The sequence below is a fragment of the Sinosporangium album genome (assembly GCF_900100605.1).
GTDB classification, from domain to species: domain Bacteria; phylum Actinomycetota; class Actinomycetes; order Streptosporangiales; family Streptosporangiaceae; genus Sinosporangium; species Sinosporangium album.
The window spans coordinates 1-57,671 of record NZ_FNCN01000015.1 but is presented as its reverse complement, the minus strand read 5'-3'; the positions used below and the strand labels follow the sequence as shown (position 1 = coordinate 57,671).

Here is a 57,671-nt window from a genome sequence, read left to right as displayed (position 1 = left end):
CTCGTGGACGGCTACAAGCTGGTCCTCGACCTCGAACGCAGCCGGGGGTCCTGGCTTGTCGACGAACCCACCGGCCGCCGATATCTGGACTTCTACACCTTCTTCGCCTCCGCCCCCCTTGGCGTGAACCCTTTTGACGACGAGCCCGAGTTCCTCGCGCTGCTCGGACGCGTCGCCGCGAACAAGCCCGCCAATCCCGACCTGTACAGCAGCCACCTCGCCGACTTCGCCGACGTCTTCGCGCGGGTGCTCGGCGACCCGGCCCTGCCCCACCTGTTCTTCGTCGAGGGCGGAGCCCTGGCCGTCGAGAACGCCCTGAAGGCCGCCTTCGACTGGAAGAGCCGCCACAACGAGGCCCACGGCCAACCCGCCCATCTCGGCACCAAGGTGCTGCACCTGACCAAGGCGTTCCACGGCCGCAGCGGTTACACCCTGTCCCTCACCAACACCGATCCCAACAAGACCGCGAGGTTCCCCACCTTCGACTGGCCCCGCATCGACGTGCCCGCGATCCACGCCGGCGAGGTCGAGGCCGCAGAAGAGCGCGCCCTAGCCCAGGCCCGCGCCGCCTTCGCGCGCCACCCGCACGACATCGCCTGCTTCATCGCCGAACCCATCCAGGGCGAAGGCGGTGACAACCACCTGCGTCCCGAGTTCCTCCAGGCCGTGCAGAGCCTCTGCCGGGAACACGACGCGCTGTTCATCCTGGACGAGGTCCAGACCGGCGTCGGGGCGACCGGTACGGCATGGGCCTACCAGCAGCTCGGACTTGAGCCGGACATCGTGGCCTTCGCCAAGAAGGTCCAGGTCGGCGGGATCATGGCCGGGCGCAGGATAGACGACGTCCCCGACAACGTCTTCCGCGTCAGCGGCCGGATCAACTCCACCTGGGGCGGCGGACTCGCCGACATGGTGAGGTCCCGCCGGATGCTGGAGATCATTGAGCGGGACGCCCTCATCCCGCGCGCCGCCGTACTCGGCGACGTCCTCCTCGCCGGGCTCGGGGAACTCGCGGAGAGCGCTCCCGACCTGGTCAGCGCGGTTCGGGGCCGCGGCCTCATGTGCGCCTTCGACCTGCCCGGCACCGCCGCCCGGGACACCATGGTCACCCTCCTGCGCGAACGGGAAGGTGTGCTCGTCCTGCCATGCGGGGAACGTTCCGTACGGCTGCGGCCCGCTCTCAACATCACCCGGGAGGAGATCGCCCACGGGCTCACCGCCTTCGCCCGCGCCCTCCCCGCACTGCGGGGGGACGCACTCACCGTGTCGGCCTGAAGGGCGGCGGCACGCCGCGGCCTCACGGGCGGCGGCACGCCGCAGTGCCGCGCAGGGGCATGGACGCATGTTCCGGGGCGAGCAGGTACAGAGGGCAATCTAGGGCGTATGCACCTCAGACGTGTGGTGCGACCTCGGACAAACAACGTTAACGTGCTGGAGAGGGGGCTTCCCGCGGCAACGGAAAGCCCCCTCGGACACTTTCCAGCATTCGTCCGGACCACCAGACTGCGCATGGACGGCGGCGTCGAAGCCGCGTATGTCTCAAGGGAAGCGTGTCCGGCGGTTGTCCGGTACGTAAGACGGGCCGGACGATCGGCGTGTCTGGCTACGGGTGGTGGTGAGCTGGGGCGATGCGACCCACTTGGAGAGCCGGTAGGTTGATCGACTCGGACATTCCGGACGGCCTGCGCAGAATAATGGGCTCCTTCCAGAGAAGTGCCTAGTCGGGGGGAAACGTCGTCATTGTTGGGATCATGAAGACTTCCTCCTGAACAGTCGTCGGTGGGGCCAAGATTGGTCTTGAACGTTTGATCGTGATCCCCTGGGGCGGCAACCACGGGGGGCCTCACGGCGGACGTGCCCGGACCACAAGGCCTTGTCAAGCCCTTCACCTGAGGACGCGCGTATGGACCGCCACCAAGATCTTTATTCTCTCCGTGCGACGACCCGGGGGCTGCTGTCGGCAGGCGATCGGCGGCAGTGCCGCTGAGATCCGCTGACATCCAGTTACGGTCGCCGGTGACGACGAGTGCCACGACGCGAATCCCCGATCACCGGAAACGGGCCGCTGGCGCAGTTTGCCAAGGCTCTCCGGGAACTCAGAACAAGTGCGGGAAACCCCACCTACGATCAGCTCGCCAAGGAGGGCTACTTCTCCAAGTCCGTGCTGTCCCAGGCCGCTGCGGGCCACCGGCTGCCGACCCTGGCGGTCACGCTCGCCTACGCGCGCGCCTGCGGAGGCGACCGGGACGAGTGGCAGCAGCGCTGGGAGGACACGCGCAGGTCCCTGGCCGATGTGAAAGAGGTGGAACCGCCTCGCCGGGCCTTCGCCGTACCGCGCCCACCGGCGCCGGACTTGACGAGGACGGTGAGCGCCGCCGCCTTCGTGGAGCACCTTCGCCAGCTCAAGAGCCAGGCGGGGCTGTCGCTGCGCCAGCTCGTCGAGCGTTCGGAGGGCAAGCTTGTCCGCAGCACGCTGAGTGACGCGCTGAACCGCACCACGCTGCCCCGGTGGGCGGTGGTGGAGGAGATCGTGCGCGCCTGCGGGGTGGTCGACCAGCTGCCGGCGTGGCAGAAGACCTGGACCAAGATCCATTCCTCCAAACGCAACGCGGTGTCCGCGCTGCGCGGGGCGAAACCGCAGGGCGTACGGCCCCGGCCCGGCGGGCCGCCCCCTCTCCCCGTGCGCCGCCCCCTGGTGGACGTGGAGAACGTGGCCCATGACGCCGCCGTGCTCAAGTTCGCGCTCAAGGAGGCCCTGCAGCACATCGAGCGCCTCAACGAGGAGCTTGAGCGGCGCGACGAGATGATCAAGCATCTGCAGGTCTGGGCGAGTGTCGACCCCGCCGGCGCCCTCCAGAGCAAGGTGACCGAACCGGCGTGGCGTTTCATCGGGCATGTGACGGTCGACCACCTGAGCGGGAGCCCCGTGACGGTGCCCGAGGAATACGCCACCCAGCTCGGCATGCGGCCCCGCGCGCTCAGGCCGCTCACGGGGCCGGACTATCACATGGTGATGCTCATCTGGGGGGACCGCCAGCCGCTGTTCGAGTCGCTGCAGCCGGTGCTGCGGCACCTGAACGCCTCTCCCGGCGACCCGCTCTTCGTGGTCGTCGACGGCTACCGCCTCCAGGCGCGTATCACCCCGCCGGAGGGCGTCTGAGCGTCCCCCTGGCGGGCGGCCCGCGGCGGCCGGCGACGGCCGGCCGCCGCGGCTCCGAGTACCGCGACACATAAGGCCGACCCCTGCCTGGGGCCAGGTTCAAGCCCCGTGGCTTTGAATGTGCTGTTCTCGTGGGGAGATACTCGACCAGAGGCCGATCGCCGTCACCCGTGAGTCCACGCCGAGCTTGGCGTAGATCCGGTTGACATGATTCTTGACAGTTTTCTCGCTGAGGAACAGACGCTGGGCGATCTCACCATTCGAGTGCCCGACGGCGATCAGTTCCATGACTTCGGTTTCGCGCTTGCTCAGGCCGCTTGCGAGGCGGACGTCGGTGTGTCCGCCTTCGAATGCGGGGTCGTCGACTCTCATCCGGCCTCCGTGGCACGAACATGGTCAGCTTTACCGTGGCACCCCATCCAACGGTCGTTGTGGTTGTCAGCGAGCATAACTCGCAATATCCAATTTTGGGGGGAAGTCAGTCAATCAACGGACATGGATGTGAGAACTAACTGCTGAAGGATGGTTTCATGGGAAAATCCTCATGTTCGGGCAGCTCTCAGCGCCCGCTCTTTCCGTACGTGAAGCGCGCGGCCCCGCGGTTAAAGATCTCTATCGGCGCTCTTAGATCAGCGCTCCCACATCAGCGCTCCCAGGGGGCGGTCTCATCCATCCGGAGGCGGAGGAGTCACCTTCGAGTAGCAACGGGCGAGATGCTTCTTCACCCCTTCGATGTCTCCCTGGGGAAGGTCTATCCCGCCTCGCGCGCCCTGCATGATGTTGCCGGCCGCCATCACGGCGCGCGGGACGGCCTCGAGCCTCCCGTCGATCACATCGGCGATCAGCAGCTTGCAACTCCCGAAGTTCTCGGGGTTGTCGCCGTCGTACCACACGTGCGCGTTTCGGTAGGCGGCATCGGGTTCGTCCTCGGCGTCCGCCCATTGCCGCACATGCTTCTCCGCGGCGGTGCCATCCCACTTCCGATCGCGGTCGGCGAGCGGCAGATCCTGAAATCTCACAACGGTCATGCCGCTGCCCTACCCCCTCTGCACCACCTCTGACCTGCGGCGAACAGTGGTTCCCGCAGCCTTCGAACGCCTGCGGCCGAAGCCGGGGAGAAGGGCACAAGAAAAGGGCGGCCGGTTTCCCGAAGGAACCGGCCGCCCGATGGGGTGAGTGATGGGACTTGAACCCACGACATCCAGGACCACAACCTGGCGCTCTGCCAACTGAGCTACACCCACCATGTCCCCGTCTCAGCGGGCACATGAAAAGTGTAGCGGTGTTTCGGAGCTCTTACGCCATTGATTTCTTCGGCGTGGCGACCGTGTCGGCGAGCTCCCGGGCGGTGGCCGAGTCGGGGCCGGGTTGGGCGACGAAGACGGTGGCGCGGTAGTAGCGCAGCTCCTGGATGCTCTCGGTGATGTCCGCCAGGGCCCGATGCCCGCCCTGTTTGCCAGGGGAGGCGAAGTAGACCCGGGGGTACCACCGGCGGACGAGCTCCTTGATGGAGGACACGTCGATCATCCGGTAGTGCAGGTAGGCGTCCACGGTCGTCATGTCGCGGGCGATGAAGGAACGGTCTGTGGCGATGGAGTTGCCGCAGAGGGGGGCCTTCTTGGGCTCGGGGATATGGCCTCGGATGTAATCCATGACGACGGACTCGGCCTCGGCCAGCGTGACGCCCCCGGAGAGGGCGTCGAGCAGGCCGGAGGCGGTGTGCATCTCGCGCACGATCTCCGACATCTGGTCCAGCGCTTCGGAGGGTGGTTTGATGACCACATCGACCCCCTCGTCCAACTGGTTCAGCTCGCCGTCGGTGACGACACAGGCCACCTCGATAAGCGCGTCACGGCCGAGGTCGAGCCCGGTCATCTCACAGTCGATCCAGACCAGCAGGTCACTCATGCCTCCCAGCGTAGTGCTCCCCTCACGAGACCTTGAGAGACTCAAGAACCTGCTTCACCAAGGCAGGCTTGAGATTGTCGGGCACGGACACGTAGAGCATCGCGGGCCGCTCCCCGGCCCCACGGTCCACGAGCACGATCGCACCGCTCTCCATCCGCCACTTCCATCCACTCTCTTCGGCTTCCTTCCCGAAATCCAGCTGAAACTCGATCACATGCGCGCTCTTGCCGTCGATCTTGAGCTCTTGGTCCTTGAGCACCCGGAAGTCGTGCGGCGGCCTGTAGTACTCGCGGTTGAACAGGTTGAAGAGGTTCACGGCGGTCTGCTGGAGGTTCTCCGGTCCGCTGTACGGAAAGACCTCCGGAACCAGAGCGGTGTACACGTTGCCGATCCAGTTTCTGCCCTCGCCGTCGTAGTTGGCGTGGGAGACCGCGTGGACGGCGCTGGTCCACACCGGAGTGCCGGGGTTGCTCTGCGCCTCGTTGACCGCGTCGGCTTGGGGCACGCTCCACGGGCTTCCGGGGAAGGCGTAGGACAGGCCGGTAGCCGGGTCGGTGATCCGCCCGTCCACCGGCCGCGGGAAGCTCGTCGGCACCGGGTCCGGCTGCGGCAGGGTGGGGACGGGGGCGGGCAGACTGGGCTCCACAGGAGCGGGCGTCGGCAGAGCCAGGGGGGTCGCCCTGCCCTCATCCCGGTTCACGATGAACACCGCCGCCACAACGATGAGGCCGACGACGACCGCCACCCCGATCCCGCCCGTGACCCACGCCCACACGGGCGTGGCGCGCTTGGGCGGCGGGCCATAGGCGGCGAAGTCGGGAAAAGGGAACTGCGCCGTCCCGCCAGGAGGGCCGGGATATCCAGGCTGAGCCGCGTGTCCCGGTGGCGCCGGGTGCCCGTGGTGTCCCGCGGCCGAGGGAGTGAAGGAGGGTCCGCCCCATGGGCCGGGGGGCTGCTGCCGCTCGGCGGGCGGGGGCATACGGCCCGGAGGCGGCAGCGCTCCCGGGCCTTGCGCGGGCGCTGCACCCGGGGGAATGGGCATGGTCGCGGTGGGACCGCTGCCCGGCTCGGACCGCCCCGAGCCGGGGGCCGAATCCACCGCGTGCGTGGCATCGGTCCACTGGCGCCCATCCCACCACCGGAGCTGAGGCGAGCCGTACGGATCGGGATACCAGCCTGCGGGGGTCTGCGTGGTCATGGCGTCAGACTAGTAACAATGAGATTGTCACGCATTGTCAGTGAAATGCGCTGGATGACGAAGAAGCCCTACCTACCGGGACCCGCCAAACCGGCCGCCCAAGCTCTGGGACCCGGCCGACCTGAGAGCGCGAGGGGACGGTTCATGGAGTAGTGGCCAACCACGGACTCCGCCCGACCGAAGCCCCTACCGATTCGGGACCCGGCCGACCTGGGAGTGCGAGGGGGCGCCGGTGTCTGGACTGACGAACGCAGGGAGCGAAGCGACCAGAGTGAGGAGGGAAGATACCGGATCAAGAGCCCCCTCGCCGCGCGCCGGAGGCGCGCAATAAATACTGCTTGGCCGACGTGTCGGGAGTCGGCCGTTTCGGCCCGTTCCCGTTCGGGACCCGGCTGGCCTGGGAGTGGGAGGGGGCGGGTCAAGAGCCCCCTCGCCGCGCGCCGGAGGCGCGCGATCAAACGTCAGCACCTATAGGTGAAGGTGGCCTTGTCCTGTACCTTGCCGCCCTCGGCGATCGGCGACAGTACCCTCAAGGTGGCGATGCCCGTGAAGTCGCCGGGCCCCTCCACCGTCCACTTCAGGCTGACCTCGTGGGAGGTGGATCCGGATGACACCGTGTCCGTCTGGCGGATCGGTTCTTTCCTATCGTTGCGCAGCCACTCGTACCGCACCTCGCCCGAGGAGCCGTTCGTCTTGATCGTGCCGCTGATCGTGACCGTGGTGCCGCACCCTTGGACCTTCTTCGGGGCCTTGATGTCCACCGCCGACACGGCCAGCGCGGGGCCCTGGTTGAGGTATACGAGCACGACCGCCACCACGATCACCGCGAACACCACCGCGGCCCCGATCGTGCGGCCCCGCCGCCAGAGGGCGGCCCGCTGGTCGTGGCGCGGCTGCGCGTGTACGGTCTGGAGCCGCTCGCGTCCCGCCCGCCAGATGCTCTCGGCCTCTGTCGGCACCGGCACTCCCGGGCCGAACCGTACTTCGTCTCCCCGTGTGTCGTCGCCGCCCGACTTGTAGGGGTGCTGTGTGCTTCCGAGGTCGCCCGGCGGCGCCGGGGCGCCGAGCAGGGTGACGATCTCCCCTTCGTCGGGCGCTTCGCGGCGCAGCGTAGGCGGGTCTGCCGGGGCGCCTCCTATGGCGAAGGACGACCCTGTCTCTGTCCGCCGCCGTGCCAGTGCGGCGAGTACGGCACGGCCTGGGCGGCCCGCGTCCGACAGGACATTGAGCGCTTCGGCCAGCCCTTCGGCCGGGGCGAGCCCGGCCGCCGCGCTGATCGTCTGTGCCGCCTTCGGCGTGCCGGCCGCCCAGGTGCCCGCGAGGCTGCGCGCGAGCGACGCCCAGGAGGCCAGGTCGCGTTCGGGGGAGGCCGCCCTCCCGCGCAGCGCGTCGGAGAGGCCGCGTTCGGCGAGCCGTGCGTGGCCGTCGTCGCCGATCACGACGGTGCCGGGGTGTACGGCCCCGTGGGTGTGCCCTGCCTCGTGCAGGGCGAGCAGGGTCCGCGCGGTGTCGGTCAGTACGGCCACAGCCTCGGGCACGCCGGGTGCGGGGGTGCCGGAGGGGGCGAGCAGTTCGGCCAGGATCGGGTTGACCGCTTGTGCGGTGAGGAGCCACACCTCATCCCCGCCGCCGACGAGGTCGGCGGTGGGGATGAGCCCGGGGATGGCCCGCTGCCGGAGGTCGCGGTCGGTGAGTACGGCGGCGACCAGCCGGTCGCGGGCCGCGGGGTCGGCGATCAGCCGTTCGTCGAACAGCAGGGCTCCCGCGGGTGCGCCTTCGGGCCCGCGTGCGTCGGTCCAGGTGCCGAGTTCGGCGGCCCTGGATCTCAGGGTGAGCCGGAACCCGGCGATGTCACCCCGTCCAGTCATTCTCTACCGCCGTTTCCGATGTCGTCCGCTTACCCGCCTCACGGCAATTGTGACTGGAAGCGTTAATGACGTCATCAGCCCGAGGGCGATCGCGGAGGCGGAGGAGGACACCGACCCCGTCGGCGCCGGGCTCTCGGTCCCACCGCCACTGTCCGTGGGAGTGGGGGCGGGCGGCGTGGTCGTCGGCGGCGGAGTGGGCCGCGGGGGTGTCCTGGTGGCCGTCGGCGTCGGCTCGGGCTCTTCGGTCCGCCGACCCGGCTCGGGTCGGTCGGGGTTGAGGTTGCCGGTCTCGCCCGCCTCCTCGGTCGGCGCGGCGGTGGGGGTGGCTCGGGTCCTCTCGGGCCTCGGCGTGCGGGTGGGCGGGGCGGTGGAAGCCGTACGGCTCGGCGACGGCGTGCCCGTGGACGGAGCCGGGGAGGGCGCCGAGGACGGGCCGCCGGGCCGGTCGGCCACGGGCACCACCGAGGAGACGGCCGAGGGGCCGACGGTCGGTTCGAGGCCCGGATCGGTCGTGGGACTGAGATCCTCGGGCGTGTCGCTCGGCTCGTCGGGCATCTCCGGCGAGTCTCCGAAGGCGTCGCCGGTCGCGGGGGCGCTCGGGGTCAGCGTGGAGGTCTGGGACTGGAGAGCCGTGCCCTCACTGAAGTTCACCACCACCGTGGTGGTGACGCCGACGATGAGCGCCGCACACCCCACGCCGATGGCGATCTTCACGGCGAGGCCGGTGGCGGGCGCCCCTCCGGCGCCCTCCAGCGTGGTGTGCGTGATCGCGGTCGAGGTCTCCGCGGCCTGCTGGGGCGGCATCGGGAACAGCAGCGCCAGCAGGCCGGCCAGACCGGCGAGACGGGCTCGGCCGCGCTCCTCCCAGTCCGTCCCGTACCCCGCGAGCGCCACCTCCTCCAGTTCCGACAGGAAGGCCTCGGCGGAGGGAGGGCGCTCGATGGGGTGCTTGGCCATGCCGCGCTCCACGAGGCCGCGCAGCGGCTGCGGCACCTCCTCGATCGGCGGCGGCGAGCTCTGGTGCTGGCGGGCCAGCGCCGCGATGTTCTGCCCGCGGAACGGCCGCGCGCCCGTCAAGCACTCGTAGAAGACGATCGTCGCCGCGTAGACGTCGGTGGCCGGTCCCGCCGGTGCTCCGGCCCACTGCTCCGGCGCCATGTACGGCGGGGTGCCCGCCGGCGTGTTGCCGTCGCCGGCCCGTACGGCGATGCCGAAGTCGACGAGCTTGCTCGTGCCCCCGGCCTCGACGATCACGTTCTCCGGCTTGAAGTCGCGGTGGACCAGCCCCGCTCCGTGCGCGGCGGCGAGGCCGAGGAGCGAGCCTTTGAGCACGGTCAGGGCCGCTTCGGGCCCGGTGGGTCCTTCGGAGCTGAGGATGGCGCGCAGGGCCACGCCGTCGACCAGCTCCATGACGATGGCCGCGCCGTCGCCGGTCTCCACGTACTCGTGGAGCCGGGCGGAGTATGGGCTGTCGAGCGCGGCGAGCAGCCGCGCCTCGTGCCGGAAGCTCGCGACGAAGCCGACGTCGATGCGGAGCTGCTCGGACAGGTATTTGATGGCGACGTGTGCGCCGTCGTGGTCACGCATGGCCATGACGACCCGTCCGGCGGCTCCGGTGCCGAGTTCGCGGATCTCGGTGTAACCGGGGACCCGCCAATGCGTCGGCGTGCCGTACATAAACGGTCTCCCTATTGCTTGTGGGCCCCGACCCAAAATAGAACGGACCGTAGTTTAGTAACCCCAGTCGCCTATTTGCTCATTAATCACGACTGTGTATGGAGTGACCGGTCGGTGACTCTGGCGTGCCGGGGGTGTCCGACCGCGGTCCGGGCTCGGGTTCATGCTCGGGTTCGGGCTCATGCCTGGGCTCAGGTTCGGGCTCCGGTTCGGGCTCGGGCTTGGGTTCGGGCTTGGGTTCGGGTTCAGGCGTGCGCGGGCAGGTGACGCGCACGGAGGCCGTGTCCTCGACGTCCTCGACGGACCCGGCCTCGCCTTCCGCACGCACGGTGACACGGACCGTCTGTCCGCACGGGCGCTGTTCGAAGGTGTGGCTGAGGGCCCGGGCGTATTCGCGCGCGCCGTTCAATGTCTGCGTGCGCGAGGCCACCGTGTCGCCCGCCACCTGGAAGGCGGCGAACAGCCGTACGGTCCCCGGCCCGTCGGTGTCGACCCGCACGGCCGCGCGGGCGGTGCTCCCCGGCGCGTCGGCGATCCCGAGCGACACGCGCACGTCGGTGACCTTGGTGGCGGAAGGCGTCGTCGTGGGGGACGAAGCCGTCGGGGAGGTAGCCGTCGGCGGGGATGTCGGCGGGATGGTGGAAGGTCGCGTGGTGGGCGGGGAGGCGGGGGAGGAGACCGGCGGCTTCGGAACGGTCCCGCTCGACGGCGGCGTGGGTGTGACGGCAGGGGGCGTCGTGCTGCTCGCGGTGGGCGACACCCCGGGTTCGGGCCCCTCGCTCGTGGGCGGCGGCGCCACCACGGCGGGCGCCGCCGAGCTCGGTGGATCCGCCGCCACGATGTCGATGGTGCTGGACCGCTGCGCCGTACTCGCCAGCACGTAGACGGCCGTGCCGGCCGCCACGACCGCTACCCCCGCTCCGGTGGCCAGCTTCGCGGCGTTGCGCCGCATCGCGCCGAGCAGCGTCCGGAACAGCGTCGTCGTGGTCTGCGGCACCTGCGGACCGAAGGGGAACAGGGCGACGAGCGCGCCGGTGAGCAGGGCCAGCCTGCGGCGGCCCCGCTCCTCCCAGTCCTCGCCGTAGGCCTCCCGCGCGATGAGCTCCAGCTCCGCCGTGAACGCCGCCGCCCCCGGCGGGCGCGCCGCGGCGTCCTTGGCCATCCCCCGCGCGATGAGCCCGCGCACCGGCTCCGGCACCTCGTCCACCGGGATCGGCGCGGACCGGTGCTGACGCATGAGCACCGTGTGCGCGGTCGCCCGGTACGGCCTGTGCCCGGTCAGGCACTCGAAGAACACCGCCGTGGCCGCGTAGACGTCGGTGGCGGGCGAGGCGGGCGACCCCGCCCACTGCTCGGGCGCCATGTACGGCGGGGTGCCCGCGACCGGCGTGACATCGCCCTGCCGTACGGCGATGCCGAAGTCGACGAGCTTGCTCGCCCCGTCGGCCTGGACGAGCACGTTCTCGGGCTTGTAGTCGCGGTGGACCACTCCGAGGGAGTGCGCGGTCGCGAGCCCCGTGAGGGAGCCTTTCAGCACGACCAGCGCCGCCTCCGGGCCCGTCGACCCGTGTTCGCGCAGAAGCGCCCGGAGCGGTACGCCGTCGACGGCCTCCATGACGATGGCCGAACCGGCGTCGTTCTGAACGTATTCGTAGAGGCGGGCGATGTTGGGGTCCTGCACGTCCATGAGGACTCTGGCCTCATGGCCGAACATGTGCACGAATCTCGGGTCCCGCCGCAGCGCGGGAGGCAGATACTTGATCGCTACCGTGGTGCCGGACGCATCGTGGGTGGCCAGCACGACACGGCCGCCGCCGCCCGCGCCGAGCTCGCGCACCTCGGTGTAGCCGGGCACTCTCCATTCACCGGTCGCCGCCATACCGCTCTCCAGTCCGGCCGGTGGTGCTGGTTCCACCTGTTATGACGTGCGACTCGCCGGTTGGGTTTGCGTGATCCACCGAGTTATTGGTATAGGGCCATTTTTCTTCCCGCGATGTGCTCAGGCACCGGTGTGCCGGGAGGCAGCGCCGGGTCGGGCTCCGGAGCGCCGAACGCGGTCTCCACGGGCAGCACACCCGCCCAGACCGGCAGCGCGTAGTCCTCCTCGTCGTCCGACGGCGGCCCCTGCCGGACCTTCACCGACGCCTCCGCCAGGGACAGGGCGAGGACGGTGGTCGCGGCCAGCTCCTTGCGGGTCGGCGGGCGCACTGCGTCCCACTGCCCGGGGGCGAGCTGCTCGCTGAGCGCCCGCAGGGCGGCCACGTGCTCGTCGGGGTCGTCGACGACGCGGGCGGTGCCGTACACCATGGCCGAGCGGTAGTTCACCGAGTGGTGGAAGACCGAGCGGGCGAGCACGATGCCGTCGAGATGGGTCACGGTCACGCACACCTCGGCGCCCGCCGCCGCGCGCAGGGACCGGGCCCCGGTCGAGCCGTGGACGTAGAGCGTGTCCCCGATCCTGCCGTATCCCGTGGGCACCACCATGGGCGCGCCGCTGGCGACGACGCCGAGGTGGCAGATCAGACCGGCGTCGAGCACGTCGTAGAGCGCCTGGCGGTCGCGCCGGCCGCGTTCCTTGGAGCGGCCGAGCGCGGTGCGGGGTGTGGCTGAGAGCATGGTGCTCACCATAGGTAATAGTGGACACGTTAAGTACGGCCACTATCGGTTGGTTTGAGGAGACCACTGTGCCGTCTTCGCCGCGCCGCCACATCGACCTCCCGGTCACGCTCGACCGCGACGCGCCCGCGCCGCTGGCGACCCAGCTCGGCGACACGCTGCGTACGGCGATGCGCGACGGCACCCTCAAGCACGGCGAGCGGCTCCCGTCCAGCCGGGGGCTGGCCAGGCAGCTCGGCGTCAGCCGTACGGTGGTCACCGAGGCGTTCCAGCAGCTCTACGCCGAGGGGTGGCTGGAGGGGCGCCACGGCTCGGGCACCTACGTCGCCGGGTTAGGCGACGTGCCGCCCGCCGGTCCGGCGCCGAACGGCGACGCCGCCCCGGCCCCCGCGCCGGGCAGGCCGCCGCTGATCGAGCTGCGGCCGGGCCACCCCTGGGTCCACGACTACGACGACGCGGCCTGGCGCCGCGCCTGGCGGCGGGCCGCGGACCTGCCCCCCGCCGACGACCCCGACCCGTACGGCCTTCCGCGCCTGCGCGAGGCCCTGGCCGTCCACCTGCGCCGGGCCAGAGGCATGCCCGTCGAACCCGCCGACGTGCTCGTCACCCGCGGCGCGGGAAACGGCCTCGACCTCGTGGCGGCCACGCTGCTGCGCCCCGGCGACCTCGCCGGTGTGGAGGACCCGGGCTACCGGGTGGCGCGCAACGTGTTCGCCGCGCGGGGAGCGCGGGTCGTGCCGTGCCCCGTCGACGACGACGGTGTGATCGTGGAGCGGCTGCCGGACGACCTGCGCGTGCTGTACACCACCCCGGCCCACCAGTACCCGCTCGGCGGACGGCTCCCCATCCCGCGCAGGGAGAGGCTGCTCGCCTGGGCCCGCCGCACCGGCGCGACGATCATCGAGGACGACTACGACGCCGAGTTCCGCTACGACGTGGCGCCGCTGCCCGCGCTGTACGGCCTGGACCCGGCGCGGGTGGTGCTGCTCGGCACCCTGTCCAAGTCGCTCACGCCCGACGTCGGCGTCGGCTGGCTCGTCGCCGAGCCGGAACTGCTGGCGGCCGTCGCCAGGACCAGGGACGACCTGGCCGACCGCACCTGCGGCCCGGCCCAGGCCGCGGTCGCCACCCTGCTCGAACGCGGCGACCTGGAACGGCACCTGCGACGCATGCGGCTGGAATACGCCCGCAGGCGGGCGGCCGTGGTCGACGCCCTCCGCGGTGTCACCCCGCTGCGCGGGGACACCGCGGGGCTGCACGTCGTGGTCGAACTGCCCGGCCCCGCCGTACCCCGCATCGTGGCGGCGGCGGAGGAGCGCGGGGTCGCCCTCGACACGCTCGCGCGGTTCCACCAGGGGGTCGCGCGCGTCCACGGGCTCGTCATCGGGTACGGCTCGGCGTCGCCGGCCGACCTGCGGCGGGCGATGGAGGTCGTCGCCGAGCTGATCGCCGCAGAGACGGACGCCGCGGAGACGGACGCCGCGGAGACGGGCGGCGGCACGGCCGCGGGGGTGGCCGTTCGGTCGGCTACGGCGGAGGGGTCGTCGGCGTGAGCCCTTCGAGCACCGGCATCGCGCGGTGGGCGTAGACCGGGTCGATGGGAAGCGCGTGAGCCCCCCACCACCTGGCCCGCTGAGGCGAGGGGGACGGCTCGGCGAAACCGGGCGCGTAGTCGTCGTAGGGCGGGTCGTACAGGAATCCGATCGGCACGCCGCGCCCCTCCAACTCGGCGATGGCCCGGTCGCGGTCCTCCACCAGCAGCGGCACCCGGAACAGCGGCTGGTCGAGGTGGGCGCGCACACCCTTGGCCACACTCGGCAGCGTGGCCAGCAGGCGCACACCGGCCAGCCGCGCTTCGCGCTGCCGGGGTAGCGCGGCGACCTTCCGCCCCTGGTACCACCGGGCGATGGCGCCGCGCCGCGCCTGGAAGTCGTGCAGGTCGGCCTGGATCCACGAGGCGAACGGCCGCAGCGCCGGCGCCTGCGGGAGCGCGGCCCGCAACTCGTCCGCGCGCAGGGCGATGCGGTAGCCCTCCCGCTTCTCCTCCATGCCCAGCAGGCGGGACAGCCACAGCGCGGGGCGGACCAGGTTGAGCTTGACAGCCGCGTGGCGCGCCATCGAGGTGACGACGCTCAGCAGCTCGCGCCCGCCCGACCCGGGCATGAGGAGCCGGTCGCGCTCGGCGGCGAGGGCCTTGGCGTCGGCGGCGTCGGCCACGGCGAGCACGCCGCCCGAGCCCGCCGCGGCGTGCTTGGACAGGCTGTAGACGCCCGCGGCTCCGAAGGTGCCGAGCGGTCGGCCGTCGACGGTGGTCTCGATCGCGTGCGCGACGTCCTCGATGAGGATCTTGCCGGTGAACGCCCGCATGTCGTCGGGCAGGCCGTACAGGTTGGTGGTGAGCACGGCGTCGACCGCGCCGATGTTGGCGCGGGAGGTGTCGATGTTCCCCGTCGCGGGCGACAACGGGGCGATCACCGGCCGCAGACCGGCGGCGATGACGAGGAAGAGGATCTCATCGGCGGAGATCGGCGACATCAGCACCCGCTGCCCCGGGGTGCACCAATGCCGCAGCGCGAGGTACAGGCCGAGGCGGTTGGAGGGCAGGTAGACGCAGTGGCGGCCGGTGCGGTCGGCGATGAGCGCCTCAGGGGTGCGTCCGCGCCCCTCGTCCCCCGGCGCGGCCGTCAGGTGGCCCGCGCTCACGGCTTCAGAGCCGTACGCATGCGACCGAACGTCTTGAGGACGTGGTCGGCGGCCTTGAACAGCGCCGGGTTGGCCAGGACGGTGCCCCGCGCGGTGCGGATGGGGACGCGCAGGATCCAGTGGACGCCGGCGCCCGCTCCGGCGCGGGCTAGGCGGCCCTCCGACACCGTGTATTCGCCGGTCTTCAGCTTGTCCTTGTATTCCTTCTCACCCCGGCCCAGGTCGATCACGCCGATGCCGGCCTCGGCGGCGCGCTCGGCCATCGCCAGATGGTGCATGAGCCCGGGGGAGTACTTCGCGAACGCGGTGTCGTAGGCGGGGAACCACCCGACCAGCGTGGTGGCCGTGCGCAGTCCGAAGTGCCCGGCCAGCGGCTTCCCGTCGACGTAGAGCATGTCCAGCACGCCCCCGAAGTCCGGGGTGTCGATATGGAGCAGGCGCTGCACGAGCTCGACGATCCACGGCTGGGCGAACCGGTCGGTGCGCCCGGTGCGGCGGTACTGGTCGGTCTTCCAGCCGAGCAGCGCGGACATCGGCTCGGCGTCGACCGTGCCGTAGTCGTGGTGCAGCGGTCCGAAGTCCCGCTCGATCTTGCGTCCCTTGGCGAGCGTCGTCTTGTAGGTCTTGGAGGACGTGGATTTGATGGTGGCGACGTAGGCGTCGAAGCCCGCGCTCAGATCCATGATCGGCGAGGGGTGGACGTCGCCCTTGCCGTCCTCCAGCGGCTGGCCGCCGACCAGGTGGTCGAACTCGTAGACCGACAGGCGGCAGGCCCGGAGCAGTCGGAGCGGGTCGAACTCCAGGTCCTTGACATACACCATGCCCTGCGCGTCGGTCAGCCCGGCCGCGACCGGTTTGCCGATGCCGAACGGGTGGCGCTCGAAGGGGAAGAACCCGGTGATCTGCCCACCGTCCTCCAGGACCGCCACGCGGACGTGGCCACGGAGCGTTCCAACCGTGACGGTGAACTCGGGCGACAGGAACGGATTGTCGAACGCGGGGTTGGCGGCCTGGAGTGCCCTCCATCGGGCCACCTCGGGCTCTCCGAGGTCGCGGGGGTGAACCACTGAGACGCGCATGGGCTCCTACCGTCGAGTGGAAGCTGAGCTGCCTCGTTGCCTTCTGTCGTGCGTCGCGCTCTTCCCGCCTCGCGCAGCAGGTCACCGGCCGGTGGCCGCACCCGTGTATGTCCGTGCGCCTCAAGGAGGAACGCTCGCTCTGGGTCAATGGAGGCCGGTCAAGGGCCCTCACCGTCAGAATGGCGTCGAGTGTGTCATGCCATCGTAAGGGATCTCCTCTGCTATTACGGTGTGTCGTGCCCGAAATCAGCCGTTTGGCCGGGCCGCAGCAAGTCGGCTTACCTCCACCACAACGGTTCCTCGGTACGGTGTGGACAATGCCCGACACATCACGTGCCCGGCACCATTGCGGTGAAAATGCGACTCGGAGGACCAGGTGATCCCGACCCCAGGACGTCATGCACGCGGACGGCCGAGCTGGCCTGTCGCCCTCGGAGTGGCGGCGGTCGCCCTGGGATTGGTCGTCGCCATCATGATGTACGCGGGAAGACCGACGGAGTCGCGGGGCGTCGCCATGAACATCGCACCCACCCAGCCGGCACCCAGCCTCCCCCCGCCGCCCGTCACCGACGGATGGCCGCGCTGGGGGGTCACCCACACGCAGTTCAGCGCGGCCGAGGAGGGGCATCAGGCCGAGACCGCCGCGCGGTACCTGCTCAGCCGGGTCCCGATGCTCCAGAACCAGCACATCATGGGGTGGGGCGCCGACAACCCCGAACCCGCTCCCGGCAAGTACGACTTCGGCACCCTCGACCGGCGGCTCACGTTCATGGCCTCGGCCCAGGGGCAGCCCGTCATCACGCTGTGCTGCGCCCCCGACTGGATGAAGGGCGGGGTCGAGGGCCGCACCGACTGGGACAGGAACACCGTGGCCCCGCACGAGGAGTTCTTCGACGACTACGCGCGTCTGGCCGTCGCCGTGGCCGAGCGCTACCCGACGGTCAAGCACTTCATGGTGTGGAACGAGTTCAAAGGCTTCTGGAACAACGCGACCAACAGTTGGGATGCCGCGGCCTACACCCGGCTCTACAACACTGTCTACGACGCGCTCAAGGCCGTCGACAAGGACATCAAGGTCGGTGGCCCCTACATCCCGATCGACAGCAACGAGAGCGGGGAGTCCGAGCTCAAGGGCGAGTGGGGCGCGGTCGACCAGCGCACCCTCGACGCCATCGAATACTGGATCGAGAACAAGCGCGGAGCCGACTTCATCGTCGTCGACGGGCATTCGGCCACCAAGGACACGGCGGCGATCATCCCCGACGAGTTCTCCGCGCTGAAGAAGTTCAGCGCCGTCACGACGTGGCTGCGTGAGAAGAGCGGCGACCTGCCCGTGTGGTGGGCCGAATGGTACGTCGCCCCCGAGTCCGCCGACTGGACCGAGCAGCACCGTACGGCGGTGCAGGCGGTGGCGATGATGGAGTTCGCCACCAGCGGCGTCACCACCGCGCTCTACTGGGACCCGCAGCAGCCGGAGGGGGCCGAATGCCCCGGCTGCCTGTGGCGTCCCGGCGAGGGCGGCGAACTGCCCATGGCGGGGCTCCTCAGCGGCTTCACCCGGTGGTTCCACGGCGGCATCGCGCTGGAGGAGGTCACCTCCTCCGACCCCCGCGTCCGGGTGCTCGCCCAGGCCGAGCAGATGGTCGTCGTGAACACGGCGTCCACGCCGGTCACGGCCACGGTGGACGGCACGTCCATCCGGCTCTCGCCGTACGAGATCAAGTGGGAGGACCGCGGAGCGGGCTGAGCCCCCGGGGACGCCCGGGAGGGCGGGGCCGCCCCGCCCTCCCGGGCCGTCAATGCCCGTCGAAGCCGAGCGAGATGAACCGCTCGAGGATGACGGCGACCGCGATCGCGAACGACACGAGCCCGACGCGCAGCGCCCACGCCCGGCCCTTGCCGGGGCGCTTGCGGGCGCGCATGCGGAGCACCTCGTGGAGGAACAGCGAGGCGGCCGTGGTGCCGAGCGCCAGGAGGCCGAGCGGCGTCCACGGCGTCGACGGCGAGTCACCGAAATCGAAGACCGCCGGCGGCTCGGGCTGCGCGCCCCTGGGGTAGGAGCTCAGCGTGTAGACCGCCGCGTCGCCGTTGGCGAAGACCCGCTTGAGCTGCCGTGACTTGTCGAGCGCCGCGCGGTACCGCTTCCCCCAGTCGGGGGCGTAGCCGTGGCTGAGCTCGAGGAACGCGGCCTGGCCGTTGGTGAACACCAGGTAGGTCTGCGGGCCTTCCTGCCGCAGCCGCGTGATCACCGGTTCGATGTTGTTCGGATCGGAGGTGGCCAGCACCTCCAGATACTCGACGGTCTCGATGTCGCGTTCACGCCACGGGATGGTCGGCGTGACCTCCCTGCCGACCTCGGGCACCAGGTAGAGCAGCCGGGCGCTCGGAGTGTTGTGGGCGTAGACGTAGCGCATGGCCGCGACCTCGTCGGTGGTGACGCGCTCGAACTTCTCGTTGCCGTAGCGCGCCACCAGGAAGGCCATGGACAGCACCAGCGCCGTGCACACCGCGAGGACCAGGGACAGCCTGCGGGTCAGCTCGGGGTTGAGCAGCGGCCTGGTGTACCGCTTGCGCAGCGGCACCGTCTCGCCCCCGGAGTCCGGCGTGCCGGCCGGCAGGTTGGGGAAGAACGCGTAGGCCGCGAGGATGCAGACACCCGGCAGGGCGAACAGGTAGATGCGCAGGCCGATCTCGCCGCCGTAGCTCTGCAGCGCGAGCGCCAGGACCGGGATGCAGAGCATCACGACCGCGGCCCGGTCCGTCACCCCGCGCCGGATCCGCCGGAGCAGGCCGGCCGCGGCCAGCATGAGGATCACGCCGAGAATGCCGAGCCGTACCTGGAGCACCAGCGTGTTGCGCGCGTCGCGGCCCACCAGCCGGTCGCCGGTGTTGTCCTGGAGGTTTTCGAAGATGCGGCCGAGCCCGCCGAAGATCCGGTCCAGGTTGCCCGCCCAGAAGGGCATGGCCTGATAGCTGATCCAGGCCAGCACGATCAGGCCGAGGAGCAGCGGCAGGGCGTACGACAGGGTCGTGCGCCGGACCACGAGCAGGCCGACCAGCGCCCCGAGCATCATGAACGGAGTGATCTGGTGGGACGCCGTGGTCGCGGCGAACAGGCCGACCAGCACCGACAGCATGATCACCTTGTCGCCCAGCGAGGGGCTCGACTGCGGGATCTCGCCGGGGGTGAGCCGGTTCAGCCAGGCCAGCGCGGCGCGGACGCGTCCCTTGCCGGGAGGCCCGGCGCTCTCGTCGCTGGCCCGTCCGAACCACCGGAGCAGGACCGCGACGAACGCGAGGTACAGGAAGAACGTGAAGCCCTGCGGGGAGAAGTAGTCCTGCCCGATCCACTGGGTGAGGACGAAGAGCATCGCCGCGAACCACCGGGCCCGCGTCGTCGCCACCAGCAACCGCAGGATCATGACGAACGGCAGCAGGTAGAGCAGGTTCGACAGCAGCGGTGTCCACTGCAGGATCGGCGCCAGGTCGGTGACGCCCGCCGCCCGCGTGATGAAGGCGAACAGGGCGAAGAACCCCGGCCAGGCGAACCGCGCGTCCAGCCCGGGGAGCGCGTCGCCGGTTCTGGCGATGTATTCGACGAAGCCCGCATGGGTCCACGCGGTGTGGAAGCGGGGTTCGTCGTGGACGAGTGCCGAAGCACCGTGCAGCGCGAACACGACCGAGGCGAGCTGGAAGAGCAGCAGGCCCTTGCGGTCGATGTTGGCCGCCAGGGTCACGAAGAACGCCGCGATCAGCACGATGACCGCGGCGAACGCGGTGACCGGGAGGGCGGAGATGAGGCCGAGGCCGTCGATGTCGGACTGGGACACGCCGGCCAGCGGCCCGGGGGAGGCGCGCAGGGCCAGGATGTACATCACCAGGCCCTCGACGGTGAGCACCGGCGGCACCCAGCGCGGGGCGCTGCGCAGCAGCCTGTCCACGAGGCGGGGCCTGCCCGCCTGAGTCTTGGCCGACTGCGCGGGACGTGAGGAGGGCTCCGGGGCGCGCTGCGGGGTGTCGGTGACCGGGGTGAAGGTCTCCGAGGGGACCTCCAGGTCGGGCGCGGTCGTCTCCGGCGCGGTCGCCCCGGACGCCGCGGAACCGCGCTCCGCCCGGTCGAGGCCGGGCGGGTGCGGGCCGGGCGGTTGCAGGCCTGGCGGGTGCAGGTCGGGTGGGTGCAGGTCGGGTGGTTGCAGGTCGGGCGCGGTCGGCTCGAAAGCGGCCGGATCGAGCCCGGCGGGTTCGGCCGGCTCGGCGGATGTGGTGGGTTCGGCGCCGCCGGGCTTCGGGCCGGTCGGATGGGGCCCGGCCGGATGGGGCCCGGTCGCGGGACCGGGGGAGATCTTGGGGAACACGACGGTGTCCTTGGCGCTGTCGGCGACGGCGCCGCCGGACCTGGAACTCGCGGAGGGGGCCGGGGCGGTGCCGTGACGTACGGCACGGCCACCGGTGTCCTGCGGTCGGTCGCCCTTCGGGCTCTCCGCCGTGTCCTCCGCCTGTGCGGGCGAGGTCATCTTGGTCTCGTCAACTTCGGGAGGCTGGGTTGTCTTGGGGTCGACCTGGGAGGACTCGCTGGCCTCCATTGCCGTCTCATCGTCTTCCCGTTGCCTCACACAAACCATCATGCTGCCTAGCGCGGCTGCGTCGGGACGGTCTGGTGAGGCGTTTGAGGAATTTTGAGAAGATTGCGAAGTCCTTTGAAGGTCAGAAGCGCGACCAGCGACTGGCTGAACAGCAAGCCGTAGCCGACCGCATCGATCCCGGCGGCCGGGACCAGGAGCAGGGACGAGGTGAGCACGAGCGCGGCCAGACCTCCCTGCACCAGCATCAACTGGCGGGCCTGGCTGCGCGCCCGGAGACCGCTCAGATAGATCTCGATCAGCACCCTCGGCACCACCGCCAAGGCCATCAACCGCAGCAGTGTGGAGCCCTGCTCGGCGAAGACGGGGCCGAACACGCCGAGGATCAGCGGCGCGGCCACGATGGTGATGAGAATCACCGGGATGATGATGATAAGGGCTCTTCGTAGTGCGTTGCGAGCGTTCGTGGCGAGCTGAGACCGGTCGAACGCGCCCTCCACCGTGAGCGAGGTCGCCATGTTCATCACCAGCAGCTCGATGAGCGCGCCCAGCGTATGCGCCATGGAGAAGTAGCCGAACGTGGCCTCGTCCACCTGGGCCGCGACCAGCACCGGGACCAGGTAGACGATAGCCAGCATGGAGAGCGTGCCCGGGTAGTCACCGGCCAGAAAGCGGCCGATCTCCCGCATCCGCGGCGGCTCGCCGGCCTCGGCGCCGCTCTTCCGGGCGTGCCTCGGCAGCAGGAAGCCGAAGATCAGGATGCTGGTGGGGATGAGCGCGATCGCGGTCGGCACGACCCACGACACGAAGATGCCCTCCCCGGGCAGCGCTCCCGCCAGCAGGACCAGCAGCACCATCTTGACCAGCCCGAAGCCCAGGCTGCTCAGCGGCACCCAGGTGGCCTTGCGCAGCCCCGCCAGCGTCACGTCCTGCAATGTGAAGATCGACCACACCAGCACCGACGCGAGGAAGAACAGGCCGGGGCCGAGGCCCGCGAGCGGCGCGTACGTGTCGCCCCAGAGCGGCAGCGTGAGCAGAAAGCCGAGCGCCGCGGTGACCCCGGTGGCCCCCGTGATGAGGTAGGCCCGCCGGATCAACATGGGGGCTGTACGCCCGGCGACGGGGATGAACCTCGCCAGCGCTCCCACAAAGCCCAGGGCCACCAGCGTCGCGAACAACCGCATCGCGCTGATCATCGCCTGTCCGGAGCCGAAGTCGGCGGCGGAGTACATCCGCGCGGCGATCAGCCAGTAGCCCATCCCCAGTACCGCAGTGATCGCGGTGTTGGCCATGAGCGCGTAGCCGTTCCGGAACAGCGGGTTGCGCAGGTCGCTCAGGACCTTCTCCCGCAACACCGAGAAGCGGCCGGACGCATGCTTGGCGTCCGGCCGTTCCTTCGTGGCCGTGGTCATGCGGTGCCGCCCTCCCCCCGACGACCTCCTGACCCGCTCAGACCTGGCCACGGGCTTTGCGCCAGCCGTACCGCGTGCGGCGCACCATGGCGTAGGTCTTGGTCAGCGCGCGTTCCTTGAGGTAGAGGAGTGGTACGGCCTCGCCCTCGACGGCACGCGCGAACTTGCCCATCGTGGTGTTCGCCGCCACGGTCAGCCGCGGCAGCGCGAACCGGTCGTGCTCGGACGGGGTGAGCGCGTTGGCCACCGCGCACGCCGTGCTGTATCCCGTGAGCTCCACTTCACGGCGCACCCGGGCGCTCGAATAGCCGTACGGATAGGCCATCGTGTCCACCGCACGGCCGGTCTCGTCCTCCAGCAGCGCCTTGTTGGTGCGCAGCTCGCGGGCGAGCTCGGCCTGCGGAAGCTGGTCGAGCTGCGGATGGCTGTGGCTGTGGCCGCCGATCTCGACACCGGCGGCGACCGCCTCGCGCACCTGGCTCCACGTCAGCATCGTGTCGAGCGGCCGGCCCGCGGCGTGCGGGCCGGCGTCGGCGAGCCATCCGCTGGTCACGAACACCGTGGCCGGGATGCCGAACTTGTCGAGCACGGGCAGGGCATCGGAGTGGAAGTCGGCGTAGCCGTCGTCGAAGGTGACGACGATGGGCTTGGCGGGCAGCGTGCCGTTCCGGAACGCCGCGGTGAGCCCCCCGAGCGACAGCGGGTCGAAGCCCCGGTCGCGCAGGAGGCTCATCTGGTCGGCGAACAGCGAGGTCCGCACCGCCAGCGGGCGGGTCTCCGGGTTCGGACGCTCGGTGACCGAGTGATACATGAGGATCGGCACGCGGATCATGATCGCACCATAACCATCCGCAGGCGTGCGCGTCCCACTATGTAGCCCCAGACGGTCCAGAGCGTGCCCACCGCGATGGCCCCGGCGCGGCCGAGGCCCCCCGTGTCGCCGCGCAGCGCCTCCCCGACACCACGCAGCATCCCGAGGGGGAGCGCCTTGAGGACGTGCGCCCGCTCCGAGGCGAGCCCGTCGCCCGATCCCACGCTCTGCGTCACCATCGCCTTGGACAGCCCTTCGGCGTAGCAGCGCGACCGGAAGTAGGCGAACGTGGCCCGAGCGGCCGGCACCTTGTGCCCGATCACCGCCTTCGGTTCGAACATCATCACCGAGCCCGGCCTGCGCTGGGCCAGCCGGATGCAGAACTCGGTCTCCTCGCACCCGAGGGGACGGCTCTTGCGCCCCTGGACGCTCCGCCCGATCCCCGATCGGAACCCGCCGACGGTGCTGACGGGCTCCTTGAGAAACGCCGCGTTGCCGCCCATGACATTGCGGATCGGCGCGCGGACCGTCGGCATGCCGCGATAGGAGCAGCCGACCGTCCAGTCGAACTCGTAGGGAAACCAGCGGGGCCGCACACCGTCCGCCCACAGCGGGCGGGTCAGCCCGCCCACCCCGACCACGGCCGGATCCAGGAGGTTCTCCTCCAGTGCCTCCAGCCATCCGGGGTCGGCGACCGCGTCGTCGTCGAGGAACGCGACGACGTCCCCCACGGCCGTCGCCACGCCCGTGTTCTTGCCTCCGGAGAGCCCTTTCTCATGGGTGTTCTCCACCACGATCGCATCCGGGTATTCCCGCTTGAGCCGCAAGTGCAGGTCGGGGTTGTAGTCCACGACCAGGATCAGCTCACGGGGCGTACGGCGCTGCGACCTGACCGATTCGACGGCCGCGCGAATGTCCTCCCAGCGTTCCTCGGTGTAGACGCAGATGACGACCGACGTTCTCATGCCGCGCCCTGGCCGGCCCGGCGGGCCGCCTTCGCTTCGGGGACGACGAGGGTCGGACGGCGGCGCCGCTCCTTGAAGATCGTCTTGAGCACGCGGATGCCGTCCCGGACCGCGTGCAGGTTGCTCTCGCCGTGGATGCGGTTGCGCTCGTGGCTCGCGACCTCGTGAACGCGGAGTCCGGCCTTGGCGGCGCGGATGTTCATCAGCGTCTCCACCTCGAACCCGTCGCAGTCGAGGTCGAGGGCCGGCAGGTGGCGCGCCCAGAAGGCGTTGTAGCCGTAGCACAGGTCGGTGTACTTCGTGCCGTACATCCAGTTCACCAGCGTGGTGAAGAACTTATTGCCCATCCGGCGGTTGAACGTGATGTCGTCACTGCCGCCGCCCGACGCGTAGCGCGAGCCCTTGACGAAGTCCGCACCCGTCACCAGTGCGCCGATGAAATTGATGATCTCGCGCCCGTCGGTCGAGCCGTCGGCGTCGATCATCACGATGATGTCGCCGGTGCAGGCCGCGAATCCGGCCGCGAGCGCGTTGCCCTTGCCCTTGCCGCGCTGCGTCACGATGCGGACGTTGGGCCGCAGCCGCCTGGCGACGGCCACCGTGTCGTCCTTGGAGTTGCCGTCCACGAGCACGATCTCGTCGATCCAATGCGGCAGGGTGGCGAACACGTGGGGGAGGTTCTCCGCCTCGTTCATGGCGGGCACGACGACGCTGACCGTCGGGGTCACCGCGATGTACGGCGTGAGCGGCGTGAACCTTTCCGCTGGGGGTATCGACCGGATCGCGGCGAGTTGGGCCTTGCTGTTGAACTTCGTGATGTCGGGACTCATCTGGGGGACGTCCTTCCGGAACCTGGGAGCTGATATACGGGCCCGGACCCTCTTCCGGCCCGACCGACCGGAAGGATGAGGCATAGCTGGAGGGGGCGCTTGTGGGTCCTGGGGTGAAACGGTGTCTGGCGTGTTAAAGCGGTCCTCGTTCGCGATGTTCCTGTGCGGTGGCCCTGGCAGGGGCCGTGGCCGTGAACGTGGCTCCGGCGAGATCAGGTAGGTGAGGGCCTGACCGGCCGCCGGTCCGCGAGGGCGAGGAAGGAAACTCCGCCCGACTGGACGGTTTTTCAGGGGTTTCTGTGGGAGAGGGCAACCGCCCCGAGGTGCGGAGACGGCCGAAGCCCTTGAAGAGACGGTCGGCGGCCCGGCAGAGAGCCGGGCGGCCGGTGACCACGTTCCGGGCCCGCGCGAGCGGAGCCCGGCCGGGGAAATGGACCGCTGCGGCCGACGACGGGCGTGTGATGCGCCCGACGGCGACCTCAAGGTCCCCGTTCTTGTAATGCGAAGTCTTGTGGTTCTTGGCGGAGCCGGCGCGCACCTGCTCGACATAGGGCTTGAACCCCGCGGCGAGGTCCATGATCGGGGCCGGATGCGCGCTGGACTCGTAGGGCGCGAACATCGAACGGCCGGCGATCAGGTGATCGATGTCGAACACGCTCACCCGGCAGGCCCGCATCAGGGCGAGCGGGGAGAGGGGCAGGGCGGGGTCGGAGATCATCCCATGGCAGGTGGTCAGGAAGCCCCCCAGTGGCTTACCGATGCCGAACCCGTGCCGTTCGAAAGGGAGGAAGCCCGCGGTCTTCCTTCCGTCTTCGATCACCGCGACGTTTACATATGCGAGGAGTTCGCCCATAGCCTGGGCGAACTCAATGGAGAGGAAGGGATTGTCCGGGGCGGGAGTGGACTTGTGAAGCTCTCGCCGACGAGCGGCCTCTGTCTGGCCGAGATCGCCCGGACGGACGGCGGTGACCTTCACGTCGCCCTCGCCCTCTGGTCCGCGCGCACCACAGAAGCCCCCCGATACAGCACACGCAACACGTACATGAAGCCACCGAGCACCGCGATCGTCGCCACACCCGCGCGCGGAGACCACGCATCGAAGAGCAACATCGCCTCTGCCAGAAGAACATTCAGGACAAGACTCGCGGCGACGCCTACGGCGAGGGACGCGACCGGGTCACGATCGCGCAACAGTCCAGCGACCCCCACGGCCGGGACGGCGACCATGAAGAGCGGAGTCAGGATCACACGCAGCGGCGTCTCGATGTTGAACAGGGCGATGAGGGCCCCCAAGATGCACGCGAGAGCGAGCGTCCATCTCAACACCCGCGTGTTCTTAGGCATGTTCTGGCTCCTGGCTGGGCAAACATCATCGTTGATCGCGCTTTTATGGGACCAACCCCACTTGAGGCACGTCAATGCCGACGTTTGGTACAGGCTCGTGGTTTACCTGATCCCAAAGCGCACCTGATCTGTTATCAAAGATACAGTGACGTGTCACATGTCCCAGACGTCCCCTTGTGACCAAAGGTCACAGAGCTGCAACGGTGCTTTTGGGCTGCTTTGCGCGGACTCTCCAATCCCTCGGTGGTATAGCGGTTTTCCGTCATATGCGGATCGTGGGGCATGGTATGGATCAGTGATGAAGATCTCACGGAAAGGTGCTCCGGCGGCCTTTCCGGACCATGATCGCGGACTCGCCCGCGGGGTCACCCATCGCAGTTGGGAGCGCAGAGGCGCCGCTCCATCGCCTTCAGGAAGGCCCCCCGCACGTCGCGGATGTCCTTCACGATGAACGCCTCGCCGCCCGTGGCCTTCGCGAGCGCGTTCATCTGCCGCTTGCCCTGGGCGGCGTCGGGGCCGAAGGCGATGAGCAGGATGTTGACCGGGCGGTCAGGGTCGAACCCGCGTTCGAGCCTCTGCAGGATCTCCGTGTTGGACAGGCCGCCCCCCGGGTCGTCGTTGCCCGCGCCGTCCGTCAGGACGAGGATCGTGTTGATCTTGTCGGGCTGGTATCCCGCCTTCATGCGGGCGTAGGCCGCGGCCAGGGTGTCGTTCAGGCCGGTGTCGCCCATCGGCTTGGCCTCGATCGCGCGAAGCCGGCGGGCGAGCAGATCCTTGCGCGGCACGCCGTTGACCGGCTCCGCCAGCGCGCCCACCGAAACCAGCTCCCGGTAGTCGCGTCCGGCGCCGTTGAGGTCGGTGGAGAACTCCCACACCCCGATCTCCGTGTCCGCGGAGAACAGCCGCATGCCCTCGGTGGTGATCTCGGTGATGACGCCTATCCGATCGGAACCCGTGCCTTCCACCGGGAGCGCCATGGTTCCCGATATGTCGAGCAAGGTGAGCATGCGGCTGCCGAGGTTCAGTCGCGACCACGACTGCGTCAATCGGGCGACCTCGTCCGCCTCCGGAGTGGGAAGCGATTTCGGCGGGTCCGCGGGGAATCCGTCATCGGGCTTCAGGGAGGCGCCCGACCGGCCGTCCGGTGTGCGGAATCCTTGATCGCGCACGATCCGTTTCGCCGCCTCGCTGGAGAACTCCCGGTGGAATTCCCGGGCGGCCTCGACCACCGCCCGATCATCGGAAATGGCTATAAGCGGATAGTCCAGGCTTAGTATGCCTTCCGAGGGATAAAGCGGCGCAACTTTATTCCCGGCTGTCTTGTTGTAGGCCCAAATACTCTGCTCCGACGCCACTCCCAGAGGCACCCGCCGAGCCTTCACCGCCACGGTCGACAGCATCGACGCGGGACTGCGCACCGTCGACGACGCCAACCGCTTCAACGCTCCGATCAGCCGCTGATCGGTCACCCCCGACCCGCCCGCGGACGCCGACGCCGCCATCAGGGCGCCGAGACCCGCGGAGTTCAGGTGCGGATCGAGTGCCAGCGCCCGGACCTTGCGCCCCGCCCCCGCCGGATCGGTCACGTCGGCCGCGCGGATCAGCCCGCTCCAACTCGGCTCGCCCATGGCCTTCCGCAGAGCCGGTACGGCGGAGCGCGCCGCCACCATCACGATCGGCGAAGCGGCGATCGACCCGACCGGTGTCGCTTTCGGAACCTTCTGCGAGCCTCCTGAGAGTCGGCTGAGCTGGAGGCTCGAATCGGGAATCCAGACCCGTGGCGCCGCCTTGCCCGACCGCAGCGCGGAGAGCACCGCCGCGGTGCTCTGCTGCTTGACCGTCACCGTGACGCAGCGGTCCTCCACGACCCGGCCCGTCCGGTTGAACATCGCCGCGACCTTGGTCACCGCCGGCTGGACGTCGGGGGAGGCGCTCACCGTCAGGTCGAGGCGATCGTCGCCCGTGCAGGTGCGGTCGCGCGTGAAGATCACATAAGCCGCGACCCCGGCGAGCACGGCGAGCGCGACGGCCCCGGCCAGGGGCACGAGCACCCTGCCGGGTCCGACGGTGCGGCGCGACCTCGCCTCGTAGGGGCGCCCCCCGTCATCGACGCCGTCGATCCGGTGCCGTCCCACTGCCAGTCCTCCTGCGTCTCATCGGCCACCCCGGGTGCGCGGCCGGGGCTTCACACTTCCCGGTCCACCCTCGCCGATCCGGCCGCCTCCTTGGTCCGAGGATGTTCCGGCGTTGTCTGGGATGTCCAGTCTGGGATGTTCGGTGCGAAACGATACTGACAGTTTCCCGAGTGGTGGGTCACATCCGCTCGCGCGGCGATTACGGTACGCGTAGGTAACTTATCGGCATGTGCGACATCGCGATACATCTTGACTCGCATGGCGGGAGCGGTATCGTGAGCTAAATCGCGATATGTCGTGAAGCGTCCGGGTGGGGCAGAGGGAAGTGCGAATGTCGCTCGTGATGGAGGTGCGGGGGGAAGTCCGGGGGGACGCCCGTCGCGCGGTGGGTGAGCCGAGAGGGGCTCCGGGGGACCTGGTGGTGATCGACCTCGCCGCGCACCAGTTCGCGCACCAGTCGGACGTGCGCGAGGTGCTACGGGAGCTCGACTGCGTGCGCGAGGTCGCGGTGGCGGGGCGCGCGTGCCGGGTGTGGACGGAGGCCGGGACGGCCTCGACCCTGGTCGAGGCACTGCTGCTGCGGCGGCTGCCGCTCATGGTGATCAGCGTGCGTGCCGTCGGCCGGTGGGGTCAGTGGTGGCACACGTGCCCGTGCCACGCCCGGACTCCCTCGCGGACGGCGACGACGGCGAGCACGATCGCGACGGTCGGGTCGACCCACCACCAGCCGATCGCGTTGAACCCCAGCCCCGCCAGCACCCCCGCCGCGAGTAATGCGCAGAGGAGATTCTGCGTGCCCTCGCCCGCCGTGGCCGCCGAGCCGAGCCTCGCGCCGAGCCGCCGCTTGGCCAGGCCCAGGAGCGGCATGCTGATCAAGCTGATCGTCGTCACGGCCGTGCCCAGCAGCGTCGGCTCGGCGCGGTGGCCCGCCGACAGGTCATGCGCCACGTGCAGCACCAGATAGGGCGCGAGCAGCCAGAAACTCACCGCGACCGCCCGCTGGGCCTTGCGCTCGGCGTCGTGGGAGAAGATGCGGCTGCCGGTGAAGCGCCAGACCACGATCAGGCTGGCCAGCGCCTCGACCATTGAGGTGAGACCCCACCCGATCAGCGCCACCGAGTGGGCCTGAAAGCCCGCGAGGAGCCCGCAGAGGCTTTCGGCTCCCAGCCACGCCAGCGTGATCAGCGAGAGCGTGCGCGCACGGCGTGCGTCCCGCAGCCACGCAGGAGACACAGCCTGCTGGACTTGTGTGAGTTGGCCAGGCACCGCGGATCACCACCCCGATCGACGACAGCGCGACGTAGTTTAGCCACTACTCAGTGTCACATCGACATCGCCGAACCTTGACCCGCACTCGCCGAAACACCTCTTGCGAGAACGCGAGAAGGCGGCGAGTGCCTTTCGTGCCGAGCCGCATGGCCGCGGTGATCCATCGTGATCATCGCCCACGCCACGCTCCGGCGAGTCATCCGTCCCAGGGTGGCAGTATCGGAAAGTGGCTGAAATCCTCGATGTGACCTCCCCGGACGATCCCCGCCTGGACGACTACACGCGGCTGCGCGACGTCGAGCTGCGCAAGAGCCTCGAAGCCGAGCGCGGGCTGTTCCTGGCCGAGGGGGAGAAGGTGATCCGGCGGGCCGTCGCCGCGGGCTACCCGGTGCGCTCGGTCCTCACCACCCGGCGGTGGCTGGCCGCGCTGGCCGACGTGCTGGATCCGCTGGAGGCGCCCGTCTACGTGGTCTCCGAGGAGGTCGTCGAGGGAGTGGCGGGCTTCCAGGTCCACCGCGGAGCCCTCGCGTCCCTCGGCCGCGTGGAGCTCCCGCCGACCGCCGCGCTGCTCGCCCGCGCCCGGCGGGTGCTGGTCCTTGAGGACCTGGTCGACCACGGCAACGTGGGGGCGATCTTCCGGTGCGCCGCCGCCCTCGGGGTGGACGCCGTGCTGCTGTCCCCCCGGTGCGCCGACCCGCTGTACCGGCGGTCGGTGAAGGTGTCCATGGGCGCGGTGTTCGCCGTGCCGTACGCGCGGATGACCGAGTGGTACGACGGCCTGGCCGAGCTGCGCGCGGCGGGTTTCCGGACGCTGGCGCTCACCCCCGACCAGTCGGCGGCGCCCATGGACAAGGTCGACCTGGCCGACCGGGCGGCGCTGCTGCTCGGCTCCGAGGGCGACGGCCTGTCGTCCCGCTGGCTGCACGAGGCGGATCAGGCCGTGTGCATCCCCATGAGCGCCGAGGCGATGGATCTCGGTGTCGACTCGCTCAACGTGGTGGCCGCCGCCGCCATCGCCTGCTATGCGCTGGTGCGCTGACGGTCAGCGGTTCTCCGCCCAGTCGATGAGCCTGGTGGCGGTGCGGAAGCGGCGTTCGGCGCCCGTGTCTCCGAGGACGACGCCGATGTAGCGGTTGCCGTCCCGCTGGACGGCGAAGGCCACGCACCACCCGGCGGGCACGTGGTAGCCGGTCTTGAGGCCGTAGGCGCCGGGGAGGGTGCTCAGCAGCTTGTTGGTGTTGACCAGGACCCGCCGTTCGGTGTGGGCGGTCTTGCGGACGATGTACCTCTTCGCCGAGCCGATCTTCACAAGCGCGGGCTCGCCCTGGGCGGCCATGGCCAGCTTGGCCTGGTCCCTGGCCGTGGAGTGGCCGCCCCCGGCCGGCGTGGGAAGGCCGTCGGAGTTGACGTAGCGCGTGTCGCGCAGGCCGAGGGCCCGGGCGGCGGTGTTCATCTTGGCGACGAACGCGGCCTCGCCGGGGCCGTACGCGCGGGCCAGGGCCCGGGAGGCGTCGGCTCCCGAGCTCAGCATGAGCCCGTGCAGCAGGTCGCGGACCGTCGGCCGCTCACCCTTGCGGAACCCCGCCCCGGTGGCGTTGTTGGCCTTGGGGTGGCGCACGTCGCCGGACGTGATGCGGACCCTGTCGTCCAGGGCGGCCTCGCCGAGCACGACGTAGGCCGTCATGATCTTGGTCAGGCTCGCGACGGGCTGCCGCCGGTCCGCCGACTTGTCGAAGTGCACGGCCCCGGTCTCGGCGTCGACGAGGATCGCGGACCTGGCGCTCACCGCGGGAGGCACCGCTTCGAGCGTCACCACGGTGCGGGGGGTGGTCTGCGCCTCCGTCACCGAGGTGGCGCCGACACCCGATTCGGGGGGTGAAGCCGCGTGTGCGGGGACGCTCAGCGCCGCACCAGTGAGCCCCGTGGCGATGGTGAGTACGGCACTGCACAGGATCGCTGGGATACGTCCGATATGCATGGGCTAATGGTGGCAGGTCGGCTGCGCCGAGAGAAGAATCTTCGCCCTTAAGAACCGGTGAAACATGGGCGTGGATTCGCCCTCGTGCGTCAGACGCCGGCCAGGGTTTCCTCCTGGTCTCCGGCCCGCCGCCCGCGACGGCGGCGCCGTACCGTGGCGACCACCGCGATCAGGGCGGCGACCAGGGCCGCGACGCTGCCCGCGAGGAGCGGGGAGTCGGCGGCGAGCAGCAGCCAGCCCCACAGGACCGAGTAGAGGCCGAAGAGCGTGACGGGCACCCAGGTGAGGCAGCCGAGCGCGCTGGCCACGACATACCACGGGTAGGAGATCCGCAGCACCCCGGCGACCCAGGGCAGGGTGTGGCGAAGACCGGGCACCCAGAAACACCCGTAGACCGCTAAAGCGCCCCACTTCCGGACGGCGTTCTCCACGACGAGAATGCGCTGCAGGCCGATCTTGTTGCCCAGGCGTGAACTGTAGATCTTGTCGCCGACCTTGTGGCCGACCCAGTAGTACACCTGGAAGGCTCCGAACAGCGCGGCGCCGCCGACCAGGGCCCACAACCACAGCGGCATGCCGAACACCGACGCGGACGTGGGATCGGGGATCACCACGAGGAGTGGCCGCATGGGAGCTCATCACCGCCAACCATCATCTGCACATTAGGCGAGGCTTGCCTTATTTCTTATCATGCGGGTATCGCCTCGGCCTCTCGCGCCCTATCCAATCACCTGTCCTGGTTGGGTTCGTCTGCAAGCGGACGTCAAGCGAAGATCAAGCCGCGGAGAGTAGATCTGGAAAGAGTGAAAGGGGGCAAACCCACATGGATGTGCGGAGCAGGGTGAGACCCATGGTCGCCAGTGGCACGGCGGCCTCGGTCAAGCTCCTGATCGCCACCCTTGCCTTCAGCGGCGCCTACGCCGGGGCCGCGGCGTACGGCAACGCCTCCGGAGCTCCGCCCGCCGACACCGGCCAGAGGGTGTGGACGGTGACCCTGACCTCCCACGAGGCGCCGATCACCCTCGATCACCGCCGAGCCGGTCAGGACTGAGTGGACCCCGGCACGTTGCCGATCGCCCGCCGCGCCGCCTCCACCCAGCGCGGCACCCCGACCCGCTCGGCCACCGCCAGGGCCTTGTCATAGTGCGCCCGGGCACCGTCGGCGCGGTCCAGCCGCAGGGCCAGATCGCCCAGCGTCAACGCCACCGGCCACAGGGCGACCACACCCGTGCCCGCCCCCGCGATGCGGTCGGAGAACGGCGTGAGCGTGTCGTAGGCCTCCCGCATGCGGTCGTGGTCGCCGAGCAGCATCCCCGCCAGGGCACGCCAGATCATCACCAGCTCGTAGAGGAAGTCCGGCCGCACCGGCGCGCGCACCGCCGCGACCGCGGCGGCGTCGCGCAGATGCCCGGCCGAGGCCAGGGCCAGCGCGTAGGCGTCGGGAGTCCACTTCGCGCCCCGCTGGTGCGCCTCGGACAGCGGCTCGACCATGTCGGCTGCCCTGCCGTCCACGAGATGCAGGCAGAAGGTCGTGATCAGCGGAAGGTCTTGGCGGCCTTCGAGCATGCCGGCCCGCGCCGTCTTGCGCGCCGCCTCCCGGTAGGCGAGCGCGGCGCGCGCGTAATCTCCCGCGATCATCAACCGCTGACCCGCGTACCAGGCACCGACCGCCATCGGCGCGGGCAGGCCGTACCTTCTCGCCAGCCGGTCGGCGGCGGCCACGTGCGCGTCGGCGGCGGCGAAGTCGCCCCGCGCCGCCGAGCACTCCAAGAGCACCAGGTGGGCCAGCGCCTGCACCGACACCTGCCCCGACCTCTCGGCCACCTCCAGCAGCTCGCGCCCGATGGCCTCCCGCTCGTCCACGGCCGGTATACCGTACGACTGTCTGAGTCGGCCGCTCAGCGCCACCGCCAGCAGCGCGGGATCGCCGCTGAGCCTGGCGAGCTCCTCCGCCTCCAGCGACGCCTGGTGCCCGCGCCCGCCCGCCGAGCCCTCCAGCTCCAGCGCCAGCGTGGCGAGCAGGCTGGCCCGCAGCGCCTGTTCGTCGGTCGGAAGCTCGACCAGCGCCTTCTCGGTGACGTCGACGATCTCCCAGGCGGTGCGGGTGAAGTCACGGGCCATGCCCTTGTGGGGGACGGCGAGCGAGGCGGCCACCCGCGCGGTCAGCTCCAGGTCGCCGAGGGGGAGCGCGGTGTCCATCGCCTCCCGCCGCCGCATGCGCGCCGCCGCCATGTCGCCGCAGATCGCCAGCGCCTTGATCAGGCGCAGCGTCAGCAGCAGCCGCTCACGGGTGCGCTCGCGCCCCTCGGCGCGGCCGGAACGGTCGAAGGCGGCGATGCTCCGCTCCCACAGCGCCGCCGCCTCCCGGTGCGCGAAACGCCGTTCCGCCTGTTCGGCGGCGAGCACCGCGAAATGCACCGCCTTGGCAGCCGTCTCGGTCGTGCCCGCCGCGTCATAGTGGTGCGCGAGCGCGGCCACGTCGGCGGGCGTGCGCCGTTCGATCGCCGCCGCGACGGCCGCGTGCAGCCGTGAACGGCGCAGCCGCGAGGCGTCGGAGTAGATCGTGTCCCGCACGAGGTCGTGATCGAACCGCAGCAGCCCGGGGCCCGGCTCGGTGACGAGCCCCGCGAGCAGGGCCGCCTCGACCGCCTCCACCACCGCGTCCTCGTCGCCCGCCACGTCGACCAGCACGTCCACGTCGACCTCACGGCCGATCACCGCGGCCTGGAGCAGGATCTGCTGCGCCTGGCTCGGAAGCCGCGCGATGCGCCGCCTCAGGACGTCGCGCACCCCCGACGGGACGCCCGACATGACCTCCTCGGCGCTCGCGTGGGAGCTCGCGGTCTCGGCGTCGAGCAGCCGTACGGTCTCCCGCACGAAGAAGGGGTTGCCGCCGGTGCGTTCGACGATGCCGATCACGGCCTCCTCCCCGACCTCCCGCACGCACGTCGCCCGCACCAGCTCGGCCACCGCCTCAGGAGCGAGCCCGGACAGGCCCACGCGCACCGGTTCGAGCCGGGCGAGCGCGGCGAGCACCTCGGCCTGCCGGTCGTCCAGCTCGCTGTCCCGGCACGTCACGACCAGCAGCACGCGGCTGGTGGCCAGCAGGCTGGGCAGCGCCCGCAGCAGGGCCAGCGTCTGGTCGTCGGCCCAGTGGAGGTCCTCCAGCGTGATCAGCATCCGGGCCTGCCTGGCGATGCCGTTGAGGTATCCGCCGACGGCCCTGTGCAGGCGGAAGCCGCCCGCCACCTGATCGTCGTCGGGGTCGGGTGCGGCGTCGTCGAGCAGCGGGGCCAGAAGCTGCCCGTATTCACCCGGCCCGGTGACCGTGATGAGGCTGCGCAGGATCTCCACCCACCCCCACCCCGGAGGAGTCGCACTGGAGTCCGGGCAGGCGCCCGACGTCGTGATCCACCCCTCGGCGGCCAGCCGTTCGGCCAGCCGGCGCACCAAGGTCGTCTTGCCCTCGCCCGCGTCGCCGCTGACGACCGCGGGCGTGAAGCGCGTCGTACGGTGTGCCGTCGCGATCAGACGCGACAGCTCGGCGTCCCGCCCGACGAACGGCTCCGGCGACAGCGGCGGCGGCTCCACCTGCGGTGCGGCGGGCCGCGGCGGCCATGTGTCGTTCACATGCACGCCGCGTCCGCGCGCCGGTGAGACGGCCAGTTCGAGCCCGGAGTCCTGAGCGAGGATGTCGGACTCCAGCTTGCGCAGCGCGGGCCCGGGATCGATGCCGAGCTCGTCGGCGAGGATCGTGCGCGCCCGCCGCAGCGCGGCGAGCGCGTCGCCCTGCCGCCCGCAGCGGTAGAGCCCGAGCGCCAGCAGGCGCCACCCCTCCTCGCGCAGCGGGTGCTCGGTGGTCAGGGCCTCCAGATCGGGCACGGTCTCGGCGTGCAGCCCGAGCCGGAGCCCGGTGTCGGCGTGCCGCTCCCGCGCCACCAGACGCAGCTCGGTCAGCCTGTTGACCTCGGCCTCCGCCCACGGCTGGTCGGCGAAGTCGGCGTACGGCGTGCCGCGCCACAGGCCGAGCGCCTTCTCCAGCCTCGCCCGCGCCGCCTGCGGGTCATCGGTGTCCAGGTGCTCTCCGGCCGCGCGCACCATCGCCGCGAAGCGCAGCGCGTCCACCTGATCGGGCGCCACCCGCAGGGCGTAGCCCGAGGCGACGGTCACGAGCAGCCGGTTCGGCCCGCCTCTCGGCCGACCGGGCTCCAGCACCCTGCGCAGCCGCGAGATGTAGACCTGCAGGCCCGACTGCGCGCCCTTGGTCGCGTCGTCGGCCCACAGGTCGTAGAGGAGGGAGTCGACGGGGACGACCTGCCCTCGCGCAACGAGCAGCCTGGCGAGCACCGCTCGCTGCCGCAATCCGCCGAGATCGAGCTCGTTGTCGCCCTCACTAGCCCCGACAGGCCCGAGAACCCGGAACGCCACCATGTCAGCCGCCACGCTATGTGGGCCTTCGATCAACGCACAAGGTATTTGTCACTCTCGGGTCGGGGGGTCTTGCTCACGATCGTGTCACGCGTGCGTGCTGGGGTGTCCCGAACCGGTGTCTTCCGTGCTCGCCCGCGTCGCCTGGCCAGGCGACAAATGCCGTCGCTCCAGCCCAGATCTGGCGGCGGAGGTGCCGTTGCGCTTGCGGAGCAGAGCCCACGCGCCCAACGCCAGCCCGCCAAAGGGGATCTCGATAGTGTAGGTCCAGAAGCCGAACAAGAGTGCGGCGGCCGTCGCCCCACCGGGCGGAGCCCCGAAGGCGATCAGCAGGGTGATCGTGCCCGCCTCCATGATGCCGGCGCCGCTCGGAGTGACGACCGCCGCGGTGAGCACCCTCGACAGCGCGAAGACCGCCAGAGACTGGGCGAACCCGGGGTACACGCCGGTCGCCTGGAGGCAGCAGACGAGGATCAGCCACTGGAAGCCCAGAAAGGCGACCATGCCCAGCGACAGGCCGGGCCAGCGCCGCCGTACGACGCCCGCCGTGTCGGCGCGCAGCCGTTCGAGTGCCTCGGACGCCGCGTGCGGCGCACGCCGCCGCCCCGGGAGCAGGCCCGCCACCCCGTCGAGGGCGCGCCCGAGCAGCACCGCCGCCCGGTCGATGTAGAGAGCCACGCCCACGACCGCGACCAGCACCAGGATCGACACGGCGCCCACCCAGCCGGCGCGGGCCACCGTCGGGTTGGGCACTTCGCCCGCGGCGAGCAGGGCGACGATGCCCACCGCCGGGAGGATGAACCTGAACAGGGTGTTCCAGATTCCGCTCACCAGCGTCGACACCACGACCGACCGGACTGTGAAACCCCAGCCCTTGGTCATCGCGATCGTCAGCGCCACTCCGGCGGCCCCGCCGAACGGCAGCAGGTTGCTGACCGCGCTGCCCGCGGCGTTGAGCGTGAGCGCCTGCATGTGGTTCAGACCGGGTAGGGACGAGGTCAGCACGAACGTGTAGGCGAGCAGGCTCGCCAGCCAGACCGCCGCCATCAGCGCGATCATGCCGGGACCGATGGCCGTGAACTCGGCGGCGATCTCGGTCCATGACACGTGCTTGCCCGTGAGCAATCTCACGATCGACGGCAGGAAGACGACGAGGGTGACGGCGAGGGCCAGCGAGGCCGTCGACAGCCCCACCTTGACCCACCGGTTCTTCATCGCCCCTCCTTGGTCTTCGTGGCGTGCGGCATCAGGGGGCTCGGCGCCCGGCTCATGAGCGGGGCCAGTGGTCGAACGGGTGCGTGAGGCGCGCGCCGGCGGGAAGATCGCGCCGGACATACCACTCGGTGCCGAAGAGCAGGCGGTAGAGCGGACCCGGCACCTTGAGCATCACGGCCAGCGTGCGCGGCCCCTCGCCGCCGGCCGCCTGGGTGGCGTGCGCCTCCATGCTCGCCCGCTTCTGCCGGGCGAACCTCCGCACGTTGACCCGATGAGTGATCGCGTCGCCGGGGGTGTAGGCCCGTTCGAAGGCGCGGACGTCGAACTCCGCGGGGAACCTGTAGAAACGGCCGGCCAGGCGCAGCCCCTTGAGCAGCGGATCCCGGTTGACCGTCGCCTCCAGCACGACGGGTGTGCCCGCGATCTCCGCCGCCCGGCCGCCGACGCGGTGCACCTGGACGTGATCGGGATGCCCGTAGCCGCCCGCCGGATCGTAGATCGTGAGCAGATCGGCCTCCTCCTCGATCAGGACCTTCGCCAGCCGCCCCGCGGCCTCCTCCGAGTCGGCGTCGATGAAGGCGTTGTCCGGACGGTCGCCTGCCACCCCGCCGTCGGAGCTCAGCCCCGAATCACCGTAGCCGAGCAGCACCACCCGCGCGCAGCCGAGCGCCGCCGCGGACTTGTACAGCTCGGCGGTGCGTGTCCTGGCCAGCTCCTCCCCGGGTTCGACGTCGGCGAGCCCCCGCTCTCCCGCCGTGGCCACCACCAGCACCACACGGTGGCCCTCCGCGGCCAGCATCGCCATGGTGCCCGCGGTGAGCAGGGCTTCGTCGTCGGGGTGGGCGTGGAAGAACACAGCGGTACGAGGCACATCTCTAATCTAATTGCGAAGCCGCGCCTGATTGATCGCGCGCCTGCGGTCGCGTGTCCGAAGGGCGGCCGGAGAGTGTCCGGACGCATCCCCGGCGCTCGGGGTGGATTTGAGGGGAGAGGTTTGTGTCTGGGAGGCTGGCGGAGTGAGGATCCTCCACGTCAGTGACTGCTATTTGCCCCGGCTCGGCGGCATCGAAGTGCAGGTCGCGGACCTGGTGCGGATGCAGCGGGCGGCGGGGCACACGGTCGAGGTCGCCACGGCGACCGGGGGAGAGCGGCTCGCGGGGGTCCAGCGGATCGTGTCGCGCATGCCGTTCGACCTGCCCGTGCATCCTTTCGGGGGCGGGCACCTGACGAGGCTGATGGCCGCGCTGCGGCCCGACGTGGTGCACGTGCACGCCGGGGCGGTGTCGCCGTTCGCCTGGATGGGGCTGAGGGCGGCGGTGCGCGGGGGGTTTCCGACGGTCGTGACGGTCCACAGCATGTGGGATCCGGTCACCCGGGGGCTTTACCGGGCGCTGCGGTGGGGGTTCGAGTGGCAGCGCTGGGGCCTGGTGGCGACCACGGTCAGCGAGGCCGCCGCGCGTCCGATCCGGGCCGTGGCGGGCCGGCGGGTGCCGGTGCGGGTGGTGTCCAACGGGCTGGACGTCAGCGGGTGGCGTCCGGGTGATGCCGGCCCGGTCGGCGCGGGCGCGGTGGGTGAAGTCGCGGTCGGTGAAGTCGCGGTGGGTGAAGTCGCGGTGGGTGAGGACGACGCGTTTCGTGACGCCGGTGGTGTCCATGTGGTGGCGGTGGGACGGCTGGCGCCGCGCAAGCATCCGGTGCGCCTGCTGAAGGTGCTGGAGTCGGTGCGCCACCGCCTGCCCTCCACGGTGCCGCTCCGCGCGACGATCGCGGGCGACGGCCCCGCGCGCGGGGCCATGGAGCGCTTCCTGCGCCTGCACGGCATGGCGGGATGGGTACGGCTTCCCGGCCGGTTGACCCGCGACGAGATCAAAGAGGTGCTGGCCGGTGCCGACGTCTTCGTCTCTCCCGCGCCCAGGGAGTCGTTCGGGATAGCGGCCCTGGAGGCCCGTGCCGCGGGGGTGCCGGTGGTGGCGCGCGCGGAGAGCGGGGTGGCCGACTTCGTGCACACCGGTAAGGAGGGGCTGCTCGGCCGCAGCGCCGAGGACCTGGTCGCGGCGGTCGTACGGCTGGCGCGCGACCGGGAGCTGCGAGAGCGGATCGCGGCCCACAACCGCGCCACCGAGCCGGTGGAGTGCTCGTGGCCCGTGGTGCTCAAGGGCTTCGACGAGGTCTACGAGGAGGCCGTCCGCCTCAGGCCCTCAACCTGACGGCGCCGGGGGCGCGGAGGGTGCCGGGGGCGTAGGGAACGTCGAGGGTGTGGAGGGCGTCGGGGGCGTCGGTCCTGCGGTCGCGGCCGAGGGGCGGTGGAGCACTACGAAGCCGTCGCGTTCGAACACCGGGCGATATCCCGAGCGCACGAGATCGTTCACCCGGTCCCTCTGCTCGTCGAGCGATCCGAAGGGGTATTCCCAGCGCGCCACGTCGGCTACGACCCAGGGCGAGCCGTACGGCCTGTTGCCCCACATGAGGACCGTGGCGCGTCTCGTGAGCGCGGGGCCGAGCGAGTTGACGGTCTCCACGACGACCCCGGAGGGCACCTTGCTCACGACCTCGGCGGCGGCGAGAGCCCGGATGTCCTTCCGGTAGAACTCCGGGCGGACGAGCTGCCCGAAGGCGAACTGCGGCAGCAGCGTGATCGCGACGGCGAGCGCGGCGGCGGCCCACGCGAGCCCGACGCGCCGGTCGTCCGGACGCCCGACCAGCCTGAGCAGCCTGGCCAGCCCGTCCACGCCCGCGCAGATGAGGACGACGATGACGAAGGCGTTGTACTGGTAGTCCTGCGCCCACCACAGCGACCGGTCGGCGAGCATGCGCTCCAGGACCAGCGGGACGGCCATGAGCACCATGGGGGACAGCAGGCAGAGCAGTAGGGTCGGCCACACGAGCAGGAACATCGTGTCGACCTTGGTCTCGGTGTCGAACAGCACGCCGAGCGTGCCGAGGGGGTCGCTCACCATCGCCCAGACCGTGGACTTCACGTCCGGACCGAAGTGCGCGTAAGCCCAGAAGTCCTGGATGTCGCCGCCGAGCAGCGGCATCAGCCACCCGCGCAGCATGACGGCCCATCCCGCGCCGAGCGCCGCGCACCCGAGCCCGATCCACCGGTGGCCGAGCAGGAACAGGCAGGCCCCGGCCCCGATGACCATCAGCCCCATGTCCTCCTTGACGAACAGGAGGCCCGCCATCGCCAGGGCCGCGGGCAGCCGCTTGCCCGCGTGGAAGCGCTCGATCATGATCGCCGACAGGATGGGGACGAACATGACCTCGTGCGCGTCGAAGTTGACGGCCTGCGCCACGGGCCACGACAGGGCGTAGGCGGCGGAGACCAGGTAGGCGGGCGCCGTACCGAGCACCCTGCGCGTATACATCCACAGGAACGGGATCGCCCCCGCGAACAGCAGGGCCTGCCCGACGATCAGCGAGGCGGGCCCGTCGTGGATCCAGTAGAGCGGGGCGAGTAGGGCGTAGATCGGCGAGAAGTGGTCGGCGACCTGGAGGTATTCCATGCCCCGCCCGTGCACCATGCCGACGGTGGGGATGTACGGCGGAGCGAACTTCGCATAAGCCCGCACCGCCTGGTCGACGATCACCAGGTCGAACGTCGTGGCCCTGAAGGTGGACAGCCTCACCAGGCCGAGCAGCGCGTAGACGGCGGCCGCCGCCAGGGTCAGCGCGCCCACCCCGCGGGCATGGACCCCGAGGCGCGCAAGCCGCGCCCGGCGGTGGGTCTCCTCCGAGGTTGACTGGACTGTGGTCCCAGCCGTGGTCTCAACTGTCACGGCGACAGGGTAGAGGAGCGACCTGTCCGTGAGCGCTGGAACGGCGAACGGCACGGCCGCCGCTCTCGCCCGCTCTGCCGCGGGCGGCGGTGGCCGTGCCGACGCGTGGGTGTCCCGGTGGGGCCTGCCATCCCACTGGGACAGGTCAGGTTACGCGGGGGTGCACGCCTTGGCGAGGGCGGTCGACGTGTCCTGGACCTTCTTCGCGGCCTCGGTGACGGCGGCGATGGCCTTCGTCGGGTCGCTCTCGTCGAACTTCAGCGAGGCGTAGAGCGCGCTCATGTCGTTGAGGGCGGTGGCGAGATCGCCGCTCGCCTGCCCCGCGAGGTCCTTGAACCTTGCCGCCGCCTCGTCATAAGCCTTGCGGCCCGCCGCGGGGTCGGCCATGAGCTCGGTCATCTTGCCCGTCATGTCCAAGCCGATCTGGGTGGCGTCGGCGCAGATCTTGGCGTTGTCGCCGCCCGCGGGCTGCTCGGCCGGCTTGCTGTCGGCCGGGGCGCTGCTGCTCTCGGCGGGCTTGGCCGCGGTGTCCGTCTCCCCGCCGCCGCAAGCGGCGGTGAGGAAGACGAACGCGGTTGCCGCGGCGAGGGCGGAGGCGCTGCGACGGTAGGAGACGCGGAACATCAAATGCCTTTCCTTGCTGATGGCAACGTCCGGGACCCTAGGGAGCCCCTCTTGCGGTGCGCTTTCATCCCGCCAACAGCCCTACCAAGGCTGAATCACCGGTTTGTCAGGGCTGCGGCCTGAATTCCACGAGGGGGGAGCCGGACGTGGGCCACTTACGCGTGGCCTCTGCAAGTGTGGCAGCAATCTCGGGATTCTGGGGAAATATGCAGGTCAGCGCCTGATGACGTAGAGGACGCTGGCGATGCGCTCGGCAGCGGTGGTGACGTCCTCGGCCTGGCCGATACGGCCGGCCCAGGAGAGCCAGAACCACCATTCGCCGTCGTCCTCGCAGGCGAGGACGTCCTCGGTCACCGACGGGGCGGCGGGATTGATCACACGGAGCTGGGGGACCAGCCCGGTGCGCGATGTGAGCTCGACCTTGAAGGAATGGGCCTCCAGTTGCAGGGCGAGGCGCTGAAGGTGATCCACGGCCTCCGCGGTCATCGCGTGACTCCGTGCCGTCATAATGATCACTCCTGGAGCGGAACGGTGAAGACGGTTGCTGTCAACAGCAGATTGCGGTCTTCCGGGTGGGACGGGCAAACACCGCTCCATCTCCGGTTCCGCGCAGCCTCTGGGAATCGCGGGGTGTTTCCGTGGAATCCCCACGGATCTGGGGAACGGTTTGCACTGGGATGTTCATGAGGTGGTGCGCCGTTATTAACCTGTGGGAAAAGATCTGACGGGACAGCGGGACGCTGCGATGATCCACACTGAGGGGGCGGGGAGAACGCGGAGGGGCGTGCATGGCCCGAGGAGAGCATTCGCCCGCGTGCGCGCGGCGATGGCGTGAACAGGCCGGACATCGGCAGTGGTCGCTATGGCAGACGGCCCAGGCCATCCACGGGTGCTGCGGCGCCAGCCTGCTGAAGGCCCACAGGCTTGCGCGAGGATGGTCGGCGCGCAAAGCCGTACAAGAACTTGAGGAGCTGTGCGAGCGGAATGCGCTGGGGTCTCCCCGGGCGAGTATCGACCTGCTCAACGCATGGGAGAACAACCGCGCGCGGCCGAGGCCGCAGACCATCGATCTGCTGTCCCGGCTCTACCGGGCCAATGCCGTACGGCTCGGGCTCGCCGCCGACTACTGCGACGATGTGGGCGGCACGAAGGTCGTGGTGGTGGCGCGGCAGGACGGCTTCGGCGAGCAGCCGTACCCGATCGCTCAGTGGGAGCGCGACGAGGACACCGAACGGCGGGCGCTGTTCCACCAGGCGCTGCTGGGCGGCGGCACGCCGCTGAACGGGCGCCTGCTGGTCGAGGTGGACAACACCCGGCAGGCGGTGGACAGGACCCTGGCCGAGTCGTCGGTCAGCGAGGAGCAGCTCGACCGGCTGGACGAGCAAGTGCTCAGCTATCGCCGGCAATACATCAAAAGCGCCCCGCTTCCGATGCTCTACCGGTTGATGCTGGAGATCTCCGAGGTGCGCCGGATGGCGGTGACGCGGCAGCCGGCTGTCGCTCAGCGCAGGCTGCTCAACGCCGTCACCATGCTCGCGCTGATGTCCGCCGACGCGCTGATGAAGCTCGGCGACACCCATCTCGCGCACGCGTGGTACGGCACCGCCCGCACGGCCTCCGACGACCTCGGCGACCTGCGCCTGCGGGCCCTGGTCAGGGCCCAGCACGCGATGCTGCCCTACCACTACGGTGATCTCGCCGAGACGCTGCGCCTCGCCCGGGAGGCCCGCATGCTGGCCGGGAGCGCCCCCAGTTCGCCCGCCGCGCTCGGGGCCGCGGCCGAGGCGCGGGCGCTGGCCAAACTGGGGGACCATGGGGCCGCCAGGATCGCGCTGTCAGAGGCTGAGCAGATCTTCGCGAGGATGCCCCGCAGCGGCCTGGAGCAGCTGGCCTTCGTCTTCTCCGAGCGGCGGCTGGAGTTCTACCGCACCGGCACGCTGATCGAACTGGGCGAGTTGACGCGCATCCCCGACCCTGAGGCCCTGGGGCCGTACACCATCGATCCGGTCCTGATCCAGCTCGACCAGGCCACGCACATCTTCCGGGAGGGGCACACCGACGAGGCGTGCAGGCTCGCGCTGCAGGCGATGCTCCAGGTTCCGCCCGAACACCGCACGTCCATCGTGGTGACGCGGGCGCGGGCTCTGCTGGGGGCCCTGCCGGTCGAGCGCCGCCGTACGGCTGCCGCCAAGCGTCTGGCCGAGGTGCTCGCCGATGTCGCCGCCCAACCCGCCTCAATTCGCCCATGAGTGGCCACTCCCTGGTGGAGCGGGCGTGGGCCATTCTTCGCGAAGTCTGTGACGATGTCGGGATTCATTCGGATGGTGCGGAACTGCTGCGAGTGCGGAGCAACGCGGTGTTCAAGCTGCGTGACCAGATCGTGGTGCGCATCGCCACCGCACCCGACGCGCTGACCAGGCTTCCCGCCGTACTGGCCGTGGCGCGATGGCTCGCCGAGCAGGGCTTTCCCGCGGTGCGTCCCGCCGACGAGATCTCCGAGCAGCCGGTGGTCCGCGACGGGAGGGTGGTGACGTTCTGGCATTACGTGCCGGCGAGCGGGCGGCCCACCACCACGGAGCTCGGCAGGATTCTCCGCAGCCTTCACACCCTGCCGGTTCCGCCTGTCGCACTCAAACGTTTCCGCGACCCCCTGGCGGAGGTGCGGGCCGCGGTGATCCGATCGGAGGTGCTGAGCGGTCGGCAGCAGTCCTGGCTCGCCCACCGCATCGACGAGCTGACCGACTCGTGGTCGGGCCTGACCGGGGAGGGGGCTCCGGTGCTGCTGCACGGCGACGCCTGGATCGACAACCTGCTCCGGTGCTCGGACGGCCATGTGGTGCTCTGCGACTGGGACGGGGTCGCGGTCGGGCCGCGTGAATGGGACCTGATCCACACTTATCACGGTCAGCGTAGGTTCGGGCTGACCACCGCAGACGTCGACGCGTTCGCCTCGGCCTACGGCAGCGACCTGCGAGCCTGGCCGGGTTACGCCACGCTGATGGAGGTCCGTGACATGTATGCCGTGGGCATCCACATCCGCAACGCCGCGAGTGATCCGTTCTCCTATCGGGAGCTGTCCCGCCGCCTGGACTCCTTGATCCGGGGCGATGGCCACGCCCGCTGGTACATGGCCGAACCCGCCTGACCTCCCCCCCTGCCCGCACTACCCCCGATGGGCGACCCTGAGGGGGCCCGCCCCTCCGTTCCCTGTCGTCTGCGCAGGTCAGAGTGGTGGAACCGGGGAGCTTCCCTAGGGGGTCGGCCTGCGGCCTCCCTCTTCTTCTCCGGGATGGATCAGGGCTGCTTAAGGCTGATCTCCGATGGTTTGGCGGGCTATAGATCGCCATTTTTGATGTCATGGCACCAGGTTCGGGAAGGACGCTCATCACCGCCGGATTCACGGCGATTATCACGGGTAGCGTGGCGATGCTCACCCTCCACGCCGGCGCCGATCTCAGCCCGCTGCACACCTTGATCAGCGAGTACGCCTTCATCGCCGAAGGCTGGCTCCTCGAAGCGTCGCTGACGCTACTCGGCGTCGGGGCCGTGCTGTTCGGGTGGGTCGCGTTCCGCAGGGGAGCCGACGTCGGCGCCGCTCTGCTGGTCGCGCTGTGGGGGCTGTGCATCCTACTCGTCGGCGCCTTCCCCACGGACGCTCCCGGCCTGCCGCTGTCGCTGTCCGGAGGAATTCACAGGTACGCCGCCCTGGTCGCCTTCATCGCCATGCCGCTCGCAGGACTGCTGATCGCCGGCCGCTATCGCGACTCGCGGTGGGCGAGGCGGGTGCGGCACCTGAGCGTGGCGGCCTCCGGCGCCCTGGTGCTCGTGGTGATGCCGTACATCATCCGCATGTTCGGCATCGAGATCAGCAACGAGGACATCCCCGCCGGCCTCGCCCAGCGGCTCGTCGTCATCACCGAGGTGGGTGTGCTCGCCATGCTGGGCTTCTGGCTGAAGTCGCCCGGAAAATCGGGCAAGCGATAGTGTCGCCGTTCATGAACCTCGACCGCGTGCCGTTGTTCACCCGTTTGGCGGGGGCCGAACGGATTCTCATCGCCGGAGCGGGGGGAGGGCACGACGTCTACGCCGGGCTTCCGGTGGCGCTGACCCTGATCGCGCGCGGGGCGACGGTGTTCTTCGCCAACCTGACCTGGACCTCATCGGCACCACCGAAACGGCCTGGCAGGTGCACGCGGTCATCGAAGGGTTCAGAAAGACGGTCACATTGAGGCCGCGGCGTATAATGCCCGTCTGAACCGGATAAGTTAAACCTCAACTTCCTGATCCGGTGTGAACGTTGAACGGCTGAAGACGTCCTTCGGGTTGAAGTTTGCCTTGATATTGCCGGGCAAACCGTTATCAGAGGTAAGTTGAGGCCGACTTGAATGATGTCCGGGTCGGCTGCTGATATATCTGGAGCGTCAGCGAGAACGAAAGAGCGTTTCTCGTCGCCTGCGTGTCCTCGGAACGGGCCGCGGGGCTGGATGGGATGGCTCGGTCGTGAGGAGGTTCGCATGATTATGTCGCTGCCCGGCATTTTCGATAGACGCAAGCCCAAGAAGAAAAAGAAGAAGTGCAAGAAGTACTGTTGTAAGTACTAGGGATACTTCCTGGTGCCATGCATATGAGAGCCGGCGGGGCCTCCCCGCCGGCTCTCATATGTCTTCCCCGTGCGCCGGTCGCGCCCCGACTGTCTCCGGGCGGCCGGCGGAGCATTCTTCTCGATGTCGTGTTCGGATTCCCAGGGCCGAATGATGTTCTGCCGCCCGGCTGCGCTGTACGGCGAAAGCCGCCGCCCATGCCTCGTCCGCACCCGTGTCTTCTGATCCCCACGCCGGTGTTACCGGCGTGGGGCTTGTGAGCTTTTGGGGTTTCCCTGGGCAACGGGGTGTTTGTGCTGGGTGGTACTGATGTCTACTCCCCTTGCGGTGCAGGTGGTGTGCTAGCCGCTCGTTGGGCCGTAGGGCGTGTGTGCAGGCGTTTCCGGTGTGCGGGGTCATGTGCCGGAGGGCGGAGTGCCCTCCTCTCGAAGTGTTCGTATGGATTTCAACTTCGAGGACGCTTTCGGGCTCGCCGGGGTAAGCGAACGGCGTTCTGTCGATGTCCGTCGCGCCTACGTAAAGGCCGCAACAGATCGCGGCTAAACAAATAAATTCGGGATAAAGGTTTCAGATTGCCATTCCTTTACCGATTAAGCCATCTCTAGGTGACGTTGAAGTCGACTTGGGGGACGGTGTCGCAATTGGTGGTATATCTGGACTAAGTCCAAGAAACCGACCCAAATTAAGGGGGGTCTCCAATGATCGGATCCGCGATCAAGTGGCATGGCTGGTGGGACGACGACGACTGGGGCTTCGGATGGGGCTGGGGCGGCTGCGGCTGTCACCGGCGCCGTCACCACGGCGGTTGCCACCGCTGGTGGTGATAATTCCACCGTCGCCCGGAGTGGGAGCCGCGGTCTAGGCCGCCGGTCCATGTCCGACACGACTCGGAACTAATAAAGAGCGGTCCTCGCCGTGAGTCCCGGTATGACTGGCGGCGAGGACGTTCTGAACCGGCCCGCCGGTGGCTTGGCAACAGGCCGCCGGCGGGCCGGATAAAGGTGTGCCAGCGGTGTTCCGCCGGGTGCCCGGCCTGTCACGCGCTCGAATTTCCCGATAATTTTCTCCGGTCGTGGGCGCGATATTCCGGCGGCTGCCGTGCGGTGGAACCTGATGAATTCGGAGTTTCCAGTCATGCGTGTACCGAACGTGGCGCCAATAATCTCCATCAGAAACGTCTTCCGCGAGTTCTGGCCGCACATGCAGGGCAACCGGCGGTATCTCGCCATAGGGATAGCCGTTGCCGTCTTCGCTGCCGCCTGCGAGGTGGTGGCCATCTGGCTGTTCGGCCGCATCACCGACCAGGTGCTGGCCAAACAGGATCTCGGCGCCTTCTGGGCTCCGGCCTCCCTGTGGCTGGGGTTGGCCGTCGTGGCGGGGATCGCGGCCTATATCGGCGGGTGGCTGACCGCGCTCGCCGGTGAACGGTTCCTGCTGAGGTTGCGCGACTACGTTTACGGCCACATGCAGGGGCTGTCACCCGACTACTTCGAGAACCGCAGGCTCGGCGACCTCATGGCGCGGCTCACCGACGACATCGAGGCGATCGAGGAGCTGGTCGCCTCCGGTCTGGTACGGCTCGTGACCACCGTGATCAGCGTTTTCTTCTTCGCCGCCGCGGCGTTCTACATCAGGTGGGACCTGGCGCTGGTCACGCTGGCGCTCGTCCCCTCCTTCCTGATCGCGTCCAAAGTATTCGCCTCGCGCTTCAGAAAGGCCGCCGGCCGGGAACGGCTCAGCAACGGCACCATGAACAGCGTGGTGGAGGAGAGCCTGTCCAACCAGGCGCTCGTTCAGTCGTACAACCGGCAGGCGGCCGAGGCCGTGAGGCTCCACAGGGTGGGACGCACCTGGATGAGGGCGAAGCTGTCCGAGGCCCGGCTCGCCGTGGCCTACGGCCCGGTCGTCCAGGTGCTGGAGACGCTGTGCCTGCTCACGATCATCGGGGTGGGCGCGTGGGAGATCACCCAGGGGCGCCTCACCATCGGCGGCCTGATCGCGTTCGCCGCCTACCTCGGCTACCTGTACCCGACGATCCAGCAGCTCGGCCAGATCGCCCTCACCGTCTCCGAGGCGGGCGCCGGAGCGGACCGCGTCATCGAGGTCCTCTCCGAGAAACCCACCGTCGCCGACAGGGCCGGCGCGACCGCGCTCGGCAGGAGCCGCGGCACGGTCGAGTTCGCCGGTGTCGGTTTCACCTATCCCGCCCGGTCCACGCCCACCTTCAGCGACCTGTCGTTCCGGGTCGGCCCCGGAGAGGTGCTCGCCTGCTCCGGGCCCAGCGGGTCGGGCAAGTCGACCATGGCCAAGCTCCTGCTGCGGTTCTACGACCCCGACGCGGGCTCGATCATGATCGACGGGGTCGACCTGCGCGACATGACCGCCGCCTCTCTGCGGGAGAACATCACCACTCTGCACCAGGAAAGCCTGCTGTTCTCCGGGACCGTGCGGGAGAACATCGCCTACGGCCGCTCCGACGCGACCCTCGACCAGGTCGTGCAGGCCGCGATCGTCGCCGACGCCCACGAGTTCATCCAGGCGCTCCCGCAGGGATACGACACCCCGATGGGCCAGCGGGGCCGCCTCGTCTCCGGCGGCCAGCGCCAGCGCGTCGCCATCGCCCGCGCCCTACTCCGCGATTCGCCCATCCTGATCCTGGACGAGCCCATGACCGGGCTCGACCCCACGAGCGCCGCCCGCATCATGGAGCCGCTCCGGCGGCTGATGCACGGCCGTACGACCATCCTCATCACCCACGACCTCGCCCTCGTGCCCGTCGGCGCCCGCACCCTCACCTTCGGGGCGCCCGCCGCCGAGGAACCCGCCCTCAACGGCCACGGCCGCCCGCTGCCGCAGGAGCTGATGCCGCAGGAGGCGATGGCGGAGGCCGTCCACGAGCGCGGTAGCCGCCGATGCGGCTGCGCCGACCACTCCCACGGCCGCTCCAGCCGGCACGAAGCCGAGGAGGAGGCCACCACACCCCTGTTCTGACCGCGCATCCGGTACGGCATGAGCCCACCGGCGGCGGGTGCCGACCTCGGCATCCGCCGTTCGGCGTCCGTCGCGGGGGACCGCCTCGGGCGCGGCCGTACGTTCAGGGCGGCTCACCGGCCGACTCTCAAGGCACGGCTCCCCAGGGCGCCGCAGATTGTCGGTGGCGATCGCTACGGTCCTCGTGACTGCCGAGGGCATCCCGCCGGGCAGCCGACCCCTTTCCCCATTTCCGCTCCCGTTCGCCGCGGGTGCGTTGTCGTTGGAGGTGTGCGCGTGGACGCGTGGCAGGAGGTTCGCGAGAACATCGAGGGACGGAACCGCGCGGCCCTGGTCCGGCTGCTGGTGTCGCTCGATGACGCGCAGCGCCGGGAGGTGGGGGAGGAGCTGCCGCTCTACCTCAGGCAGCGCCTGGCACCGGGCTGGGAGGCGCGTTGGGAGGTCGCTCAGCGGGCGTCAGGCTTCCGCATCGCGGGGGCGGCCTGCCTGGGCGGCCCCGCCAAGGTCGTGGCCTGGCTCAGCAGGCGCGACATCGCGGAGGAGCCGGTCTTCCGGGGCGGACTCGCCAGGGAGGAGATCGCACAGGTCCTCGAAGACCGTCCGGAAGCGTGGCGCCGCGACTTCACCATCCGCCTGGTGTCGAGCCTGCGCCTGCCGTCGCGCCGCGGCTGGGACCGGGTCGCCAACTGGGAGCTGGCCGCCGCCATGGTGCGGGCCACGGGCGTCGAGCCGCCGGAGAACGACGCGTTCGTCGCCGGATGGGTGCAGCGCCTCGACCAGACCGCGGTGGAGGATCTGGCTCTGCGTGATCCGCTGCTCGATCACATGGCGGCCAGGTTGTTCGAGGCCGAGGGGGTGGCGCCGAGCCTCGAACAGGCGACTCCCGTTCTGGCCGCCCTGTCCGAAAGCGGGCGCGTCGAACGGCAGGCGCTGCTCGACGGCTGCGTCAACAGGATGCTCAACGGCGGTGACCGGGCCGACGTCGAGCCCTATGCCCGGCTCTGGGAGCGGCTCGACCCGGCAACCCACGAGATCCCCGCCCGCGACCTCCTCAGGCTTCTGCCTGCGGCCCCCGTCTCGGTCGCCGAGCTCGCGGCGGCCTCGCTGCGCCGCCTCGACGGCGAAAGGTCGCTCGACGACGACTCCTTCGCGGAGGCGGTGTCGGCTCTCGCCTTCCGGCCGGAGCGCAAGCTCGTGACCGCCGCGCTCCGATGGGTTGCGGAGGCGGCGCGCCTGGCGCCGCGCCGGGTCGACGCCGGGCTCGCCGCCGTGGCCGTGGCGTTCGGGCACGAGGCGCTGACCCTCCAGGAGCGTGCGGTGAAACTCGCGATCAAGCTCGCCAAGCAGGCCGGTGAGCCCGGCCGCGCCGCGATCACCGAGGCCGCGGGCGGCCTGCCGGGGGAGATGCGGACGCGTCTGGCCGAGGTCTTCGGCGAGCTGGCCCCCGAGACGGCGCCCCTGGCGCCGGCGGAGCCGGTCGCGGTCGCTGCGGCCGACCCCCTTCCGCCGGTCGCCTCGCCGGCCGAGCTGGCGCAGGAGTTCGCCTCGTTCTCCTGGCCTTACGGCGGCGCGGTCGTGGAGCGGCTGCTCGCCGGGACGGTGGAGTGGACACATCGCGACCGCGATGCCGTCCGTGACGCGCTGCGCCCGTGGTGCGACTCGACCTGGGCCCACATGTCGGCGGCGGCCGACCTGCCGGACTATACGCTGCTCGACTACGAGCACGAGCTCCGCTCTCTGCTGCACAGGCTCGCGCTTGCCGTCGTCAGGCCCGACGCCGCGGCCGAGCTCACCGCGGCCATCCCCGCCCGCCGCGGGCACTGGTCGCGCCAGTCGGTCATCGATGCCTTCGCCAACGACCGCGTCCGCGAGGTCATCACCATGATCGAGAGCGGCCGGACCGTTCCCCGCCTCCTGGCCACCCCCACCTCGGGCACCGGTTACGTCGATCCCGTGACCCTGGTCGCACGTCTGGCGTCCCTGGAGGCGGCCGGCGCGGAGGTGCTGGAGCGCGACTTCCACCAGGCGCTGCTGCGCTTGCCGCTCTCGATCGACCCGGCCGCCGTCGAACGGGCCGGCGCGCTCACCTCCCCGCGGGGCCGCGAACTGGCCGGGTGGCTCGCTGCGGGCGGAGTGCCCGCCCCTGAAGTGAGCTGCGTCTTCGAGGACAACCCCAAACCGTGGCTGCGGGGCATCCGCTCCACCGTGACCGCCCCCGAAGCCGACCTGCCGGAGCCGGTCAAGAAGCTGCTGACACTCCGTCCGTCCGGGGCGGTCGGGAGGAGCACCCGGTTCATCGCGTCGTGGCCCGCCGTCCTGCCCTCCCACCGCGAGGTCGTCGCCGCTCACGCCGCCGAGATCCTGGCATCCTCGACGGACTACAGCGACCCCCACTCCGGCGTGCTGCTCCCCCTGGCCCAGGCGGACGGTCCCGTCGGCCTGGCGACGGCCACCGCCCTCGCCGCCGGCATGGGCAACGCCCACCTCGGCGACCGCACGGTCGCCTCTGAGGCCCTCATCACGCTGGCCGCCCGCGGCCAGGCCCCCGTCTATGAGATCGCCTCGGTCGTCGTCGAGCTGGTCGAGGCCGACTTCCTGGTGCTCGGCCGCGTCGCGTCGGCTCTCGACGCCGCCGTCCAGGGCGGAGCCTGCCACGCCGTGTGGCACATCGCCTCCGGGGTGCTCGCCGGTCTGCTCCCGCAGCCGGGGGCCAAGCCCCGCGCCGGCCTTGCCGATCTCCTGGCCATCGCCGTCCAGGCCGCCGCGCTCGTCGGCCCGCACGCCCTGTCCGCTCCCGCCGGTCTAGCCTCGGCCGCGGCCCGGGGAGGCTCCAGCCGTTTCGCTCAGGAGGCCCGCCGCCTTCACCACCTGCTGACCAGCGCCGCCGCCTGTTGACCAGCCCTGCCATCTGCTGGCCGGCCCCACCGCCTGAGGCGTGAGCGTCTACCGGGGGCCGAGTGAACGCGCCTCGGTCCCCGGTGGTGTGCCGCCGGATGGAGGGCGCTTGTCCGGGCTTTGCCGGACATGTTCCTGATGTTTGGGTTTTGGGGCTTGTCGTGCCTATCGCTGGAACGAGAGTTTGGGACGACCCAGCGTCGGACCCCTCCGTACGCGCGGGGGAAGTGGGGCGTACGCGGGGGCGGTGATCGGTGGGCGGGGCGAGGCCGGAAGTATTGACAATTGGCATAGCCAATCGTAGGTTGCGGATGTCGCAATCGATTGTGATCGAACCATACCCCCCATCAGGTATTTCCCGTGGTTTGCGATGGGGTTTAGCTGGGGTGCGGTGGTTGATCGACGCCACGAAGCTGCAGGAGCCGGGGACTGGAGCTGCGTGTGTCGCGGCGCTACGGCAATCATGATGAAGGATCAGACATGACGCGAAGAATTCTCCGGGGCATTGTGGGGGTTTCCCTGGCAGCCACCCTCACCGCGGCCTGCGGAGCCGGAGATTCCGAGAAACCGGCCCCCGCTCAGCAGGAGCAGGCCGGTGGGCCGCAGGGCACGCTGAAGTTCGGCACCAACCAGAAGCTCGACGACTGGGAGCCGCTGACCAAGGCCAACGAGGCATACCTGTCGCTGGTCTACGAGGGCCTGATCGAGCTGGCCCCGGACGGGATCACTCTCAAGCCCCGGCTCGCCACGGAGTGGACCCAGGACAACACCAAGGTGGAGTTCACGCTCCGCGAGGGCGTGGTCTTCCACGACGGCACGCCGTTCGACGCCGACGCGGTGGTCGCCAACCTGGAGCGCGTCCGCAACACGCCCAACCAGTGGCAGTCGATGATGAACAGCGTCGAGAAGATCACCGCTGTCGACAAGACCCATGTCAGGGTGGACCTCAAGCGGGCGGCGCCGAACTTCCTGCCGAACATCGCGCGGCGCGGCGCGTTGATGGTGTCGCCGAAGGCGCTCAAGGACGGCTCGTTCAAGACCACTCCCGCCGGGACGGGTCCGTGGACGCTGCAGGCGAAGGAGTCGACGACCGGGTTCAAGACCGTGGTCTCCTTCTTCGACAAGTACTACGCGCCTGACGAGGTCGGGCCCCGGCGCATCGAGATGACGTTCATCAACGAGCCGGACTCGCTGTACAACTCGCTGCGCAGCGGCCAGGTGGACATCGCCTGGACCAACGCGACGATCGCCAAGCGCGCGGAGACCGAGGGCTTCAAGTCCAGCAGCTTCCCATCGGTGATGTGGAGCCTGCTGATGATGGACACCAAGGGAACGTTCCAAGATCCCAAGCTCCGCCAGGCGATGTGCTACGCGCTCAACCCCAAGGACTTCATCGACACCCAGCTCGGCGGTATCAGCACGATCCACACGCAGCGCCTCCGCGAAGGCCAGGAGGGTTACGACCCGAACCTCAAGGGCTACCCCCACGACGTGGCCAAGGCCAAGGAGCTCATGAAGGAGCTGGGCAACCCCGAGGTGTCCTTCACCTTCCCGGCCTACGACTCCCAGCGGCAGGTCGCCGACCTGTTCCGCAGCCAGATGGCCGCGATCGGGATCGACGCCAAGATCGAGATCATGCAGTTCGCGCAGTACTTCAGCGTCTACCGCAGCGGTAAGTACCCGATCGCGCTGCTGTCGGGCTCGTCCGACACCGGAGCCTACGACTACTACCTGTTCCGCTTCCAGAAGGACGGGCCCGGCAACCCCTACAAGACGAGCGACGCCGAGCTTGACAAGGCGGTCGAGCGCGCCCTGGCGGCCACTGAGCCGAAGGAGCAGGAGGCCGAGTGGAAGAACATGATGAAGAGCATCAACGATGAGGCGCTGGACTGCGGCTTCTTCGAGTACACCGGCTTTTGGGCCTACGACGCCAAGAAGGTCGACAACATCGTCAACACCGTCGGCAACGTCGCGACCTTCCGCTACAAGGAAGCCCGCGTGCTGAACTGACCGTACGGCACGAGCCTCGCCGGCCGCCGCCCGGAGGATTCTCCGGAGGCGGCCCCCGGGCTGTTGTACGGCCGGGCCCGGGGCGGGCGCGCCGCCCCGCCGTCGGCCCGCGACCACACACCACTGAGATCACCAACGATGGAGCGACACTTGTCCGACGGCCGCATTCTTCTCAAGAACGGGACAGTCATCACCCTGGATCCCGAGCTCGGCGATCTGCCGGGTGGGGACGTCCTCATCAGCGAGGGGCGCATCGAGCAGGTGGCGCCGGAGATCGACGCGCCGGACGCGGAGGTCGTACCGGCGGACGGGATGCTGGTCATCCCCGGTCTGATCGACACGCACCTGCACATGTGGCAGCAGCCGCTGCGCGGTCTTGGCGCCGGTCAGTGGGGGGTCGACGACTACGTCGCCAAGGTGTTCCCCGTCCGGGAGCGCTACGGCCCGCAGGACATGTACGAGTCCACCTACATGTGTGCGACGGAGGCGCTGGCCAACGGCACCACGACGGTGCTGGACTTCTGCCACAACGTGCTGACGGAGGAGCACGCGGAGGGGTCGCTGCGGGCGCACCGGGAGACCGGCCAGCGGGTGCTGTTCGCGTACGGCATGCTCGGATATGAGGACCGTCTTGAAGCCGAGCGCGCAAGCCGCCTGGCTCAGGTGAGCCGCATCAAGGAGGATCTCGGGTCGGACCCGACGAGCCTGGTGCGCCTCGGGATGGGGCTGACCACGCTCACCTTCGCCTCGATGGAAGACCTGCTGGTGGAGGTCGAGCACGCCCGGGGGCTCGGGCTGCCGATGACGATCCACCAGAACGTCCCGGGGGAGATCGTACGGCTCCAGAAGGCGGGCGTTCTGGGCCCGGACCTGCTTCCGGTCCACTCGAACAACGCGACCGACGGCGAGCTCCAGCTGCTGGCCTCGTGCGGCTGCGCGATCTCCTTCACCACGGAGGGCGAGTTCGGCGGCGGCCGTCCGATGAGCGCGCTGCACCGGGCCGACCGGGCCGGCGTGCTTCCCACGCTGGGCGTGGACGTGCCGTCCCGCGTGGCGGTCGACATGTTCGGCCAGCTTCGGATCACGTACAACATCATGCGTTCCGCGGAGGCTGCGATCGAGCGCCAGGAGGGACGGTGGCCCCTGAAGCGCTACGAGGGGTCGCCGTTCACCACGGCGCGCCGGGTGCTCGAGTACGCGACCGTCAACGGCGCGAAGGCGATCGGCCTGGGCGACCACCTCGGCACGCTCACCCCCGGAAAGCAGGCCGACATCGTGCTGCTGCGTACCGGCCCCTTTGGCGTGTCGGTCGGCGACCCGGCGGCGCACGTGGTGCTGCAGAGCAACGCCGGCGACGTCGACTCGGTGCTCGTGGCCGGCCGCTTCCGCAAGCGCGGCGGCGAGCTGGTCGGGGTCGACACCGAGAAGTTGCCGTTCATGATGCGCGACCTGCAGCGGCGCGTGCTGAACGGGTCTTGAGGACTCGACGGGCGGCCGGCGACTCCGCCGGTCTCCCGTTGTCTAGAGCGGCACATGGCCAGAACCTGTGGCCGCGACATACGGCCTGAACAACGGGCCGGTTCGAACAAGGATGGAGCAAGAGTTGTCTGAGGGACGCATTCTTCTCAAGAACGGGACAGTCGTTACGCTGGACCCCGAGCTTGGGGATATTTCGGGTGGGGACGTCCTCATCAACGACGGGCGCATCGAGCAGGTCGGGCAGGAGATCAACGCCCCGGACGCCGAGGTCGTTCCGGCCGACGGCATGGTGATCATGCCTGGTTTGATCGACACGCACCTGCACATGTGGCAGCACCCGATGAGGGGGCTCGGCCAGGACGTGTGGGGCTTCGACGATTACAGCTCCCGGGTGTTTCCGCTCCGCGAGCGGTTCGGCCCGCAGGAGATGTACGAGGCCACCTATACCTGCGCGTTGGACGCGCTGAACAACGGCACCACGACGGCGCTCGACTTCTGCCACAACGTCCTGACGGAGGAGCACGCGGAGGGGTCGCTGCGGGCGCACCGCGAGACCGGCCAGCGGGTGCTGTTCGCGTACGGCATGCTCGGCCGTGAGGACCGCCTCGTGGAGGAGCGCCAGAGCAGGCTCGCGCATGTCGCCCGCCTCCACAACGAGCTGGGGTCCGACAAGACCAACCTCGTGCGGCTGGGCCTGGCCCTGACCACCCTGACCTTCGCGCCGATCGAGGACGTGCGGGTGGAGGCCGACTTCGGCCGCAGCCTCGGCCTGCCGCTGACGATCCACCAGAACATCCACGCCGAGGTCTTCCGCCTCCACGAGGCCGGGCTGCTCGGCAGCGATCTGCTTCCGGTCCACTCCAACAACATCACCGACGCCGAGCTCAGGCTGCTGGCGTCATGCGGGTGCGCGATCTCCTTCACCACGGAGAGCGAGCACAGCGGCGGTCTGCAGATGAGCCCGGTCGGCAGGGCCGACCGGGCCGGCGTGCTGCCGACGCTCGGTGTCGACGCGCCGTCGTTCACCGACCCGGACATGTTCGCCCAGCTCCGGGCCACCTACAACATCATGCGGGCCACCGAGGCCCAGTTCGAGCGCCAGGAGGGCCGCTGGCCGCTGCGGCGCTATGAGGGCTCGCCGTACGTCACGTCGCGGCGGGTGCTGGAGTACGCCACCGTCAACGGCGCCAAGGCCATCGGCCTCGGCGACGAGCTCGGCACGCTCACCCCGGGCAAGCAAGCCGACATCGTGATGCTCGGCACCGGTCTGACCGGTCTGATCGCGGGAGACCCCACGAACTACATCGTGCACTACGCCACGTCCCGCGACGTCGACTCGGTGCTGGTCGCCGGGCGCTTCCGCAAGCGCGGCGGCCGGCTCGTCGACGTGGACCTCGACAAGCTGGCGGCCACTGCGGCGGGCCTGCGCAGCAAGATCATCGGCGACGCCTGATCGCTCGGCCCACGGTGCCCCGGGGGGTGACCCTGCGGTGAGAAATCTCCCCCCGCCCCAGGTGGGGGGAGATCTTTTTAGTGTGAAAAATGGGAGGCAAGGTGAGAAAGGAGCTATTGACAATTGGCATAGCCAATCATACGTTGCGGGCATCGCGATCAGCCGTGATCGCGCCACAGCCTCTACCGGGCGCTTCCTGTGGTTCGTCATGGGTTTTCGCCGGGGTGAGGTAATTGATCGACACCACGCAGACTGCGGAGCCGGGGCTGGAGCTGCGTGTGTCGCCGGCTACGGCAACCATGATGAAGGATCAGACATGACGCGAAGAGTCTTCCGGGGCGTTGTAGGGATCTCCCTGGCCGCCGCATTAGTCGCGGCCTGCGGGGGCAACGGTTCCGAGAAGCCCGCCACTTCCCCTGCTGAGCAGCAGGCGGCCGGTGGGCCGCAGGGCACGCTGCGATTCGGCACCAACCAGAAGCTCGACGACTGGGAACCCCTGACCAAGGGGAACGAGACGTATACATCGCTGATCTATGAAGGGCTGATCGAGCTCGCCCCCGACGGAGTCGGGCTGAAGCCCCGGCTCGCGACGGAGTGGACCCAGGACAACACCAAGGTGGAGTTCACGCTCCGTGAGGGTGTGGTCTTCCACGACGGTACGCC

General features: G+C 69.9%; 42 protein-coding genes, 1 tRNA gene and 1 pseudogene (1 of these 44 running past the window's edge). 16 read left to right on the top strand and 28 right to left on the bottom strand.

All coding sequences use genetic code 11. The features are described from left to right. Window positions 1-1,275, top strand: partial view of an L-lysine 6-transaminase gene (lat, locus tag BLQ73_RS17310; protein ID WP_093171498.1) — the 3' portion only. The gene continues 33 nt to the left of window position 1, outside the view; the window shows 1,275 of its 1,308 coding nt (coding positions 34-1,308); the start codon falls outside the window, past its left edge; its stop codon occupies window positions 1,273-1,275. A gap of 751 nt (window positions 1,276-2,026) precedes the next feature. Beyond that, window positions 2,027-3,160 carry a helix-turn-helix domain-containing protein gene (locus BLQ73_RS17305; protein WP_093171497.1) on the top strand — a complete coding sequence of 378 codons (1,134 nt, stop codon included), beginning with the start codon at window positions 2,027-2,029 and terminating at the stop codon, window positions 3,158-3,160. 99 nt (window positions 3,161-3,259) lie between these two features. Here the strand turns inward: BLQ73_RS17305 and BLQ73_RS17300 are convergent, their stop codons facing one another. The 9 genes from BLQ73_RS17300 to BLQ73_RS17260 all read right to left on the bottom strand — a co-directional run bounded on the left by BLQ73_RS17300 (window position 3,260) and on the right by BLQ73_RS17260 (window position 12,427). Further along, complete coding sequence (locus BLQ73_RS17300; RefSeq protein ID WP_093171496.1) at window positions 3,260-3,532, bottom strand: helix-turn-helix domain-containing protein; 273 nt, start codon at window positions 3,530-3,532, stop codon at window positions 3,260-3,262. A gap of 293 nt (window positions 3,533-3,825) precedes the next feature. Further along, window positions 3,826-4,188, bottom strand: a complete 363-nt coding sequence (locus BLQ73_RS17295; RefSeq protein WP_245691151.1) for a hypothetical protein — start codon at window positions 4,186-4,188, stop codon at window positions 3,826-3,828. 140 nt (window positions 4,189-4,328) lie between these two features. Further along, window positions 4,329-4,404 (bottom strand) — tRNA-His (locus BLQ73_RS17290). Between the two features lie 52 nt (window positions 4,405-4,456). Then, window positions 4,457-5,068, bottom strand: coding sequence for an oligoribonuclease (gene orn / locus BLQ73_RS17285; RefSeq protein WP_093171495.1), 612 nt, complete (start codon window positions 5,066-5,068; stop codon window positions 4,457-4,459). 22 nt (window positions 5,069-5,090) lie between these two features. Continuing rightward, complete coding sequence (locus BLQ73_RS33465; RefSeq protein ID WP_093171494.1) at window positions 5,091-6,266, bottom strand: DUF2510 domain-containing protein; 1,176 nt, start codon at window positions 6,264-6,266, stop codon at window positions 5,091-5,093. 461 nt (window positions 6,267-6,727) lie between these two features. Next, the gene (locus tag BLQ73_RS17275) at window positions 6,728-8,134 is read right to left on the bottom strand and encodes a protein kinase family protein (RefSeq protein ID WP_093171493.1); all 1,407 of its coding nucleotides are present in this window, start codon (window positions 8,132-8,134) and stop codon (window positions 6,728-6,730) included. Between the two features lie 3 nt (window positions 8,135-8,137). Beyond that, window positions 8,138-9,811 (bottom strand): serine/threonine-protein kinase, encoded by a 1,674-nt coding sequence (locus tag BLQ73_RS17270; RefSeq protein ID WP_093171492.1) that lies wholly within the window; start codon window positions 9,809-9,811, stop codon window positions 8,138-8,140. A gap of 82 nt (window positions 9,812-9,893) precedes the next feature. Further along, the gene (locus BLQ73_RS34630) at window positions 9,894-11,690 is read right to left on the bottom strand and encodes a protein kinase domain-containing protein (protein ID WP_093171491.1); all 1,797 of its coding nucleotides are present in this window, start codon (window positions 11,688-11,690) and stop codon (window positions 9,894-9,896) included. Window positions 11,691-11,773: 83 nt separating this feature from the next. Beyond that, entirely contained in the window at window positions 11,774-12,427 is a 654-nt protein-coding gene (locus BLQ73_RS17260; protein ID WP_093171564.1) for a pyridoxamine 5'-phosphate oxidase family protein, read from the bottom strand. Window positions 12,428-12,495: 68 nt separating this feature from the next. Here BLQ73_RS17260 and pdxR point away from each other — a divergent pair, with 68 nt between their 5' ends. After that, complete coding sequence (pdxR, locus tag BLQ73_RS17255) at window positions 12,496-13,980, top strand: MocR-like pyridoxine biosynthesis transcription factor PdxR (RefSeq protein WP_245691150.1); 1,485 nt, start codon at window positions 12,496-12,498, stop codon at window positions 13,978-13,980. On the opposite strand, the gene BLQ73_RS17250 is transcribed toward pdxR, so the two are convergent. Then, the gene (locus BLQ73_RS17250) at window positions 13,955-15,130 is read right to left on the bottom strand and encodes a DegT/DnrJ/EryC1/StrS family aminotransferase (protein WP_218125900.1); all 1,176 of its coding nucleotides are present in this window, start codon (window positions 15,128-15,130) and stop codon (window positions 13,955-13,957) included. The two genes, pdxR and BLQ73_RS17250, sit on opposite strands and share 26 nt — an antisense overlap. Beyond that, on the bottom strand, window positions 15,127-16,209 hold the full coding sequence (locus BLQ73_RS17245; RefSeq protein ID WP_176955512.1) for a GNAT family N-acetyltransferase: 1,083 nt from the start codon (window positions 16,207-16,209) through the stop codon (window positions 15,127-15,129). The genes BLQ73_RS17250 and BLQ73_RS17245 overlap by 4 nt, the downstream gene beginning before the upstream one ends. 376 nt (window positions 16,210-16,585) lie before the next feature. On the opposite strand from BLQ73_RS17245, the gene BLQ73_RS17240 reads away from it, so the two are divergent. Next, entirely contained in the window at window positions 16,586-17,956 is a 1,371-nt protein-coding gene (locus tag BLQ73_RS17240; protein ID WP_245691149.1) for a GH39 family glycosyl hydrolase, read from the top strand. 49 nt (window positions 17,957-18,005) lie between these two features. Here the strand turns inward: BLQ73_RS17240 and BLQ73_RS32485 are convergent, their stop codons facing one another. From BLQ73_RS32485 to BLQ73_RS17195, 9 genes are all read right to left on the bottom strand, one after another. Continuing rightward, window positions 18,006-20,822, bottom strand: a complete 2,817-nt coding sequence (locus BLQ73_RS32485; protein ID WP_176955511.1) for a hypothetical protein — start codon at window positions 20,820-20,822, stop codon at window positions 18,006-18,008. Between the two features lie 17 nt (window positions 20,823-20,839). Next, complete coding sequence (locus tag BLQ73_RS17230) at window positions 20,840-22,201, bottom strand: lipopolysaccharide biosynthesis protein (RefSeq protein WP_093171489.1); 1,362 nt, start codon at window positions 22,199-22,201, stop codon at window positions 20,840-20,842. Between the two features lie 37 nt (window positions 22,202-22,238). Continuing rightward, on the bottom strand, window positions 22,239-23,033 hold the full coding sequence (locus tag BLQ73_RS17225) for a polysaccharide deacetylase family protein (RefSeq protein WP_093171488.1): 795 nt from the start codon (window positions 23,031-23,033) through the stop codon (window positions 22,239-22,241). Then, complete coding sequence (locus BLQ73_RS17220) at window positions 23,030-23,977, bottom strand: glycosyltransferase family 2 protein (RefSeq protein ID WP_093171487.1); 948 nt, start codon at window positions 23,975-23,977, stop codon at window positions 23,030-23,032. Before BLQ73_RS17220 ends, BLQ73_RS17225 begins: the two co-directional genes overlap by 4 nt. Beyond that, window positions 23,974-24,807 carry a glycosyltransferase family 2 protein gene (locus BLQ73_RS17215; protein WP_093171486.1) on the bottom strand — a complete coding sequence of 278 codons (834 nt, stop codon included), beginning with the start codon at window positions 24,805-24,807 and terminating at the stop codon, window positions 23,974-23,976. The genes BLQ73_RS17220 and BLQ73_RS17215 overlap by 4 nt, the downstream gene beginning before the upstream one ends. Before the next feature lie 133 nt (window positions 24,808-24,940). Further along, window positions 24,941-25,783, bottom strand: a complete 843-nt coding sequence (locus tag BLQ73_RS17210) for a GNAT family N-acetyltransferase (protein WP_176955510.1) — start codon at window positions 25,781-25,783, stop codon at window positions 24,941-24,943. Then, on the bottom strand, window positions 25,780-26,151 hold the full coding sequence (locus tag BLQ73_RS17205; RefSeq protein WP_093171485.1) for a hypothetical protein: 372 nt from the start codon (window positions 26,149-26,151) through the stop codon (window positions 25,780-25,782). Before BLQ73_RS17205 ends, BLQ73_RS17210 begins: the two co-directional genes overlap by 4 nt. Window positions 26,152-26,516: 365 nt before the next feature. After that, a complete protein-coding gene (locus BLQ73_RS17200) occupies window positions 26,517-28,286 on the bottom strand; it encodes a substrate-binding domain-containing protein (RefSeq protein WP_245691148.1) in 1,770 nt (589 codons plus the stop codon). A gap of 630 nt (window positions 28,287-28,916) precedes the next feature. Beyond that, on the bottom strand, window positions 28,917-29,552 hold the full coding sequence (locus tag BLQ73_RS17195; protein WP_245691147.1) for a cation efflux transmembrane domain-containing protein: 636 nt from the start codon (window positions 29,550-29,552) through the stop codon (window positions 28,917-28,919). 229 nt (window positions 29,553-29,781) lie between these two features. Here BLQ73_RS17195 and BLQ73_RS17190 point away from each other — a divergent pair, with 229 nt between their 5' ends. Then, entirely contained in the window at window positions 29,782-30,594 is an 813-nt protein-coding gene (locus BLQ73_RS17190) for a TrmH family RNA methyltransferase (protein WP_093171483.1), read from the top strand. A gap of 3 nt (window positions 30,595-30,597) precedes the next feature. Here BLQ73_RS17190 and BLQ73_RS17185 read toward each other — a convergent pair whose 3' ends face one another. After that, complete coding sequence (locus BLQ73_RS17185; protein WP_093171482.1) at window positions 30,598-31,533, bottom strand: D-alanyl-D-alanine carboxypeptidase family protein; 936 nt, start codon at window positions 31,531-31,533, stop codon at window positions 30,598-30,600. 89 nt (window positions 31,534-31,622) lie between these two features. Next, window positions 31,623-32,162: a DedA family protein gene (locus tag BLQ73_RS17180; protein WP_093171481.1), complete on the bottom strand. Its 540-nt coding sequence runs from the start codon at window positions 32,160-32,162 to the stop codon at window positions 31,623-31,625. Window positions 32,163-32,383: 221 nt separating this feature from the next. Here BLQ73_RS17180 and BLQ73_RS17175 point away from each other — a divergent pair, with 221 nt between their 5' ends. Then, entirely contained in the window at window positions 32,384-32,584 is a 201-nt protein-coding gene (locus BLQ73_RS17175) for a hypothetical protein (RefSeq protein WP_093171480.1), read from the top strand. On the opposite strand, the gene BLQ73_RS17170 is transcribed toward BLQ73_RS17175, so the two are convergent. The 3 genes from BLQ73_RS17170 to BLQ73_RS17160 all read right to left on the bottom strand — a co-directional run bounded on the left by BLQ73_RS17170 (window position 32,575) and on the right by BLQ73_RS17160 (window position 38,047). After that, entirely contained in the window at window positions 32,575-35,976 is a 3,402-nt protein-coding gene (locus BLQ73_RS17170; protein ID WP_245691146.1) for an ATP-binding protein, read from the bottom strand. The genes BLQ73_RS17175 and BLQ73_RS17170 overlap by 10 nt on opposite strands. Window positions 35,977-36,048: 72 nt before the next feature. After that, window positions 36,049-37,176, bottom strand: a complete 1,128-nt coding sequence (locus tag BLQ73_RS17165) for a lysylphosphatidylglycerol synthase domain-containing protein (RefSeq protein WP_093171478.1) — start codon at window positions 37,174-37,176, stop codon at window positions 36,049-36,051. A 52-nt stretch (window positions 37,177-37,228) separates the two neighbouring features. Next, window positions 37,229-38,047: a PIG-L deacetylase family protein gene (locus BLQ73_RS17160; protein ID WP_245691145.1), complete on the bottom strand. Its 819-nt coding sequence runs from the start codon at window positions 38,045-38,047 to the stop codon at window positions 37,229-37,231. 145 nt (window positions 38,048-38,192) lie between these two features. Here BLQ73_RS17160 and BLQ73_RS17155 point away from each other — a divergent pair, with 145 nt between their 5' ends. After that, the gene (locus tag BLQ73_RS17155) at window positions 38,193-39,383 is read left to right on the top strand and encodes a glycosyltransferase family 4 protein (protein ID WP_093171476.1); all 1,191 of its coding nucleotides are present in this window, start codon (window positions 38,193-38,195) and stop codon (window positions 39,381-39,383) included. Here the strand turns inward: BLQ73_RS17155 and BLQ73_RS17150 are convergent. From BLQ73_RS17150 to BLQ73_RS17140, 3 genes are all read right to left on the bottom strand, one after another. Then, window positions 39,375-40,955: a DUF2079 domain-containing protein gene (locus BLQ73_RS17150; RefSeq protein WP_245691144.1), complete on the bottom strand. Its 1,581-nt coding sequence runs from the start codon at window positions 40,953-40,955 to the stop codon at window positions 39,375-39,377. The two genes, BLQ73_RS17155 and BLQ73_RS17150, sit on opposite strands and share 9 nt — an antisense overlap. A gap of 150 nt (window positions 40,956-41,105) precedes the next feature. Beyond that, the gene (locus BLQ73_RS17145; protein WP_093171475.1) at window positions 41,106-41,579 is read right to left on the bottom strand and encodes a hypothetical protein; all 474 of its coding nucleotides are present in this window, start codon (window positions 41,577-41,579) and stop codon (window positions 41,106-41,108) included. A gap of 213 nt (window positions 41,580-41,792) precedes the next feature. Continuing rightward, window positions 41,793-42,086, bottom strand: coding sequence for a hypothetical protein (locus tag BLQ73_RS17140; RefSeq protein ID WP_245691143.1), 294 nt, complete (start codon window positions 42,084-42,086; stop codon window positions 41,793-41,795). 281 nt (window positions 42,087-42,367) lie between these two features. On the opposite strand from BLQ73_RS17140, the gene BLQ73_RS17135 reads away from it, so the two are divergent. The 9 genes and pseudogenes from BLQ73_RS17135 to BLQ73_RS17090 all read left to right on the top strand — a co-directional run. Next, window positions 42,368-43,828, top strand: a complete 1,461-nt coding sequence (locus BLQ73_RS17135; RefSeq protein WP_093171473.1) for an NsdA family TPR-like regulatory protein — start codon at window positions 42,368-42,370, stop codon at window positions 43,826-43,828. 107 nt (window positions 43,829-43,935) lie between these two features. Continuing rightward, window positions 43,936-44,724 (top strand): phosphotransferase enzyme family protein, encoded by a 789-nt coding sequence (locus BLQ73_RS17130; RefSeq protein WP_245691142.1) that lies wholly within the window; start codon window positions 43,936-43,938, stop codon window positions 44,722-44,724. Between the two features lie 212 nt (window positions 44,725-44,936). Then, window positions 44,937-45,563: a DUF998 domain-containing protein gene (locus BLQ73_RS17125; RefSeq protein ID WP_093171471.1), complete on the top strand. Its 627-nt coding sequence runs from the start codon at window positions 44,937-44,939 to the stop codon at window positions 45,561-45,563. A 1,751-nt stretch (window positions 45,564-47,314) separates the two neighbouring features. After that, a complete protein-coding gene (locus BLQ73_RS17115) occupies window positions 47,315-49,171 on the top strand; it encodes an ABC transporter ATP-binding protein (RefSeq protein WP_245691141.1) in 1,857 nt (618 codons plus the stop codon). 276 nt (window positions 49,172-49,447) lie between these two features. After that, a complete protein-coding gene (locus tag BLQ73_RS17110) occupies window positions 49,448-52,066 on the top strand; it encodes a DUF7824 domain-containing protein (protein WP_093171468.1) in 2,619 nt (872 codons plus the stop codon). Between the two features lie 480 nt (window positions 52,067-52,546). Further along, window positions 52,547-54,076, top strand: coding sequence for an ABC transporter substrate-binding protein (locus BLQ73_RS17105; RefSeq protein ID WP_093171467.1), 1,530 nt, complete (start codon window positions 52,547-52,549; stop codon window positions 54,074-54,076). Window positions 54,077-54,226: 150 nt separating this feature from the next. Further along, window positions 54,227-55,555: an amidohydrolase family protein gene (locus BLQ73_RS17100; RefSeq protein ID WP_176955509.1), complete on the top strand. Its 1,329-nt coding sequence runs from the start codon at window positions 54,227-54,229 to the stop codon at window positions 55,553-55,555. A gap of 124 nt (window positions 55,556-55,679) precedes the next feature. Beyond that, on the top strand, window positions 55,680-57,008 hold the full coding sequence (locus BLQ73_RS17095; protein WP_176955508.1) for an amidohydrolase family protein: 1,329 nt from the start codon (window positions 55,680-55,682) through the stop codon (window positions 57,006-57,008). 316 nt (window positions 57,009-57,324) lie between these two features. Beyond that, a pseudogene (locus BLQ73_RS17090) lies at window positions 57,325-57,671 on the top strand (hypothetical protein); the annotation flags it as partial.

Coding starts and splice junctions, on each gene's coding strand:
- BLQ73_RS17300 (WP_093171496.1), bottom strand. CDS start 3,532: ATGAGAGTCGACGACCCCGCATTCGAAGGCGGACACACCGACGTCCGC.
- BLQ73_RS17295 (WP_245691151.1), bottom strand. CDS start 4,188: ATGACCGTTGTGAGATTTCAGGATCTGCCGCTCGCCGACCGCGATCGG.
- orn (WP_093171495.1), bottom strand. CDS start 5,068: ATGAGTGACCTGCTGGTCTGGATCGACTGTGAGATGACCGGGCTCGAC.
- BLQ73_RS33465 (WP_093171494.1), bottom strand. CDS start 6,266: ATGACCACGCAGACCCCCGCAGGCTGGTATCCCGATCCGTACGGCTCG.
- BLQ73_RS17275 (WP_093171493.1), bottom strand. CDS start 8,134: ATGACTGGACGGGGTGACATCGCCGGGTTCCGGCTCACCCTGAGATCC.
- BLQ73_RS17270 (WP_093171492.1), bottom strand. CDS start 9,811: ATGTACGGCACGCCGACGCATTGGCGGGTCCCCGGTTACACCGAGATC.
- BLQ73_RS34630 (WP_093171491.1), bottom strand. CDS start 11,690: ATGGCGGCGACCGGTGAATGGAGAGTGCCCGGCTACACCGAGGTGCGC.
- BLQ73_RS17260 (WP_093171564.1), bottom strand. CDS start 12,427: ATGCTCTCAGCCACACCCCGCACCGCGCTCGGCCGCTCCAAGGAACGC.
- BLQ73_RS17245 (WP_176955512.1), bottom strand. CDS start 16,209: ATGCGCGTCTCAGTGGTTCACCCCCGCGACCTCGGAGAGCCCGAGGTG.
- BLQ73_RS17230 (WP_093171489.1), bottom strand. CDS start 22,201: ATGACCACGGCCACGAAGGAACGGCCGGACGCCAAGCATGCGTCCGGC.
- BLQ73_RS17225 (WP_093171488.1), bottom strand. CDS start 23,033: ATGATCCGCGTGCCGATCCTCATGTATCACTCGGTCACCGAGCGTCCG.
- BLQ73_RS17220 (WP_093171487.1), bottom strand. CDS start 23,977: ATGAGAACGTCGGTCGTCATCTGCGTCTACACCGAGGAACGCTGGGAG.
- BLQ73_RS17215 (WP_093171486.1), bottom strand. CDS start 24,807: ATGAGTCCCGACATCACGAAGTTCAACAGCAAGGCCCAACTCGCCGCG.
- BLQ73_RS17205 (WP_093171485.1), bottom strand. CDS start 26,151: ATGCCTAAGAACACGCGGGTGTTGAGATGGACGCTCGCTCTCGCGTGC.
- BLQ73_RS17185 (WP_093171482.1), bottom strand. CDS start 31,533: ATGCATATCGGACGTATCCCAGCGATCCTGTGCAGTGCCGTACTCACC.
- BLQ73_RS17180 (WP_093171481.1), bottom strand. CDS start 32,162: ATGCGGCCACTCCTCGTGGTGATCCCCGATCCCACGTCCGCGTCGGTG.
- BLQ73_RS17175 (WP_093171480.1), top strand. CDS start 32,384: ATGGTCGCCAGTGGCACGGCGGCCTCGGTCAAGCTCCTGATCGCCACC.
- BLQ73_RS17165 (WP_093171478.1), bottom strand. CDS start 37,176: ATGAAGAACCGGTGGGTCAAGGTGGGGCTGTCGACGGCCTCGCTGGCC.
- BLQ73_RS17145 (WP_093171475.1), bottom strand. CDS start 41,579: ATGTTCCGCGTCTCCTACCGTCGCAGCGCCTCCGCCCTCGCCGCGGCA.
- BLQ73_RS17140 (WP_245691143.1), bottom strand. CDS start 42,086: ATGACGGCACGGAGTCACGCGATGACCGCGGAGGCCGTGGATCACCTT.
- BLQ73_RS17135 (WP_093171473.1), top strand. CDS start 42,368: ATGGCCCGAGGAGAGCATTCGCCCGCGTGCGCGCGGCGATGGCGTGAA.
- BLQ73_RS17125 (WP_093171471.1), top strand. CDS start 44,937: ATGGCACCAGGTTCGGGAAGGACGCTCATCACCGCCGGATTCACGGCG.
- BLQ73_RS17115 (WP_245691141.1), top strand. CDS start 47,315: ATGCGTGTACCGAACGTGGCGCCAATAATCTCCATCAGAAACGTCTTC.
- BLQ73_RS17105 (WP_093171467.1), top strand. CDS start 52,547: ATGACGCGAAGAATTCTCCGGGGCATTGTGGGGGTTTCCCTGGCAGCC.